49 protein-coding genes, 1 tRNA gene and 1 pseudogene (2 of these 51 cut by a window edge) are annotated in these 56676 nt (G+C 71.3%); 22 read left to right on the forward strand and 29 right to left on the reverse strand.

What is annotated here, in order from left to right:
- Window positions 1–149: the 5' end (the start) of a DUF885 domain-containing protein gene (locus CSC66_RS03445; protein ID WP_202935585.1), read on the reverse strand. 1744 nt of this gene lie to the left of the window's left edge; only the first 149 of its 1893 coding nucleotides appear in the window; it begins with the start codon at window positions 147–149; the stop codon falls past the left edge of the window.
- Window positions 150–339: 190 nt separating this feature from the next.
- On the opposite strand from CSC66_RS03445, the gene folE reads away from it, so the two are divergent.
- From folE to CSC66_RS03470, 5 genes are all read left to right on the forward strand, one after another.
- The gene (gene folE / locus CSC66_RS03450; RefSeq protein WP_162375988.1) at window positions 340–936 is read left to right on the forward strand and encodes a GTP cyclohydrolase I FolE; all 597 of its coding nucleotides are present in this window, start codon (window positions 340–342) and stop codon (window positions 934–936) included.
- Window positions 937–944: 8 nt separating this feature from the next.
- Window positions 945–1340 carry a YchJ family protein gene (locus tag CSC66_RS03455; RefSeq protein ID WP_162375989.1) on the forward strand — a complete coding sequence of 132 codons (396 nt, stop codon included), beginning with the start codon at window positions 945–947 and terminating at the stop codon, window positions 1338–1340.
- A gap of 86 nt (window positions 1341–1426) precedes the next feature.
- Window positions 1427–2743: a serine hydrolase domain-containing protein gene (locus tag CSC66_RS03460; protein WP_162375990.1), complete on the forward strand. Its 1317-nt coding sequence runs from the start codon at window positions 1427–1429 to the stop codon at window positions 2741–2743.
- A gap of 119 nt (window positions 2744–2862) precedes the next feature.
- Window positions 2863–5007, forward strand: coding sequence for a lytic murein transglycosylase (locus CSC66_RS03465; protein ID WP_449301473.1), 2145 nt, complete (start codon window positions 2863–2865; stop codon window positions 5005–5007).
- A gap of 195 nt (window positions 5008–5202) precedes the next feature.
- Window positions 5203–6444 (forward strand): TCR/Tet family MFS transporter, encoded by a 1242-nt coding sequence (locus tag CSC66_RS03470; protein ID WP_238394251.1) that lies wholly within the window; start codon window positions 5203–5205, stop codon window positions 6442–6444.
- A 173-nt stretch (window positions 6445–6617) separates the two neighbouring features.
- On the opposite strand, the gene CSC66_RS03475 is transcribed toward CSC66_RS03470, so the two are convergent.
- Window positions 6618–7046: a PepSY domain-containing protein gene (locus tag CSC66_RS03475; RefSeq protein ID WP_162375992.1), complete on the reverse strand. Its 429-nt coding sequence runs from the start codon at window positions 7044–7046 to the stop codon at window positions 6618–6620.
- Between the two features lie 220 nt (window positions 7047–7266).
- Between CSC66_RS03475 and CSC66_RS03480 the strand changes: the two genes are divergently transcribed.
- The gene (locus CSC66_RS03480; protein ID WP_238394274.1) at window positions 7267–7809 is read left to right on the forward strand and encodes a biliverdin-producing heme oxygenase; all 543 of its coding nucleotides are present in this window, start codon (window positions 7267–7269) and stop codon (window positions 7807–7809) included.
- On the forward strand, window positions 7806–9710 hold the full coding sequence (locus tag CSC66_RS03485) for a GAF domain-containing protein (RefSeq protein WP_162375994.1): 1905 nt from the start codon (window positions 7806–7808) through the stop codon (window positions 9708–9710). Before CSC66_RS03480 ends, CSC66_RS03485 begins: the two co-directional genes overlap by 4 nt.
- On the opposite strand, the gene CSC66_RS03490 is transcribed toward CSC66_RS03485, so the two are convergent.
- From CSC66_RS03490 to CSC66_RS03510, 5 genes are all read right to left on the reverse strand, one after another.
- The gene (locus tag CSC66_RS03490; protein ID WP_162375995.1) at window positions 9711–10472 is read right to left on the reverse strand and encodes an NRDE family protein; all 762 of its coding nucleotides are present in this window, start codon (window positions 10470–10472) and stop codon (window positions 9711–9713) included.
- 19 nt (window positions 10473–10491) lie between these two features.
- Complete coding sequence (locus CSC66_RS03495; RefSeq protein ID WP_162375996.1) at window positions 10492–11370, reverse strand: methylglyoxal synthase; 879 nt, start codon at window positions 11368–11370, stop codon at window positions 10492–10494.
- 51 nt (window positions 11371–11421) lie between these two features.
- Entirely contained in the window at window positions 11422–12762 is a 1341-nt protein-coding gene (locus CSC66_RS03500) for a phosphate ABC transporter substrate-binding/OmpA family protein (RefSeq protein WP_162375997.1), read from the reverse strand.
- A gap of 170 nt (window positions 12763–12932) precedes the next feature.
- Window positions 12933–14123, reverse strand: coding sequence for a benzoate/H(+) symporter BenE family transporter (locus CSC66_RS03505; RefSeq protein ID WP_162375998.1), 1191 nt, complete (start codon window positions 14121–14123; stop codon window positions 12933–12935).
- A 109-nt stretch (window positions 14124–14232) separates the two neighbouring features.
- Complete coding sequence (locus CSC66_RS03510; RefSeq protein ID WP_162375999.1) at window positions 14233–14925, reverse strand: TM7S3/TM198-like domain-containing protein; 693 nt, start codon at window positions 14923–14925, stop codon at window positions 14233–14235.
- Between the two features lie 51 nt (window positions 14926–14976).
- On the opposite strand from CSC66_RS03510, the gene adhP reads away from it, so the two are divergent.
- Window positions 14977–16005, forward strand: a complete 1029-nt coding sequence (gene adhP / locus CSC66_RS03515) for an alcohol dehydrogenase AdhP (RefSeq protein ID WP_162376000.1) — start codon at window positions 14977–14979, stop codon at window positions 16003–16005.
- 608 nt (window positions 16006–16613) lie between these two features.
- Here the strand turns inward: adhP and CSC66_RS03520 are convergent.
- From CSC66_RS03520 to CSC66_RS03530, 3 genes are all read right to left on the reverse strand, one after another.
- Complete coding sequence (locus CSC66_RS03520) at window positions 16614–18092, reverse strand: FAD-dependent oxidoreductase (RefSeq protein WP_162376001.1); 1479 nt, start codon at window positions 18090–18092, stop codon at window positions 16614–16616.
- Window positions 18092–22561, reverse strand: coding sequence for a glutamate synthase large subunit (gene gltB, locus CSC66_RS03525; RefSeq protein ID WP_162376002.1), 4470 nt, complete (start codon window positions 22559–22561; stop codon window positions 18092–18094). The genes CSC66_RS03520 and gltB overlap by 1 nt, the downstream gene beginning before the upstream one ends.
- Window positions 22562–22846: 285 nt before the next feature.
- On the reverse strand, window positions 22847–23236 hold the full coding sequence (locus CSC66_RS03530; RefSeq protein WP_162376003.1) for an I78 family peptidase inhibitor: 390 nt from the start codon (window positions 23234–23236) through the stop codon (window positions 22847–22849).
- A gap of 146 nt (window positions 23237–23382) precedes the next feature.
- Between CSC66_RS03530 and CSC66_RS03535 the strand changes: the two genes are divergently transcribed.
- Complete coding sequence (locus CSC66_RS03535; protein WP_162376004.1) at window positions 23383–24468, forward strand: DNA topoisomerase IB; 1086 nt, start codon at window positions 23383–23385, stop codon at window positions 24466–24468.
- Here CSC66_RS03535 and CSC66_RS03540 read toward each other — a convergent pair.
- Window positions 24465–24797 (reverse strand): hypothetical protein, encoded by a 333-nt coding sequence (locus CSC66_RS03540; RefSeq protein ID WP_162376005.1) that lies wholly within the window; start codon window positions 24795–24797, stop codon window positions 24465–24467. The genes CSC66_RS03535 and CSC66_RS03540 overlap by 4 nt on opposite strands.
- Before the next feature lie 172 nt (window positions 24798–24969).
- Between CSC66_RS03540 and CSC66_RS03545 the strand changes: the two genes are divergently transcribed.
- Entirely contained in the window at window positions 24970–26289 is a 1320-nt protein-coding gene (locus CSC66_RS03545; protein ID WP_162376006.1) for a sugar MFS transporter, read from the forward strand.
- A 42-nt stretch (window positions 26290–26331) separates the two neighbouring features.
- Window positions 26332–26505: pseudogene (locus CSC66_RS17545) on the forward strand (PfkB family carbohydrate kinase); the annotation flags it as partial.
- Window positions 26506–26551: 46 nt separating this feature from the next.
- Here CSC66_RS17545 and CSC66_RS17550 read toward each other — a convergent pair.
- Both CSC66_RS17550 and CSC66_RS03560 read right to left on the reverse strand, forming a co-directional pair.
- Window positions 26552–27580 carry a metallophosphoesterase gene (locus CSC66_RS17550; RefSeq protein WP_162376007.1) on the reverse strand — a complete coding sequence of 343 codons (1029 nt, stop codon included), beginning with the start codon at window positions 27578–27580 and terminating at the stop codon, window positions 26552–26554.
- Window positions 27581–27654: 74 nt separating this feature from the next.
- Window positions 27655–28308: a VWA domain-containing protein gene (locus CSC66_RS03560; RefSeq protein ID WP_162376008.1), complete on the reverse strand. Its 654-nt coding sequence runs from the start codon at window positions 28306–28308 to the stop codon at window positions 27655–27657.
- Between the two features lie 76 nt (window positions 28309–28384).
- Between CSC66_RS03560 and CSC66_RS17555 the strand changes: the two genes are divergently transcribed.
- Together CSC66_RS17555 and CSC66_RS17560 are read left to right on the forward strand one after the other, a co-directional pair.
- Window positions 28385–28720 carry a HEPN domain-containing protein gene (locus tag CSC66_RS17555; protein ID WP_238394252.1) on the forward strand — a complete coding sequence of 112 codons (336 nt, stop codon included), beginning with the start codon at window positions 28385–28387 and terminating at the stop codon, window positions 28718–28720.
- A complete protein-coding gene (locus tag CSC66_RS17560) occupies window positions 28721–29047 on the forward strand; it encodes a hypothetical protein (RefSeq protein WP_238394254.1) in 327 nt (108 codons plus the stop codon).
- 248 nt (window positions 29048–29295) lie between these two features.
- On the opposite strand, the gene CSC66_RS03570 is transcribed toward CSC66_RS17560, so the two are convergent.
- A complete protein-coding gene (locus CSC66_RS03570; RefSeq protein ID WP_162376009.1) occupies window positions 29296–29916 on the reverse strand; it encodes a plasmid pRiA4b ORF-3 family protein in 621 nt (206 codons plus the stop codon).
- 79 nt (window positions 29917–29995) lie between these two features.
- Window positions 29996–30072 (reverse strand) — tRNA-Arg (locus tag CSC66_RS03575).
- A 233-nt stretch (window positions 30073–30305) separates the two neighbouring features.
- Here CSC66_RS03575 and ubiA point away from each other — a divergent pair.
- Complete coding sequence (gene ubiA, locus CSC66_RS03580; RefSeq protein ID WP_162376010.1) at window positions 30306–31211, forward strand: 4-hydroxybenzoate octaprenyltransferase; 906 nt, start codon at window positions 30306–30308, stop codon at window positions 31209–31211.
- 248 nt (window positions 31212–31459) lie between these two features.
- Here the strand turns inward: ubiA and kdsA are convergent, their stop codons facing one another.
- The 4 genes from kdsA to CSC66_RS03600 form a co-directional block, all read right to left on the reverse strand.
- Window positions 31460–32320 carry a 3-deoxy-8-phosphooctulonate synthase gene (gene kdsA / locus CSC66_RS03585; RefSeq protein WP_162376011.1) on the reverse strand — a complete coding sequence of 287 codons (861 nt, stop codon included), beginning with the start codon at window positions 32318–32320 and terminating at the stop codon, window positions 31460–31462.
- A 194-nt stretch (window positions 32321–32514) separates the two neighbouring features.
- The gene (locus CSC66_RS03590; protein WP_238394256.1) at window positions 32515–33039 is read right to left on the reverse strand and encodes an HdeD family acid-resistance protein; all 525 of its coding nucleotides are present in this window, start codon (window positions 33037–33039) and stop codon (window positions 32515–32517) included.
- 70 nt (window positions 33040–33109) lie between these two features.
- Entirely contained in the window at window positions 33110–33664 is a 555-nt protein-coding gene (locus CSC66_RS03595; RefSeq protein WP_162376013.1) for an HdeD family acid-resistance protein, read from the reverse strand.
- Window positions 33665–33795: 131 nt separating this feature from the next.
- Window positions 33796–34524: a ComF family protein gene (locus CSC66_RS03600; protein WP_162376014.1), complete on the reverse strand. Its 729-nt coding sequence runs from the start codon at window positions 34522–34524 to the stop codon at window positions 33796–33798.
- Window positions 34525–34610: 86 nt separating this feature from the next.
- Here CSC66_RS03600 and bioB point away from each other — a divergent pair, with 86 nt between their 5' ends.
- The 4 genes from bioB to bioC all read left to right on the forward strand — a co-directional run bounded on the left by bioB (window position 34611) and on the right by bioC (window position 38742).
- Window positions 34611–35660, forward strand: a complete 1050-nt coding sequence (gene bioB, locus CSC66_RS03605; RefSeq protein WP_162376015.1) for a biotin synthase BioB — start codon at window positions 34611–34613, stop codon at window positions 35658–35660.
- 37 nt (window positions 35661–35697) lie between these two features.
- Window positions 35698–36891: an 8-amino-7-oxononanoate synthase gene (gene bioF / locus CSC66_RS03610; protein ID WP_162376016.1), complete on the forward strand. Its 1194-nt coding sequence runs from the start codon at window positions 35698–35700 to the stop codon at window positions 36889–36891.
- A gap of 181 nt (window positions 36892–37072) precedes the next feature.
- Window positions 37073–37837, forward strand: coding sequence for a pimeloyl-ACP methyl ester esterase BioH (bioH, locus tag CSC66_RS03615; RefSeq protein ID WP_162376017.1), 765 nt, complete (start codon window positions 37073–37075; stop codon window positions 37835–37837).
- A gap of 17 nt (window positions 37838–37854) precedes the next feature.
- Window positions 37855–38742, forward strand: a complete 888-nt coding sequence (gene bioC, locus CSC66_RS03620; RefSeq protein ID WP_162376018.1) for a malonyl-ACP O-methyltransferase BioC — start codon at window positions 37855–37857, stop codon at window positions 38740–38742.
- 370 nt (window positions 38743–39112) lie between these two features.
- On the opposite strand, the gene CSC66_RS03625 is transcribed toward bioC, so the two are convergent.
- From CSC66_RS03625 to CSC66_RS03635, 3 genes are all read right to left on the reverse strand, one after another.
- Complete coding sequence (locus CSC66_RS03625) at window positions 39113–39541, reverse strand: ketosteroid isomerase-related protein (RefSeq protein ID WP_162376019.1); 429 nt, start codon at window positions 39539–39541, stop codon at window positions 39113–39115.
- Window positions 39542–39624: 83 nt separating this feature from the next.
- On the reverse strand, window positions 39625–40245 hold the full coding sequence (locus CSC66_RS03630; protein WP_238394275.1) for a YdcF family protein: 621 nt from the start codon (window positions 40243–40245) through the stop codon (window positions 39625–39627).
- Window positions 40242–41198, reverse strand: coding sequence for a pyridoxal-phosphate dependent enzyme (locus CSC66_RS03635; protein WP_162376021.1), 957 nt, complete (start codon window positions 41196–41198; stop codon window positions 40242–40244). The genes CSC66_RS03630 and CSC66_RS03635 overlap by 4 nt, the downstream gene beginning before the upstream one ends.
- A gap of 128 nt (window positions 41199–41326) precedes the next feature.
- Here CSC66_RS03635 and CSC66_RS17435 point away from each other — a divergent pair, with 128 nt between their 5' ends.
- The 3 genes from CSC66_RS17435 to CSC66_RS03650 all read left to right on the forward strand — a co-directional run bounded on the left by CSC66_RS17435 (window position 41327) and on the right by CSC66_RS03650 (window position 45547).
- Window positions 41327–42079: a hypothetical protein gene (locus CSC66_RS17435; protein WP_202935586.1), complete on the forward strand. Its 753-nt coding sequence runs from the start codon at window positions 41327–41329 to the stop codon at window positions 42077–42079.
- Window positions 42080–42530: 451 nt separating this feature from the next.
- Window positions 42531–44435 (forward strand): tRNA uridine-5-carboxymethylaminomethyl(34) synthesis enzyme MnmG, encoded by a 1905-nt coding sequence (gene mnmG / locus CSC66_RS03645; RefSeq protein ID WP_162376022.1) that lies wholly within the window; start codon window positions 42531–42533, stop codon window positions 44433–44435.
- 146 nt (window positions 44436–44581) lie between these two features.
- Window positions 44582–45547 (forward strand): cation diffusion facilitator family transporter, encoded by a 966-nt coding sequence (locus tag CSC66_RS03650; RefSeq protein ID WP_162376023.1) that lies wholly within the window; start codon window positions 44582–44584, stop codon window positions 45545–45547.
- Between the two features lie 21 nt (window positions 45548–45568).
- Here CSC66_RS03650 and CSC66_RS03655 read toward each other — a convergent pair whose 3' ends face one another.
- Together CSC66_RS03655 and CSC66_RS03660 are read right to left on the reverse strand one after the other, a co-directional pair.
- Window positions 45569–46090 carry a rhodanese family protein gene (locus CSC66_RS03655; protein ID WP_162376024.1) on the reverse strand — a complete coding sequence of 174 codons (522 nt, stop codon included), beginning with the start codon at window positions 46088–46090 and terminating at the stop codon, window positions 45569–45571.
- A gap of 17 nt (window positions 46091–46107) precedes the next feature.
- Window positions 46108–46419, reverse strand: a complete 312-nt coding sequence (locus tag CSC66_RS03660; protein WP_162376025.1) for an ArsR/SmtB family transcription factor — start codon at window positions 46417–46419, stop codon at window positions 46108–46110.
- Window positions 46420–46504: 85 nt separating this feature from the next.
- Here CSC66_RS03660 and CSC66_RS03665 point away from each other — a divergent pair, with 85 nt between their 5' ends.
- Window positions 46505–46858: a carboxymuconolactone decarboxylase family protein gene (locus tag CSC66_RS03665; protein ID WP_162376026.1), complete on the forward strand. Its 354-nt coding sequence runs from the start codon at window positions 46505–46507 to the stop codon at window positions 46856–46858.
- A 50-nt stretch (window positions 46859–46908) separates the two neighbouring features.
- Here the strand turns inward: CSC66_RS03665 and CSC66_RS03670 are convergent, their stop codons facing one another.
- The 5 genes from CSC66_RS03670 to CSC66_RS03690 form a co-directional block, all read right to left on the reverse strand.
- Window positions 46909–49293 (reverse strand): Tex family protein, encoded by a 2385-nt coding sequence (locus tag CSC66_RS03670; protein ID WP_162376027.1) that lies wholly within the window; start codon window positions 49291–49293, stop codon window positions 46909–46911.
- 162 nt (window positions 49294–49455) lie between these two features.
- Window positions 49456–50544, reverse strand: coding sequence for an alpha/beta hydrolase family protein (locus CSC66_RS03675; protein ID WP_162376028.1), 1089 nt, complete (start codon window positions 50542–50544; stop codon window positions 49456–49458).
- A complete protein-coding gene (locus tag CSC66_RS03680; protein ID WP_162376029.1) occupies window positions 50541–52706 on the reverse strand; it encodes a S46 family peptidase in 2166 nt (721 codons plus the stop codon). Before CSC66_RS03680 ends, CSC66_RS03675 begins: the two co-directional genes overlap by 4 nt.
- A gap of 87 nt (window positions 52707–52793) precedes the next feature.
- A complete protein-coding gene (locus CSC66_RS03685; protein WP_162376030.1) occupies window positions 52794–56597 on the reverse strand; it encodes a translocation/assembly module TamB domain-containing protein in 3804 nt (1267 codons plus the stop codon).
- Window positions 56594–56676: the end of an autotransporter assembly complex protein TamA gene (locus CSC66_RS03690; protein WP_162376031.1), read on the reverse strand. It continues 1714 nt past the right edge of the window; only the last 83 of its 1797 coding nucleotides appear in the window; its start codon lies beyond the right edge, outside the window — the gene reads right to left on this strand; its stop codon occupies window positions 56594–56596. The genes CSC66_RS03685 and CSC66_RS03690 overlap by 4 nt, the downstream gene beginning before the upstream one ends.

Here is a 56676-nt window from a genome sequence, read left to right on the forward strand (position 1 = left end):
TCGGCCTTGATCTGCTCGGGCGTGGCGGCCGCGGCCGCTTCGGTGGCCGCCGGCGCGCCGGCGTCGCCGGCCGGCTTCGAGCAGGCGGGCAGGAACAAGGCCATCGACAAGGCAAGGGCCAGGGGGGTCAGGGCGGAAGCTGGGCGCACGGCGGACTCTCGGGTGAGTGGGACAGCCGATTCTGCGCCCAACCGGCGCCGATGGACCATGCGGATGGTCATGCTCCGGGCCGCGGGAAGGCCCGTTCGGGCGCCGCCGGGCCGTCCGGGGGCATCCGCCCGGCGGAGCCATGCGTATGACTCGGGTACGATGCACCCCCTTCGCCATCGGTACCCCGCCATGACCGACCAGGACAGCTCCGCCCCCGTCACCCGGGACCAGGCCGAAGAGGCCGTGCGCACCCTGCTGCGCTGGGCCGGCGAGGATCCCGCGCGCGAGGGCCTGCTGGACACGCCCAAGCGCGTGGCCGAGGCCTACGGCGACTGGTTCAGCGGCTACCGCGAGGATCCGCGTGCCTACCTGGAGCGCACCTTCGAGGAAGTGGCCGGCTACGACGAGATGATCGTGCTGCGCGACATCGAGTACGAAAGCCATTGCGAGCACCATATGGCGCCGATCATCGGCCGCGTCCATGTCGGCTACCTGCCGGACGGCAAGGTGGTGGGGATCAGCAAGCTGGCGCGCGTGGTCGAGGCCTACGCGCGCCGCTTCCAGGTGCAGGAGAAGATGACCGCGCAGATCGCCCAGTGCATCCAGGACGTCCTGCACCCGCTGGGCGTGGGCGTGGTCGTCGAGGGCACCCACGAGTGCATGACCACCCGCGGCATCCACAAGCGCGGGGTGAGCATGGTGACCTCGAAGATGCTCGGCAGCTTCCGCGAGGACGCGCGCACGCGCGCCGAGTTCCTGCGCTTCATCGAAAGCGGCCGGCGCTGAGCGCGCCGATGGCGGTGCAGGCCTGTCCATGCGGCAGCGGCCAGGCGTATCCGCAGTGCTGCGGCCGCTGGCACGCCGGCGAGCCGGCGCCGGATGCGCAGGCGTTGATGCGGTCGCGCTACAGCGCCTACGTGCTCAAGCGGCGCGATTACCTGCTCGCCACCTGGCATCCCGCCACGCGCCCACCGGCGGACGAACTGGGCCTGGACGACGCGCCCGGCGCGCGCACCGCCTGGCTCGGCCTGGAGCTGAAATCGCACCGCGCCACCGGGCAGGACACGGCCGAGGTCGAATTCGTCGCCCGCTTCCGCGTCGGCGGTGGCCGCGCCCAGCGCCTGGTCGAGCGCAGCCGCTTCGAGCGCATCGACGGGCGCTGGTTCTACCGCGACGGCGACCTGCGCTGAGCGGCCGCATCTGTTGACTTCCGGCAGGTCACGCCGGACCCGTCCCGACCTAGAGTGGGTGCACCACGGCACCGGGAAGGCGCAGGATGAACAGCGACAGCACCCCTGCGGCCACGCCGCCCGCGCCGGGCAGGCACGCGCCGCGCCGGTTCCTGCGCCGCCTGTTGCGCGGCCTGGCCTGGCTGGCGCTGTTGCTGCTGGTCCTGGCGGCGCCGACGCTGGCCTACCACGCCCGCTGGAGCTGGCCGCGCGCCACCCTGCCCGGGGTGGGCACGGCGCAGGAGCAGCAGCGCGCCGCGCCGGCCATGGATCCGGCGCTGGCCACGCGGTTGATGGCGATCGTGCGCGACGCCCGCAGCACCTCCGGCCTGCCGTCGCTGTCGGCGGCGGTAGCGCGCACCGATGGACTGGACTGGGCCGGCGCCAGCGGCTGGGCCGACATCGATCGCCGCCAGGCGGCGGGCGTGGCTTCGCGCTATCGCACCGGCAGCATCGCCAAGCCGATCACCGCAGTGGCGATGATGCGCCTGGCCGAAGCCGGCGCGCTCGACCTCGACGCGCCCGGCGCCGAGGTGGTGTCCGGCCTGCCCCCGGGCCTGGCGCCGCTGACCGCGCGGCAGCTGGCCTCGCACACCGGTGGCGTCCGCCATTACTCGCCGATGCCCTGGGGCTGGTGGTGGCCGGGCTGGTTCGAGGCCAACTCGCAGCGGCACTATCCGAGCGTGGAGGCCGGGCTGGCGCTGTTCGCCGGCGACCGCCTGCGCTTCGCGCCGGGCGCGGGCTTCCAGTACTCCACCTTCGGTTACTCGCTGCTGTCGCGGCTGCTGGAGGGCGCGGCGGGGCGGCCGTTCCCGGCGCTGCTGGCCGCGCAGGTGTTCGCGCCGGCCGGCATGACCGGGACCGCGGTCGACACGCCCGGCGCGATGCCCGACCGGGTCGCCTTCTACGTGGGCCAGGGCGACCGCTACACCGCGGCGCGCCCGGTCGATTCGAGCTTCCGCATCGCCGGCGGCGGCCTGGTGTCCACGCCGACCGACCTGGCGCGCTTCGGCCTCGCGTTGCAGGACGGCCGGCTGCTGTCGGCGGACGGCGTCCGGCGGATGTGGACCGTGCAGCCGCTGGCCGACGGCAGCGCCAACCCGCAGAACTACGCGCTGGGCTGGCGGGTGGACGAATCGACGCGCCTGTTCGTCGACGGCCGGCCGTTGCAGGTGGTCCACCACGGCGGCAGCCAGGCCGGCGCCGCCGCCTTCCTGCTGCTGGTGCCGGAACAGGGGCTGGCGGTGGCGGTGATGGCGAACTCCAGCGACGGCCGCGCGCAGGTGCAGGACACCGCCCTGCGGCTGGCGCAGGAACTGCTGCAGGTGCCAGCGGCGGTAAAAGCGGCTGCCCACGCGGACTGAGCGCGGCGCGTGCGCGCGTGCGTTGGCGGCGCCGTGAACGCCGGCCATGCCGCGCGTCCTAGAATGCACCGCAGGCCATGGAGACGGCAGCCGTGCACGCCCCCACCTTTCCACTCCGCATTTCCGCCCCGGTTCTCGCGCTGCTGCTGGCGCTGCCGTTGCCGCTGTGCGCGCAGGACGCGGCCTTCCAGCGCTGCCTGGCGGCGATGCAGCCGCAGGCCGCCGCGCGCGGCGTCGATGCGGCCACGTTCGCGCGCTACACCGCCGACCTGCAGCCCGATCGCACGGTGCTGCCGCTGCTCGACGCGCAGCCGGAGTTCACCACGCCGATCTGGGACTACCTGGCCGGGCTCGTCGACGACCAGCGCGTGGCCGACGGCAGGGCGATGCTGGCGACCCGTCGCGACCTGCTGGCGCGCCTGCAGGCCCAGTACGGCGTCGATCCGGAGACGGTGGTGGCGGTGTGGGGCGTGGAGAGCGACTACGGCCGCATCACCGGCAAGCGCCCGCTGCGGGTGTCGCTGGCCACGCTGGCCTGCGAGGGCCGGCGCCAGGACTTCTTCCGCGGCGAGTTCCTCGCCCTGCTGTCGTTGCTCCAGGCGGGCGACCTGTCCGATCCGCAGTTGACCGGATCGTGGGCGGGCGCGTTCGGGCAGACCCAGTTCATTCCGAGCACCTACGCGCGCATCGCGGTCGATGGCGACGGCGATGGCCGCCGCGACCTGGTCGCCAGCGTGCCCGATGCGTTGGCCTCCACCGCCCATTACCTGCAGCGGGCCGGCTGGCGCACGGGCGAACCGTGGGGCTACGAGGTCAAGCTGCCGCCGGGGTTCGACGCATCGCTGGCCGGGCGCACCGCGCGCCGGCCGCTGTCGGACTGGGTGGCGCGGGGCATCGCCCGGGCCGACGGGAGCGCGATCGCGGCCAGCGACGCACGCAGTGCGCTGCTGCTGCCGGCCGGCCGCGACGGGCCGGCGTTCCTGGTGTTCCGCAACTACGACGCGATCTATTCGTACAACGCCGCCGAGAGCTACGCCCTGGCCATCGCCACGCTGGCCGACCGCCTGCGCGGCGGCGCGGGGATCGTCGCCGCCTGGCCGACCGACGATCCGGGCCTGTCGCGCGCGCAGCGCCGCGAGCTGCAGGCGTTGCTGCTCGCGCGCGGCCACGACATCGGCGCGGTCGACGGCATGGTCGGCACCGCCACCCGGCGGGCGATCGCCGCCGAGCAGGCGCAGCTGGGACTGCAGCCGGCCGATGGCCGCGCCGGCCAGCGCATCCTGGCGGCCCTGCGTGCCGCAGCCCCGCCCGCGCCCGCGCCGGCCACGGCGTTCGGGCTCCCGCCCGCTTACGCGACGCTGGTGCAGTCGCCCTCGCCCACCACCCGAAGGACAGTGAAGATGCAGGATGTTCCCGGCCTCAGCCTCGGCAAGCACCACGGACTGGACGCCTTGCTGGTGGACACGCCGCTGGCCACGGCGGCGGTCTCGCTGTTCGGCGGGCAGGTGGTCTCGTTCGCGCCTACCGGGCAGCAGGACGTGTTCTGGCTGTCGCCGTTGCGGGCGGAGCTGCCGACCCCGATCCGCGGCGGCACCCCCGTGTGCTGGCCGTACTTCGGCCGCCAGGGCCAGTCGAACGAGGTGCCCGCGCACGGCTTCGTCCGCACCGTGCCGTGGCAGCTGGTCGCCGCGAGCCGCGAAGCCGATGGCACCGTGGTGCTCGAGCTGGAACCGCCGCCGCTGCAGGACCTGGCGCTGCGCCTGCGCATGCAGCTGCGCATCGGCCGCACCCTGGAGCAGCGCCTGTCGACGACCAATGCGGGGACGCAGCCGGTGCGCTTCACCGAAGCGCTGCACAACTATTTCCGGGTCGGCGACGCGGCCAAGGTGCGGATCGAGGGCCTGGACGGGCTGACCTTCCTCGACAAGAACGACGGCGGCAATGCGCACGTGCAGCAGGGCCACTGGGACCTGCACGATCCGCGCGACCCGGGCCGCGCCGACCGCCTGTTCCCCGGCGCCGGCGGCAGCTACCGCCTGGTCGACCCGGGCCTGCGCCGGCGGATCGACCTGCAGGTGGACGGCGGGCGCAGCGCGGTGGTGTGGAACCCGGGCGAGGCCGGTGCCGCGCGCATGGCCGACGTCGGCCCGCACTGGCGCGAGTTCGTCTGCCTGGAAGCGGCCAACGCCGGCCCCGACGTGGTCGAACTGGCGCCGGGCGCCACCCACACCTTGGTCCAGACGATCTCGGCGGCGCCGTTGTAGGAGCCGATCCTCATCGGCGACTCCGTAACGTTCGGTCAGCCGCGATCATCCGCGACATCGGTGTCGCCGATGAGGATCGGCTCCTACATCCATCAGGCACGGATAGGTGGCGGGGCCGTACACTTCGCGCCTTCGGGCTGCCGCGCGCACTCGGGCAGATGACGCGACGATGACCCGCACACACAGGACGTAAGCGTGGACCCCTCCCTGCATCGGCCGGCCGCGCGGCGCGCGGCGCTGGCCTTCATCTTCGTCACCGTGCTGATCGACGTGCTGGCCTTCGGCGTGATCATCCCGGTGCTGCCGCACCTGGTGGAGGCGTTCACCGGCGGCGACATCGCCAGCGCCGCGCGCTGGGTCGGCGTGTTCGGCATGGTCTTCGCGGCGGTGCAGTTCGTCTCCACCCCGGTGCAGGGCGCGCTGTCGGACCGCTACGGGCGGCGCCCGGTGATCCTGCTGTCGTGCCTGGGCCTGGGCCTGGACTTCGTGTTCATGGCGCTGGCCAGTTCGCTGCCGATGCTGCTGGCCGGTCGGATCATCTCCGGCATCTTCTCGGCCAGCTTCACCACCGCCAACGCATACATCGCCGACGTCACCCCGCCGGACCGGCGCGCGAAGAGCTACGGCATGATCGGCGCCGCGTTCGGCCTGGGTTTCGTGATCGGCCCGCTGATCGGCGGCTGGCTGGGCGGCATCGACCTGCGCCTGCCGTTCTGGTTCGCCGCGGGGCTGGCGCTGCTGAACTTCCTCTACGGGTGGTTCGTGCTGCCCGAGTCGCTGCCGCCGGAGCGGCGCTCGCCGCGGTTCGACGCGGCCCACGCCAATCCGTTCGGGGCGCTGGTGCTGCTGCGCGCGTATCCGCAGGTGTTCGGCCTGGCGGCGGTGGTGTTCCTGGCCAACCTGGCCCACTACGTGTACCCGAGCATCTTCGTGCTGTTCGCCGACTACCGCTACCGGTGGGGGCCGCGCGAGGTGAGCTGGGTGCTGGCGGCGGTGGGCGTGCTCAGCATCATCGTCAACGTGGGCCTGGTCGGGCGCACGGTCCGGGCGATCGGCGAGCGGCGCACGCTGCTGCTCGGCCTGGCCTGCGGCGTGGCCGGCTTCGTCATCTACGGCCTGGCCGGCCACGGCTGGCTGTTCCTCGTCGGCTTGCCGGTGAGTGCGTTGTGGGCGTTGGCCGCGCCGGCGACGCAGGCGCTGATCACGCGCCAGGTGGGGCCGGAGGTCCAGGGGCGCATCCAGGGCGCGCTGATGAGCCTGACCAGCCTGGCCGGCATCGCCGGGCCGCTGGTGTTCGCCAACGTGTTCGCGGTCTTCGTCGGTGCGGATGCGCCAGCGCAGGTGCCGGGGGCGCCATGGCTGCTGGCGGCCCTGTTGCTGGCCTGCGCGTGGTTCGTCGGTTGGCGCCACGCCCCGCGGCATCCCGCGCCTGCGTAGGAGCCGATCCTTATCGGCGACACGGGCGCCGCCGGTCGCAGCATCGCGCGGGAAGCGGTGACGCCTGCATTACCGGTGGTTCGGGTGCCCGACTGCCTCGGGTCGCCGATGAGGATCGGCTCTTACAATGCGCGTCGCCGGCGGCCACGCGTGGGTGGCCGCCGGCACGTGCGTCAGTCGTTGTCCACGGCCAGGATGCGGCCGTCCTTCGCGTCGACGCGCACTTCGATGTTCTTGCCGTCGTCGCGCTCGGCGTCGGCCTTCCACACGCCGTCGTCGTAATCCACGTCATGCACCTTCGAGTAGCCGGCGGCGGTCACCTTGGCCTTGACGTCGTCGGCGGTGAGGTTGGAGACGACGTCCTCGGCATAGACCTTGCCGGTGGCGTCGACGCGCAGGTCGATGCGGTTGCCGTCGGCGCTGGTGGCATCGGTTTCCCACATGCCGTCCTCGAACTCGAGGTCGTCGATGCGGGTGTAGCCCTGCTTGGTCAGCAGTTCGCGCACCTGCGGCTCGGTCAACGACGCGGCCTTCTCGGCGGCGAAGGCGGCGGGGACGGTGGCCAGGGAAAGCAGGGCGATGGCAAGGGGGCGCAGCGTCATGTCGTTCTCCGGAAGGTTGGGGACGCCCACCCTGCACCGGCCCACCTCAGGGTCCGGTGAACGCGGCGATGTCGATACCGGCACCGTTCAGCGGCGTGAATGCCGGGCTGCAAGTCCACGCCAGGGCGGCTGTTACGCTGGCGCCCCGACGAGTGAAACCGCAGTCGCCAGCACGGCCACCCGCACACGCAGCGCACGCTCGGCCGGAGCCGCGGCCGCACTGCGCACGGCCACGCATCCCGCACACAGGGCGGTGGAGTCGCTGCCGCTGATGCGTGCACTGATGTCCGCCGACATCGACCCTTCGACCTACACCGACGTGCTGCGCCGGCAGTGGCGCATCCATGCCGGCTGGGAGCAGGCGAACGCGGACTGGCTGCGGGCGCAGGCGTGGACCTACCGGCCGCGCGCGCCGGCATTGCAGGCCGACCTGGACTGGTTGCAGGCCGGAGCGCCGGACGGTGCGCCGATGCCGGCGCCCCGGGTGGACGACGACGCCAGCGGCTGGGGCATGCTCTATGTCGTGGAAGGCTCGGCGCTGGGTGGCCAGGTGATCGCCCGGCACCTGCGCCGCACCCGGCCGGAGCTGGCCGGCGCCCTGCGGCACTTCGGCGCCGCAACGCCACCGGGCCAGGAATGGCCGCGCTTCTTGGCCCTGCTCGAGCGGCACCTGCGCGATGCCTCCGCGCTTGCCCGCGCGGTCGACGGCGCGCGCGCATTGTTAGCCCACTTCCACCACCACCTTGCCGGCGCTCGCGCATGACCGGACCGCCCGACCTCGACGCCTGCGCGCGCGAACCGATCCACATCCCCGGATCGATCCAGCCGCACGGCGTGCTGCTGGTGGTCGATCCGGCCGACGGCCGCGTGCTGCAGGCAAGCGCCAATGCCTGCGCCGTGCTGACCGACGGCGTCGGCCGCGTGGCCGGCGAGCAGTTCGGCGCGCTGTTGCAGGTCGATCCCGGGCAGGCCGCGTGGCTGCGCCCGACCGAGGGCGTCGTCCACGTCCCCGTGGCGCCCTGCACGCTGGTGCAGACCGGCGACATCGGCTGGAACGCGGTCTGGCACTTGTATCCACGCCATTGGCTGCTGGAACTGGAGCCGGCGCGCGGGGCTTCGTCGCTGGCGCTGACCGACGCCCTGCGTGCGCAGCGCCAGATCGACCGCGCCGGCAGCATCGCCCTGGCCGCGCACCACGCCGCCGCGGAGATCCGGGCGCTGACCGGCTACGACCGGGTCATGGTCTACCGCTTCGACGAGCACTGGCACGGCGACGTGATCGCCGAAGTCCACCGCGCCGGGCTCGAGAGCTACCTCGGCCTGCACTACCCGGCCAGCGACATCCCGGTGCAGGCGCGCGCGCTGTACCTGCGCATGCGCGTCCGCCAGATCGTCGATGTCGGCTACGTGCCGGTGCCGATCGAGCCGCTGCTCGACCCGCGCGACGGGCAGCCGGTGGACCTGAGCGACGTGGCGGTGCGCAGCGTCTCGCCCGTGCACTGCGAATACCTGGCCAACATGGGCGTGGCCGCGACCCTGGTGGCATCGCTGGTGGTCAACAACCAGCTCTGGGGCCTGGTCGCCTGCCACCACTACCAGCCGCGCTTCATCGACGCGCCGCTGCGCGACGCCTGCGAGGCGATCAGCCAGGCGCTGGCCGCGCGCGTGGGCAGCCTGGCCGCGATCGAGCGCCTGGCCGACGAGGAGGTGCTGCTGACCGTGCGCGAGAAGCTGATCACGGCGTTCTCCGAGGCAGAGGCCTTCACCCCGGAGATCCTCGACGGCCTGGCGCCGCACCTGATCGACGTGGTCGACGCCGACGGCGTGGCGGTATTCCATGGCGACCGCGTCAGCCGCCACGGCGCGCTCCCGGACGAAGCGTCGCTGGCGCGGATCCGCGAGGCGATGGAGGCAGCCGCGTCGGCGCGCGCCGGCGACGCCACCGGCGTGCTGCACGTGGACGCGATCGGCGAGGCCTTTCCGCAGCTGGCCGACCTGGCGCCCGATGCGGCCGGGCTCGTGTACGTGCCGCTGGCGCCCAAGGCGCGCAGTGCGTTGCTGTGGACGCGCCGGGAACAGGTGCGGACCGTGAACTGGGCCGGCAACCCCGCGCTGTCCAAGCTGGCCGACATCCCCGGCGCCGGGCTGTCGCCACGCAAGAGCTTCGAGCTGTGGCAGGACATCGTGCGCGGCCGCGCGCGGCCGTGGTCGCCGCTGCACCTGGAATCGGCGCGCAGCCTGCGCCTGCTGATCGAGCTGATGGAGCGCAAGCGCGACCGCCAGGACCTGGCGCTGATGGAAGCCACCCTCACCCACATGCGCCACGGCGTGGCGATCATCGAGCGCGCCGGGTCGCCGGCCAGCAGCCGGCTGGCATTCGCCAACCCCGCGTTCGCCCGGGCCAGCGGCTCCGGCACCACCGCGCTGATCGGCCAGGCGCTGGCATCGCTGGAGCCGGTGCTGTCGGCATCGATGGCCGCCGCGCGGGTGGAGCAGCGACTGGGCGAAAACCGCGCCTTCGGCGAATGCCTGCCGTTGCAGCGCGACGATGGCGTGCTGCGCGACTGGCTGTTCGAGTTCGAGCCGCTGCAGGCTGGCGATGACGCCCAGCACTGGCTGTTGCAGCTGCGCGAAGCGGATCCGCGGCCGGAAGTCGGCCGCTAGCTAGCGCAGTTCGAGCCGCGACTGGCCGAGCGGCACGCCCATCGGTCCCCAGCGGGCCTCGACGATCACGCCCCCGCCGTCGCGGTCCAGCGCGACCACCGTGCTGGACCGGGTGCCGTAGTCGTCGCCGCGGATGAAGGCCGACGACAGCCAGCGCTCGCGCTCCAGCCCGATGCCGGTGTCGGGCAGTCGCGCATCGGGCCAGCGGGTTTCGTCGGCGAGTGCGGCGAACAGCGGCGCGAAGTCGTCGTCGCCGCCGGCATCGATCCAGCGGCGCAGCGCGGCGCCGAGCGCGACCGCCTTCGGCCACGGCGTGTCGAGCTGCGCGTTGGACAGCACGTGCACGCCGGGGCCGGGATGGGCCATGCGCGGGTGCGGCAGGTTGCCGGTCCAGGTGCATTCCTGGGCGTCGGCGAGCAGCAGGTTGAAGGGGCGGTACGCCGGGGCGTCGGCCTGCAATGCCCGGGCGCGCATCGCCGCGCCTTCGCCGCCGCGCAGGTAGTCGCTGGCGAGCAGGCCGCGCGACAGCCCGTCCTGCGGCGCGCGCAGGTCGCGCACGTTGGTCACCAGTGCGCAGCGGCCGCGTCCGTCCACGCCGAGCCAGGTGCCGCCGGCTTCCAGGTCGCGGCCGGCGACGATGCCGGAGCCGTCGTCCCACGCGGCCAGGGCCGCGGTCGGGCGCGCGTGGAACTCGTCGCGGTTGCCGGCCAGCAGCAGGCGCCAGCGCGGATGCGCGTTCCAGGCGAAGGCGACCACGCACATGGCGGCAGGCCTGCGGTGGTCAGGCGCGCATCGACGCGCGGCGGCGCGCGGCGGCGACCCAGCGCGCGGCCACCGCCGGCGAGGTGATGCACACCGCCTCGTCGGTCACGGTCGTCACCGCGCGCTCGAGCAGCTGGATGTCGGCCTCGTGCTGGCGGGCCACGTGCGGATCCTCGAAGAACACCGCGCGCTGGCAGCGGCGCTCCAGCACCAGGTCGGCGATCTGCGCGTCGCCGCCCATCGGCCCGCTGAGGAAGCGGTGCACCCAGGGCGTGTCCTGCGGCCAGCCGCGGCTCCAGGCCATCTCGTTGAGGCGCTGGCCGGTGGTGCCGGTGGCCACGCGCCGGGCGAAGCGCGACAGCAGGTCGTAGTGCTCCGACGCGAAGGCCAGCATCTGCGGCTTCATCGCGTCGTGGGCGATCATCGCCAGTGTCTGCGACTCGAACGCGTGCAGGCGGTCGGCACCCGGATCCGGCGCCAGCCCGGCGAGGATGCGCTCGTTCTCGATCCAGTCGCGGGCGCTGGACACGGTGGAAATGAAGGGCTTGCCGTGGATCACGCACTGGCGCTTGAGCGCCACCGCTTCGGGGAAGATCGAGGACGGGTCGACCGGATCGATGAGGTAGATCGCGCCGTCCAGCGTGCGCGCGTCGCCTTCCATGCCCACGACTTCGGCGACCAGCTTCATCAGCCCGCCTTCGCGCCCGTAGGGATAGCGCTTCAGCCCGGCATGGCCGGCGAGCATGCCGGCCGCGGCGATCGCATCATGGGTGCGGCCGACCGCGTGCAGCTCCAGCCCCAGTTCGCGGATGCCGGCCTGGCTGGCGCGCAGCCAGCGGAACAGTGCGGCGTCCTCGGTGGCGTGGTGCAGGCGGTTGGCGGCGAGGCCCAGGCGCATGGCTGGCGTTCCGTCGGTGCGGCGGGAACGCCAGTCTAACCGCCCGCCGCGCTAGAGCAGCCACAACTCCACGCGCTCGTTGCGCTGGCGCGCCGCTTCGCCATCGCCGGCCGCCAGCGGCCGCGCCGCGCCCAGCCCGCGCGTGCGCTGCACGCTGATCCCGTTCTCCACCAGGTAGGCGGCGACGATGTCGGCGCGGTTGGTGCTGGTCATGGTCGCGAACAGGCGCGCGGTCGGGTCGGCGCTGGCGAAGCCGACCACGCTCAGGCTGCGGCCGCGGTTCTCCGGCCGCTTCATCCAGGCCACCAGCCGTTCCAGCTGCTGGGCCGAATAGCTGTCGTAGATCGTGGTCAGCGACTTGAGGTTGAAGCGCAGCGCCAGCGGCAGGCGCTGCGCGCCGTCGATCGCCGCGCGGTAGTCGGCCGGCAGGCCTTCCGCCTCGACCGGTGCGGCCGTCGATGGCAGCGCCGGATCCAGCGCGACCAGGCCCTGCCGGCGGACCACCTGCTGCGCGCGTGCAGTGACCGTGTAGAGCGCGAAGCTGCGCCCCAGCGCGGACATCATCTGGCCGCCATACACGGTGTACGGGCGCACCAGTGGATAGTCGCGGCTGCCGACGCCGGCGGCATCGGCCGGCACCGCGACGCCACCGTCGGCGACCGCCAGCGAGCGCAGCTCCCGGGGCAGCGGCGTGGTCAGTTCGACGATGGCCAGTGCGCCGGGGTCGCGGGCCACCGCGCGCGCGGCGGAACGCAGGTCCGGATGGCGCTGGATCGAGGCGCGCGGCGCGCGGGCTGCCGTCACCCGCTCGCGCAGGAAATCGTCCAGCCCGCCGTGCGCCGGCCCGCCGTGCAGGCGCAGCGGTGCCTGGCGGCCGCCCAGTTGCGACCAGTCGCGCACTTCGCCGCCCAGCAGCGCACGCAGCTGGGCCATGTCGATCCGCTGCAAGGGGTTGTCGCGATGCACGACCACCGCCGCGCCGTTGAGCGCGAGCACGAACTCCTGGTCCGGCGAGGCCAGGTCGCCGAGCTGCCAGCCGTCCTCGCGCTCGCGCGCGCTCGGCGGCCGCGCCAGCATCGCCAGCTCCGCCTCGCCCTTGACCAGCGCGGCGAAGCCGGCGGCGGCGCCGCGCTTGCCGATCTCCACCACCAGCGGCGTGCCATCGCGCTCGGCGTGGATCTCCATCAGTGCCGGCGCGCGCGGCACGCGGCGCAGGCCGGTGTACTCGATCGAGCGCAACCAGTCCTCGACCAGCGCCGGCATCAGCGTGTCGCCGATCGAGTTCGAGCCGTGGATGCGCAGGCGCTCGACGTCATCCTGGGCGTGTGCGGTGGTCGCGCCCGCAGCCAATGCCAGCAGCGCGAATGCCGCGCGTGCGATCAATCCGGTCATGCCAATCCCCTGTCGCGAAGCGCCGGGAGTGTGGCCAGCATCGATGACAGCGCGATGACCCGCGCGATCGCGCCGCGCGTACGACCGGCGACCGTGCGGCGACGGGCCTGCGACACGCCCGTCGCCTTCCACGTAGAGCGGGGCTCGCCCCGCTGCCCCGCGGCCCCGCGTCAAACCCGCGCCGTGCGCGGCTTCAGCACCAGCCGCACGACCACGCCCGCGAGCAGCCCCCAGAACGCGGCACCGATGCCGAACAGCGCCAGCCCGGAGGCGGTGACCAGGAAGGTCACCAGCGCGGCCTCGCGTTCGTCTTCCTGTTGCAGGGCCGTGGCCAGGCTGCCGCCGAGCGTGCCCAGCAGGGCGATCCCGGCGATGGCCACCACCAGCTCGCCCGGGAAGGCGGCCAGCAGCGCGGCGACGGTGGCGCCGAACACGCCGATAAGCAGGTAGAACACGCCGGCCCACACCGCGGCCACGTAGCGGCGCGCCGGATCCGGATGCGCTTCCGGGCCCATGCAGATCGCCGCGGTGATCGCGGCCAGGTTGAGCGAGAACGCGCCGAACGGCGCCAGCAGCACGGTCGCCACGCCGGTCCAGCCGATCGCCGGCGAGACCGGGACCGGATAGCCCGAGGCGCGGATCACCGCGATCCCTGGCACGTTCTGCGAGGCCATGGTCACCACGAACAGCGGCAGCGCCACGCCCAACACCGCCGCCAGGCTCGGCCTCGGCGTCGTCCAGACCGGGCGCGCCAGTTCCAGCGACAGCCCGTCCATGCGCATCAGGCCGGTGGCCGCGGCCACGGCCACGCCGACCGCCAGGGTTGCGATCACCGCGTAGCGAGGCCACTGGCGCCGCGCGACCAGCCAGGCGGCCAGCATCGCCAGCACCAGCAATGGCTGGGCCTGGATCGCGCCGAACGCCTCCAGGCCGAAGCGCAGCAGCACGCCGGCGAGCATGGCCGAGGCCAGCGACAGCGGAATGCGCCCGAGCATGCGCTCGAAGATCCCGCTGAACCCGGCCACCACCACCAGCAGCGCCGCCAGCAGGAAGCCGGCGACCGCCTCGTCCATCGGCACGCCGGCGGCGCTGGCGACCAGCATCGCCGCGCCCGGCGTGGACCAGGCGGTGACCACCGGCATCTTCCAGCGCAGCGACAGCGCGATGCAGGTCAGGCCCATGCCGATGCCCAGCGCCCACATCCACGAAGCCGTCTGCGCCGGCGTGGCGCCCAGCGCCTGCGCGGCCTGGAACACGATGGCCACCGAACTGGCGAAGCCCACCAGCACGGTGACGAAGCCGGCGGCAATGGCCGACAGGGACTGGTCGCGCAGCAGGCGACGGAAGGCGGATTCGCTCATCGCCACGATTGTGGCGTGCACGCGCAAAGCGCGGAACCCGCCGCGCGCGACGCTGCGTGCCGGCAGGTGGGTGACGACCGGCCCGGCGCATGGCCGGGCCGGAGGCCGGTCAACGGATGAACGCCCCGCTGCGGCGCAGGTTGCGGGTGCGCGCCTGGGCCAGGAAGCTGATCGCCGCCAGCAGCGCGAACACCACCAGCGTGCGCGCGTTGACCGGCATCATGCCGTTCGCGGCCTGCGCGCCGAAGATCAGGGCCAGCCCAGTGACGCTGAAGTAGGCCCCGGCGATCGCCGAGGACAGGATCGTCAGCCACTGCCCGAGGTAGCGCCCGCCGAATGCCCCGGCGCCGACGCCGGCCAGCGCCAGCACGGTCAGCAGCCAGCTGCCGCCGATGCCGACCAGCGAGGCGAAGAACAGCGCCAGCACCAGGCCGAGGATCGCGCCGGCCGCGTACACGGCCAGCGAGGCGAACGAGTACAGCACCCCGCCCAGCGCCGCGCCGAGGATGATGGCGATGATGGTCTGGATCGCCGGGCTGGGTCCGCCGCTGATCGTGCCCAGCGTGGCCGAGACCAGGCCGAAGCCGATATAGAAGCCGGCGAAGGCCAGCACGACCCGGAACATGGTGGCGCCGTACACGATCATTACCGTGCCGCAAGCCAGGGCGATCACGCCCCAGAGGAACGCGTAGTCCATCGCACTACTCCCGTCGGGTGGGACGTGCGCGGATCGTAGCAGGCTGGCCCGCGGCAGGGCCTGGCCGCCGACGGCCGGATTGACCGTGATCAAGGAAGCGGCCACGGCACGGGGATACGTTGGACTTCCCCCTGTCCCATCCGGCGAGGATCGACCATGGACAAGACGATGAAGGCCGCGGTCGTGCGCGGTTTCGGCCAGCCACTGGTGATCGAGGAAGTCGCCGTGCCCCGTCCGGGTCCGGGCGAGGTGCTGGTCAGGATCGAAGCCTGCGGCGTCTGCCACACCGACCTGCATGCGGCCGAAGGCGACTGGCCGGTCAAGCCGAATCCCCCGTTCATCCCGGGCCACGAGGGCGTGGGCCACGTGGTCGCTGTCGGCACCGGGGTCGGGCATGTGCGCGAAGGCGACCGGGTCGGCATTCCCTGGCTGTACTCGGCCTGCGGCCATTGCGAGCACTGCCTCGGGGGCTGGGAGACGCTGTGCGAGACGCAGCAGAACACCGGCTATTCGGTCAACGGCGGCTTCGCCCAGTACGCCCTGGCCAACGCCGGCTATGTCGGCCACTTGCCCAAGGACATCGGCTTCGTCGAGATCGCGCCGGTGCTGTGCGCGGGCGTGACCGTCTACAAGGGCCTGAAGATGACCGACACCCGCGCCGGCGAATGGGTGGTCGTGTCCGGCATCGGAGGCCTGGGACACATGGCCGTGCAGTACGCCAGGGCGATGGGGATGAACGTGGCCGCGGTGGACGTGGACGAGGGCAAGCTGGCGCTGGCCAGGCGGCTGGGCGCGACCGTCACGGTCAATGCGCGCACCACCGATCCGGCGGCGTTCCTGAAGAAGGAGATCGGCGGCGCGCACGGGGCGCTGGTCACGGCGGTGTCGCCGAAGGCGTTCGAGCAGGCGCTGGGCATGATGCGCCGCGGCGGCACGGTCTCGCTGGTCGGCCTGCCGCCGGGCAGTTTCGCGCTGGACATCTTCGGCATGGTGCTCAACGGGATCACGGTGCGCGGCTCGATCGTCGGCACCCGGCTGGACCTGCAGGAATCGCTGGAGTTCGCCGCGCAGGGCAAGGTCGCCGCGACCGTGGCCGCCGACCGGCTGGAGAACATCAACGACATCTTCGCGCGCATGCACCGGGGCGAGATCGAGGGCCGCATCGTGCTGGACATGGCGGCCTGACTGCGGTCGGCGGTCTTCGGTGATCGTGGCCAGCCGATCGATGTGCTGGCTTCGATCCTAACTAGACGAAGCGCTGGCTCCTTTGGGGGCCGCCGCACCCCGGGGCCATGGCCCACCCTTCGGGACGACGTCCTGTCTTTACGAAGGGCCGTGGCACATCCATGTGCCACTTGGTCCATGGCCCCGGGGTGCGACGTCCCCGGCGATCTTCAAGGTCGTGGCTTCGATCAGGAGAAGCCCGAACGCCAAGCCAGCGCAGTCGCGACCCCTCGTGGAATGCCATCACTCCTGGGCATCGAAACGATCGAAGCCACGCACCCAACGCACGCGAGGACGTCGTTCTGCCGCACCGGGGGTCGAGCGGCACAGGGATGTGCCGCGCTCGCGATTTGCGGCACGGATGCCGGTATGAGCGACGACCCCCGGTGCGGCAGAACGGCGGCCCCGTCCGGAGTCGACACGCGCCCTGCATTCGGCTTTGGTGTTAGCTGGGGCCTGGGCCTGGGCTGGGGCCCAGCCATCTTCAGTCGGCCCTGCCCGCAACCGGAAGTGGATAAAGAGAAGGCCCCGTCTCCCGGGGCCCTTCGTACGTCGCCTTTCAAGTGCGCTCAGGCCGCCGCGGGCTCGGCCGGTTGCGCCTGAACCGCCAGCAGCTCGGCGATGCTCTGCGCCGCATCGCGCCCCTCGGCGACCGCGGTGACCACCAGGTCGGCGCCGCGCACCGCATCGCCGCCGGCGAACACGCGCGGATGGGTGGTCTGGTACGGCAGGCGGTCGCTGCCGCCGGCCACGATCCGGCCGTTGGGCGTGCCTTCGATGCCCAGCGCCGACATCCACTCCGGGACCTCGGGCGAGAAGCCGAATGCGATCACCACCACGTCGGCTTCGATCACCGATTCGCTGCCCTCGATCGGCACCGCGTTGCGGCGGCCGCGCGCGTCCGGCTCACCGAGCATGGTTTCGATGACCCGCACGCCGGTGACGCGATTGTCGGCGTCGGTCTCGATCGCCAGCGGCTGGCGATTGAACAGGAAGCGCACCCCTTCCTCGCGCGCGTTGCCGACCTCGCGCGCCGAGCCGGGCATGGAGGCTTCGTCGCGGCGGTAGGCGCAGGTCACCTTGCCGGCACCCAGCCGGATCGCGCTGCGCACGCAGTCCATGCCGGTGTCGCCGCCGCCGAGCACGACCACGCGCTTGCCGGCCAGGTCGGGCAGCTTGATCTTGTCTTCCCAGCCGGCGATCGGCCTTCCCCACGTGTCGTTGCCGGCGACGATGCGGCCGTTCTGCACCAGGAACGGCAGCGCCGGCAGTACGCCCTCGCCGTCCTGGCCGGGCAGGCCGCCATCGGTGTAGCGGTAGGCGCCGGTACCGAGGAACACCGCGTCGTACTCTTCCAGCAGCTGTTCGATGGTCACGTCGCGGCCGACTTCCACGCCCAGGCGGAACTCGATGCCCATGCCTTCGAGTACCTCGCGGCGCTTGGCGATCACCGCCTTGTCGAGCTTGAAGGTCGGAATGCCGAACTGGAGCAGGCCGCCGATCTGCTCGTAGCGGTCGTACACCACGGCGTGGATGCCGGCGCGCGCCAGGCGATCGGCGCAACCGATGCCGGCCGGGCCGGCGCCGACCACCGCCACCCGCCTGCCGGTGGCCACGACCTCGGACAGGTCCGGGCGCCAGCCCTGGGCGAAGGCGGTGTCGACGATGTACTTCTCCACCGCGCCGATGGTCACCGCGCCGAAGCCGTCGTTGAGCGTGCAGCTGCCCTCGCACAGGCGGTCCTGCGGGCAGACGCGGCCGCACACTTCCGGCAACGGATTGGTCGAGTGGCACAGTTCGGCCGCCTCGAGGATGCGGTTCTCCTGGACCAGCTGCAGCCACTGCGGGATGGCGTTGTGCACCGGGCACTTCCAGCTGCAGTACGGGTTGCCGCAGTCCAGGCAGCGCCCGGACTGGTGCGACGCCTCGGCCTGGCCGAACTTGCCGTACAGCTCGCCCCAGTCACCGGCAGTGCGCAGCTCCAGCGGGATGCGTCGCGGCATCTCTCGCGGCAGGTCGAGGAATTGGAAGACTTGCTTGCGGCTCATCAGGCGGCCCTCCGCAACGTGTCGGCCAGCGATTCGATGCTCGCCGCCTTCGGCTTGACCAGCCAGAACTTGCCGACGTAGTCGCGGAACTCGTCCAGGATCTGCTGCGCCCAGATGCTGCCGGTCAGTTCGCGGTGGCGGCTGACCAGGCGGTGCAGGTGCTGGCGGTAGTTCTCGAAGCCTTCCGGGCTGATCCGGTGGATGTCGATCAGCTCGTGGTTGTAGCGGTCGACGAAGTCGCGGTCCTGGTCCAGCACGTAGGCCAGGCCGCCGGTGAAGCCGGCGCCGAAGTTCAGGCCGACCTTGCCCAGCACCAGCACCACGCCGCCGGTCATGTACTCGCAGCAATGGTCGCCGGCGCCCTCCACCACCGCCAGCGCGCCGGAGTTGCGCACCGCGAAGCGCTCGCCGGCGCGGCCGGCGGCGAACAGCTCGCCACCGGTGGCGCCGTACAGGCAGGTGTTGCCGAGGATCGGCGTGCTGCGTGCCTCGTAGCGCGCGCCGCGCGGCGGGCGCACCACCAGGCGGCCGCCGGCCATGCCCTTGCCGACGTAGTCGTTGGCCTCGCCTTCCAGCTCCAGGTGCAGGCCGCCGGCGTTGAACGCGCCGAAGCTCTGCCCGGAGGTGCCGCGGAAGTGCAGGGTGATCGGCGCCTCGTCCATGCCGTGGTTGCCGTGCGCCTTGGCGATCGCGCCGGACAGGCGCGCGCCGATGCTGCGGTCGGTGTTGTGGATCAGGTAACGATGCTCGCCGCCGGACTTGTGGGCGATCGCATCGGCCAGCTGGATGTCGAGCTGGGTCGCCAGGCTGTCGGGCGATTCGTACAGGCGCGCGGCGGCGCAGCGGTCCTCGTCGCGCGGGGCCGGATGCAGCAGCCGCGACAGGTCCACGCGCACGCCTTCGCGCGGGGCGATGTCGAGCTGGCGCAGCAGGTCGGTGCGGCCGACGATCTCGTCCAGCGAACGCGCGCCCAGCACCGACAGCCACTGCCGCACTTCCTCCGACAGCAGCCGGAAGAAGTTCTCCACGCGCTCGGGCAGGCCGGTGAAGTGCTGCTCGCGCAGGCGCTCGTCCTGGGTGGCCACGCCGGTGGCGCAGTTGTTGAGGTGGCAGATGCGCAGGTACTTGCAGCCCAGCACGATCATCGGCGCGGTGCCGAAGCCGAAGCTGTCGGCGCCCAGCAGCGCGGCCTTGACCACGTCCAGGCCGGTCTTGAAGCCGCCATCGGTCTGCAGGATGGTGCGGTCGCGCAGGTCGTTGGCGACCAGCGCCTGGTGCGATTCGGCCAGGCCCAGTTCCCAGGGCCCGCCCGCGTAGCGGATCGAGCTGATCGGGCTGGCGCCGGTGCCGCCGTCATGGCCGGACACGGTGATCAGGTCGGCGCCGGCCTTGACCACGCCGGCCGCGATCGTGCCCACGCCGGCGTGCGAGACCAGCTTCACCGACACCAGCGCCTGCGGATTGACCTGCTTGAGGTCGTAGATCAGCTGGGCCAGGTCTTCGATCGAATAGATGTCGTGGTGCGGCGGCGGGCTGATCAGGCCGATGCCCGGACGCGCGTAACGCAGGCGCGCGATCAGCTCGTTGACCTTGTGGCCTGGCAGCTGCCCGCCTTCGCCGGGCTTGGCGCCCTGGGCGACCTTGATCTGCAGCACTTCGGCATTGACCAGGTACTCGGGGGTGACGCCGAAGCGGCCCGAGGCGACCTGCTTGATCTTGCTGCGCTTCTCGGTGCCGTAGCGGGCCGGGTCTTCGCCGCCCTCGCCCGAGTTGGAGCGCCCGCCCAGCCGGTTCATGGCGATCGCCAGCGCCTCGTGCGCTTCCGGCGACAGCGCGCCCAGCGAGATGGCGGCGGTGTCGAAGCGGCGCAGCAGGTCCGAGGCCGGCGCGACCTGGTCCAGCGGCAGCGGCACCTCGGCCTTCTCCAGTTCCAGCAGGTCGCGCAGCGCCGACGGCGGACGCGAGTGCACCGCCTCGGTGTAGGCCCTCCAGTCGGCGGCATCGCCCGTGCGCGTGGCGCGCTGCAGGGTCATGACCACGTCCGGGTTGTACATGTGGTACTCGCCGCCGTGCACGTACTTGATCAGGCCGCCGACCTCGGGCTTCTTCAGCTCGTTCCAGGCCGCGGCCTGCAGCTCGCGAGCGTCGCGGTCCAGCCGCTCGAAGCCGGCCCCGCCCACGCGCGACGGCGTGCCGCCGAAGCACAGGTCGACCACCTCCTGCTCCAGGCCGACGATCTCGAACAGCTGCGCGCCGCGGTAGCTGGCGATCGTGGCGATGCCCATCTTCGAGATGATCTTGGACAGGCCCTTGTACAGGCCCTTGCGGTAGCTGCGGCCGACCTGCGCCGTCTCGCCGCCCTTCTTCAGCTGCAGGATGCCGCGCCGGCCCATGTCGAACAGGGTCTGGTACGACAGGTACGGGTACACCGCGGTAGCGCCGTTGCCGAGCAGGCAGGCCATGTGGTGCGGGTCGCGCGCGGTGCCGGTCTCGATGATCAGGTTGGCGTCGCAGCGCAGGCCGACCTTGCAAAGGTGGTGGTGGACGGCGCCGGTGGCCAGCAGCGCATGCACCATCGGCCGGCCCGGCACCGGATAGCGGTCGGACAGCAGCAGCATGACCATGCCGTCGCGCACGGCCTGTTCGGCCTCGCGGCAGATCCGCTCGATGCCGGCCTTCAGGCCTTCCTCGACGCCGTAGGACAGGTCGACCAGCCGGTTCTTCTCGGCGTACTGCGGCATCACCATCAGCTGGCGCAGCTTGCGCTGCGAGAGCACCGGCGAGTTGAGGATGATGTGGTTCACCGTCTCCGGGCCGGCATGGAAGATGTTGGTCTCCTTGCCGAGCTGGGTGGCCAGCGACATGACGCAGTCTTCGCGCAGCGGATCGATCGGCGGGTTGGTGACCTGCGCGAACGCCTGGCGGAAGTAGTCGTACAGCGGCCGGTTGCGCTGGCTGAGCACCGCCATCGGCGTGTCGTCGCCCATCGAGCCGGTCGCTTCCTGCTCGGTCTCGGCCATCGGCCGCAGCACCAGCTCCACTTCCTCGGTGCTGAGCTGGAACAGCTTGTGGTAGCTGCGCAGGGTCTTCTCGTCGAACGGCTCCTCGGCCAGCGACGGGTCGATCAGTTCGGTCTGCAGGTAGGTCACGCCCTGGTGCAGCCACTGCTTGTACGGCGCGCGGCCGCGGTTGATCCGGTCCACCGCCTCGCTGTCGAGCAGGTCGCCGCGACGCAGGTCGATGGCGATCATCTCGCCCGGACCGAGCTTGCCCTTGCGCACGACCCGCTCGGTCGGCACTTCCCACACGCCCGCCTCGCTGGCGACGATGAAGTGGCGGTCGGAGGTGAGCAGCCAGCGCGACGGCCGCAGGCCGTTGCGGTCCAGCGTGCAGACCGCGTAGCGCGAATCGAGCGAGACGATGCCGGCCGGCCCGTCCCACGGCTCGGTGTTCAGGCCGTAGAACTCGTAGAACGCGGCCAGGTCCGGATCCTTGAACTCCAGCGACTGGGTCGCCGGCGGCACCAGGATGCGCAGCGCCTGGATCAGCTCCATGCCGCCGGACACCAGCAGCTCGAGCATGTTGTCCAGGCTCTGCGAGTCCGAGCCGTGCATCGACACGATCGGTTCGAGCTCGGCGACGTCGAATTTCGGCGTCTTCCACACCTTGCCGCGGGCCTGCGCCCAGCGCCGGTTGCCCTCGATGGTGTTGATCTCGCCGTTGTGGGCGAGCATGCGGAATGGATGCGCCAGCGGCCAGCGCGGCAGCGTGTTGGTCGAGAAGCGCTGGTGGAACACGATCGCGCTGGAGGCGAGGTCGGCGCGCTGCAGGTCGGTGTAGAAGCGGGCCAGCTTGTCCGGCAGGACCATGCCCTTGTAGCCGATGGAATGCGGCGACAGGGTGACCACGTAGTAGTCGGCGCATCCCTCGCCGGCGTGCAGGCGCTGCTCGCTGCGGCGGCGCGCCAGGAACAGCGCCAGCGCGAAGGCCTCGTCGTCCTGGCCGCTGCCGGCCTCGACGAACAGCTGCTGGATCGCCGGCAGGGTGTCGCGCGCCAGCTGGCCGCAGACGCCGGGGTCGGTCGGCACCACGCGCCAGCCCTTCACCGCGACGCCGACGCGGTGCAGCTCGCCCTCGAGCACGTCGCGGCAATGCGCTGCCTGGGCCTCGTCGTGCGGCAGGAACACCAGGCCGGCGGCGAAGCGCGCATTCGCACCCAGCACGATGTTGGCCTCGTGGGCGAGCGCACGCAGGAACGCGGCCGGTTTGCGGATCAGCAGGCCGCAACCGTCGCCGGTCAGTCCGTCGGCGGCCACGCCGCCGCGGTGGGTCATGCGCGAAAGCGCGGCGATCGCCGTGTCGACCAGCGCGCGGGAGGGCTGGTCGTCGAGCTGGGCGATCATGCCGAAGCCGCAGGCGTCGCGTTCGGAGTTCGGGTCGTAAAGCCCGTGGCGGTTGCGGGGGGCCATCTGCATCTCGGAAAAAACAGGCGTACCGGGTGCTGTTTCCCGGGACGCGAGCGAAGGCGACACCGCACCGGTTTCTTTCGAAACTGGCGCTGCCTGAATGTCACCGGAAGCCCGACTAAAACATAAGTGTTGCGGTGCCGCAACCGGCCTTCGCCAGGCAAAAAAGATGCATTCGAAACCGTCGCGTGGAGCCGGGCGGTTCCGCTTTTTCCACGGTGGGCTTTAGCCGGGCGAGCCCGGCTCTACGGGTGCATGGGCAGCGAGGCAAGCCCCCACTCTACGGCGTCAGCCGCAGCGCACGGCGACGATCTTCTTCGTCGCATCGACTTCGATGTTCAGGCGCTCGCCGTCGAACTCCATCGTCACCATCTGGTCGGGTTCGAGCACGCGCACGGTCTTGGCGCCGGCGTCGACGCGGGCCTGTTCGGCGGTGGCATCCTCCAGCACCTGGCCGACCAGGCCCTGGACCTGGGTGGCGTCGCAGGTGGGCGCCGGGGGCGGCGCATCGGCGGCGCCATTGGGCGGCGGCACCTTGGCCGACTCGGCGGCCTGCTGTGCGGCGGTGATCGCCTGCTCCTGCTCGGTGCCGTCGTCTTCGGGCGTGTTGCCCGGCGAACATGCGGCCAGGACGGCGACGAGGGCGAGCGGCAGGAGGCGGGTGGCAGGTGCGGTCATGGGCGGTTTCCCGGTTGAGGTCGACATCCAGAGTGCCGCAGGGAACATTCGCGATGCGTTAACCGTTAAGCGGCCGCGGGAGGCGTTGACGTCGACACTGCGCCGCCCTGCCGAGACTGTCGCCTCCCTGGTTCCAGGCATGGCCGATGTCGACCGCTTCCTCCGCCGCCAGCAGCGACAACGCACACGATGCCGACCGCGCCGGCCTGGTCCACGTGGCCGACGGCGAAGCCGGCATCCGCCGGCGCCGGCAGGGGCGCGGCTTCTCCTATCGCGGCGTCGGCGGCGGCCCGGTTCGCGACCCGCGCACCCTGGCCCGGATCCGCGCGCTGGCGATCCCGCCGGCCTGGCAGGACGTGTGGATCTGCGCCGATCCGCGCGGCCACCTGCAGGCCACCGGCCGCGACGCGCGCGGGCGCAAGCAGTACCGCTACCACCCGGAGTGGGCGCGGCACCGGGGCAGCGGCAAGTTCGAGCGGATCGTCGCCTTCGGCCAGGCCCTGCCGGCGCTGCGCCGGCAGTTGCGCCGCGACCTGGCGCGCGAGGGCCATCCGCGCGAGAAGGTCCTGGCGATCGTCATCGCGGTGATGGACGACACCCTGCTGCGGATCGGCAACGACGCCTACCGCCGGCAGAACCGCTCCTATGGCCTCACCACCCTGCGCAACCGCCACGTCGCGTTCCTGGCCGGTGGCCGCGCGCGGATCGCCTTCCGCGGCAAGGGCGGGCAGCCGCAGGAAGCGGTCCTGGACGACCGCCGCCTGGTGCGGCTGATGCGTCGCTGCCGCGAGCTGCCCGGGCAATGCCTGTTCCAGTACCGCGACGACGACGGCGCGCTGGTGCCGGTGCGTTCGAGCGAGGTCAACGAGTACCTGCGCCAGGCCATGGGCGAGGCGTTCACCGCCAAGGATTTCCGCACCTGGGGTGGCACGGTGGCGGCGATGCGCGGCCTGGCGGCATTGGGCGGGGCGCCGGAGGCCGAACGCGAATGCGCGCGCCTGCAGGGCGAGGTGATGCGTGCGGTGGCCGAGGAACTGGGCAACACGCCTGCCGTGTGCCGCAAGGCCTATATCGATCCGGCTGTATTCGAGGGCTGGCGCCGCGGCGAACTGGACGGCATCGCCGGGCGTTGCCGCGGCCCGCGCCAGTGGGAGCAGGCCGCGCTCGTGTTCCTGCGCCGCGCGCACCGGCCGGTGCGCGCCCGGCGCGGCGTCGGGCAAGCCGCGTCCTAGCTGCAGGACAGGCCGGTGATCGCGTTGTTGCGGCCGGTTTCCACGGTCAGCCGCGAGCCGCCGCTGGTCACCGGCACCGGCGCATTCGCGCCGCCGGGGCGCATGTCCGCACCGCGCACCACCTGCACCTCGGTGCTGTCGCTGTCCACGCGCGCGCGCTCGATCGTGGCATCGGAGGCGGCCAGGCCGACCGCGCCGCGCACCTTTTCCGTATGGCACTGGCCGGAAATGGTGCCGTCGATCGGCGCGACCCCGGCGATCTGCGGGCCGGCGCAGGCGGCGAGCAGGCAGGTGGCGGTGGCGAGGCTGCAGGCGAGGATGCGGGACATGGCACGGCTCCGGGGAATTCGGGCCTCCAGCCTGTCGCGCCCGGCGTTGGCGGCGGATGAAGGCCGGGTATTCCGCCCGGGGATGGCGCCCCGCCAGCCACGGCATACGCGGCGCCGGGCAGCCGGACCGGGCATGATCGGCAGCTTCGACAGACCGGGGAGCACAGCGTCGATGCACGTCAACCACCCACAGGACGCCGGCGCCGCCGGCACCGGCACCGCCACCGCACCGTCCTCGCGGCTGCTGCCGCTGGTGATCACGCTGTTCTTCGCCTGGGGCTTTTGCACGGTGCTGGTGGATGTGCTGATCCCCAAGCTCAAGGCAACGTTCTCGCTCAACTACGCCGAGGCGATGCTGACCCAGTTCTGCTTCTTCCTCGCCTACTTCGTGGTGTCGATCCCGGCCGGCCTGCTGGTCAGCCGGATCGGCTACCTGCGCGGCATCGTGCTCGGCCTGCTGGTGATGGCCGGCGGCTGCCTGATGTTCTCCCCGGCGGCCTCGTCAGGCTGGTACCCGGCGTTCCTGGCCGCGCTGTTCGTGCTGGCCGGCGGCATCACCCTGGTCCAGGTCGCGGCCAATCCGCTGGTGGCCGGGCTCGGCGATCCGGCGCGCGCGCACAGCCGGCTCACGCTGGCGCAGGCATTCAACTCGTTCGGCACCATGATCGGCCCGCTGTTCGGCTCGGCGCTGATCCTGGCCGCCGGCGTGTCCGAGCCCACGCCGGGCATGGATGCGGCGGCGCTGGCCGCGTTCCGGGTCGAGCAGGCCGGCCACGTGCGCCTGCCCTACATGATCATCGCCGCGGTGCTGGTCGGCCTGGCCGCACTGTGCTGGTGGGTGCGGCGTTCGCCGGTGCCGGCGGTGCGCCCGGTCGGGCACGCCGACTACCGGCGCCTGCTCGGCATGCCGCGGGTCAGCCTCGGCGCGCTGTCGATCTTCCTGTACGTCGGCGCCGAAGTGGCGATCGGCAGCGCCCTGGTCAACTACCTGATCATGGCCGGCGCGACCAGTTCCGAGCACGCCGCCGGCAACCTGATCGCGGTGTACTGGGGCCTGGCGATGGTCGGCCGCTTCATCGGCTCGTGGGTACTGCGCTTCGTGTCGCCGGGCCTGGTGCTGGCGGTGTGCGCGGTGTGCGCGGCGACGCTGGCGGTGCTGGCCGGCACGGTGCTCGAAGGCACGGTCGCGGCGGTGGCGATCCTGTCGATCGGCCTGTTCAACTCGGTGATGTTCCCGACCATCTTCACCCTGTCGATCGACGGGCTGGGCGAGGACACGCCCGGCGCGTCGGGCATCCTGTGCCTGGCGATCGTCGGCGGCGCGATCGTGCCGTTGCTGATGGGCCTGGCCGCCGACCGCATCGGCCTGGCGCTCGCTTTGCTGGTGCCGGCGGTGTGCTACCTGTGGATCGCCGCCTACGGGCTGCTGGTGAAGGCGGGGATGATCGGCTCGGCACCCGCGGCGCCGGCACCGGTGGCTTCGGACGCCTGAGCCGTGGCGGACCAGCCGGCGCGCGCGCTGCCACGCTTGCTGGTGTTCGGCGAGGCGCTGACCGACTTCGTCCGCACCGGCGCGGACACCTGGCGCAGCGTCGCCGGCGGTGCGTGCTGGAACGTGGCACGCGTGGCGGCGACGTTGGGCGTACCCACCGGCTGGGCCGGCTCGGTCAGCGACGACCTGTTCGGCCGCGACCTCATCGACAAGTCGCGCGACGCCGGCCATGCGATGCAGACCATTGTGCTCAGGCGTGGTCCTAGTCGAGAACGATCTCCTTCGACTCCCATCGCAGTGCGCCGATCCTGCCGACGTGAGGGGACACGCCCTGCCTTCTCTCGAGCCAGCGAACTCCCACACACCAGTCCACGCAAAGGGCATTTCGCCTCGGTCCGAGCCATTCGAAAGGACCGTAGCCCGAGAACAGGTTGGGGCCCCGCGAACGGGCCGTGGCGTCCTCCTCGGCCAACGGCCAGCGCCAGTAGTGGCCGAACACCACCGCCGGCGCGTCCTCATACTCGTTCCACCAGGCTACCCTCTCGGCCATGCGCCACTTGCCGGTGGCGAAGAACGGTGTGGCAGTCATCCGCTCCAGGCCGCTGGTCAGGGCCTTCATGGGGTGTCCGGATTGCTTTAGGCTGTCGACCTTGCCGATGCCTTCAAGCAAGGGGACGTGCGCGTTGGGGTCGGTCAGTTCGGCCTTCCACGCCCTCAGTTCTTGGGCATGCTGTGTGAAAGCGCCCTCCTGCTCAAGCCTTCGGGTGAGCTTGGCATCCAGGGCCTCGTATGCGGCCAGGGTGCCGCGTGTCTCGTGGCGGAGGATCTCGACGGACTCGGGGTGCCAGCAGGCATGCACGACCCGAAGGTCTTGGCGCTCCAGCGCGAGCGGGAGCGAGCCGAACCAGTCCATGAAGGACTTGCGCTGGTTGTCGGAAACACGCGCAGATGCGCCGAAGTGGCCGCCAGTCGCATCGTGATCGGCGTCGGCCGCCTGGAACCAGCCGTTGCCTTCCTTGGCCTGTCCGCGGATCAGGTTCAGTTCGTGGTTTCCAAGGATGCACTGGGCACGGCCGGCCTCGACCATCTCGGCGACACGCTCGACCACGGCTGGGCTGTCGATGCCGCGATCGACCAGATCGCCCACGAACACTAGGCGATTGCCCTTTGGATGGCGGCCGGCCGGGTCGTAGCCCAGGCGGGCCAGCAGGATTTCAAGTGCGGGCATCTCCCCATGGACGTCGCCGACGATGTCGATCGGGCCGTCAAAGAGGGGCTGGATGAACTGCATGGACTTGGATGGGTTCAGAAGCGTGCTCCATCGGTTGGCGGGGAGGCACCCGTCATCGGCTGCCTCCCTCCTCCTCAGGCGGGTCGGTGCGACTTGGACGCCGACGTGCGCTCGATATCATTGAATTCTATGTCACGAGCCAGGCTGGAGCGGCGCAAGGCGACCTTCTCGGAGGCCAGATCCCAGGCCGCCCGGTTACCTTCCGTAGTCTTGTCGAACATCAGCCGGGATCGATAGTCCACGCCCAGGTCGCCGGCCTCGTCGAACGCGCCCAGATCGGCGCTCAGGAACACGAAGTCCCAGCCCAGCTGCTTCTTGGCCTCGATCAGCCGGTTGACCCGGGCCCGGTCGAACTCCTTGCTGGCGTTCTCCTGACCGTCGGTCACCACCACGAAGATCACCTTGCTCGGGCGCTCGGCGTCGGGGCGGCTTGCCAGCCAGGCTTCCAGGTCGAGGATGCCCCGACCCATGGCGTCGTACAGGGGGGTGGTGGCGCGCGGCACGTACTGGTCCAGGCTCAGCGGCGCCACCGTGGCCAGGTCGGCATAGGCATGCAGGACTTCGTATGGATCCTGCGAGTCGAACTGGACCAGCGACAGGGTCGCCTGGCCCGGACCGTCCTTCTGGGCGGCGAGGAAGGCGTTGTAGCCGCCGACCACGTCGACCCGGATGTCCTGCATGGAGCCGGTACGGTCGAGGATGACGGAGATGTGGCTGCGGTCGTTCATGGCATTCCCCTTGGCTGGTGGCTGGAATGGCATAGTCCGCCCGGGGAATCTCACAGGCTGAGACGGAGCTGGGAACATGGCGACGGGGACCCTGGATGCGAAGGCGCTGAAGGCCAGACACCGACAGGTGCGGGGGGCGCAGTCGACCGAGCTGGCCACCCGGATCCATCGATCCATCAGCTGGCTGGCACGGGCCGAGGCGGAAACCGATGACCCGGATGCCCGGTTCCTGTTCCTGTGGATCGGCCTCAATGCGGCCTACGCGCAGGAGTTCGGGTTCGAGGAGAGCGAACGGCTGCAGAGCGGCCAGTTCATCGATCGGGTCTTGGCCCAGGACGAGGCCGGACGCCTGCAGGACGCCACCTTCCGCCAGTTCTCCGGACCCATCCGAACCCTGATCGAGAACAAGTAGGTGTTCGAGCCGTTCTGGCGCGCCCTGCGCGAGCACGACGGAAGCGGCCAGTGGGAAGTGCGCTTCGCCAAGAGTCGGGAAAATGCCCTGCGGGCGGTCATGGAACGAAAGACGGCAAAGGTCATGTCCGTGGTGCTGGACCGCCTGCATGTCTTGCGTAACCAGCTGGTCCACGGCGGCGCGACCTGGAACAGCGCCGCGAACCGGGCCCAGGTGCGGGATGGTGCCGCCATCTTGATGACGGTGCTGCCCATCATCATCGAGCTGATGATGACTAGTACGGCCGACCAGTTCGGAGCGATCGCCTACCCGCACCTGTCCGTTTAAACCAACAACCCCATTCGATGGCAACCAAGCGGCGCTTCCAGGGGGGCGATGTCCGAGTGGGTCGCCAGCCGCCCCTCAATCCTGGTCAAAGGGCATCGAGTTCGACGATGTGGATCAGATGGCGGCGGCAGCGCTGTCGCGCAGGTAGATGGTGACCCCGCGCTGGCCCGCGCTGCACCCAGTGCCACTGGTGCAGTAGAGAAGGTCGATCAGGGACGCCCGGAGTCAGCCAGACGGCCGTTCGGTGCTCAGCGCTGTGACGCCAGATACGCCAGGAACCGCTTCAGCCGTGGCGCCGGGTTGGCGAACTTGACCTGCTGTTCGTCGAACGCTTCCGGATCAAACAGGCCGCGCTTGCCCTTCTGGCTGGTCGCCCAGACATGGGAGTCGGCATATTCCGGGTCGTTCGGGTTGGACAGGATCTCGAGCAGGTCCGCGTAGCCGGGAGGTCCACCACAGTCGTCCGGCGGTCCGCAGCGTTCCCCGGCCGTGCAGCGCGGATACTTCCTGCCCGGAGCCGCGGTCAGGATCTCCTCGAGCGTGACCAGGTGCCGCCAGCCATCGCCGAAGTCGTATTCGTACTCAATCCGCGGATTAGCCCGGGTGAGGACTTCGGCCACCCGATGCTTCCAGCCCGGAAGGGGCGGGTTCTCCTCGGACTCTTCCAGCGGCATCCCATAGTGCGGACCGGCGTCGTCATCGTCCCAAGGCCGGAACTCATGCAGGTGCGTATCCATCCAGGCGAAGGCGCTCTGGATGGCGACATGCAGGTCCCAGAAGGTGTAGTCGCCCGGCACCTGCAGGCGGCGCCAGATCAGCGGTTCGACGTGCAGCAGCTCGATGCGGAGCTGGAGGATGGCTTGGGTCACAAATGGGCCACTACTCGGTGCGCCCGACGTGCCCAAAACGACTTGGCACAGCCAAGGCACAGAACCGTCACAGGGGAAATGGCGCGCCTGGAGGGATTCGAACCCCCGACCAACGGCTTCGGAAGCCGCTACTCTATCCGGCTGAGCTACAGGCGCGTTTCTAAACGACTTTTCCCGCCAAGGCCCGGTGTTTTGAGCAGTGGCCGGTGTGACACTTCAAACGCCTGTTGGGCTCGATGAGTTGTGGCTTCGGAAGCCACTACTCTATCCGGCTGAGCTACGGGCGCGTGGCCGGGCATTGTAGCGGAAATCGCATCGGTGGGGCCTCGCGCGCCCTTGCGGGGCGGTAGCCGTGCCGGGCAGGTGGAGTGCGTTGCTATCCTTCCCCCATGCCCTACGAACGCTACGAAACCCCGGTCCACGTGCCGCCACCCTGGTGGCGCGAGCGCCTGTCGCAGTACTGGAAGCTGGTCCGCGGCGACCGCCCGATCGGCGTGCTGCTGCTGCTGTGGCCGACCTGGTGGGCGCTGTGGCTGGCGGCCGGTGGCGTGCCGCCGTTGTGGACGCTGTTCGTGTTCACCGCGGGAGTCTGGCTGACCCGGTCGGCCGGCTGCGTGATCAACGACTACGCCGACCGCTGGCTTGATCCGCAGGTGGAGCGCACCAAGGCGCGCCCGCTGGCCACCGGTGCGGTGTCGGGGCGCGAGGCGCTGGCGGTGTTCGCAGTGCTGATGCTGGCCGCGTTCGCGCTGGTGCTCACGCTGAACCGGCTAACGGTGTGGCTGAGCTTCGCCGGCCTGTTCCTGGCTTCGACCTATCCCTACCTCAAGCGCCACACCTACCTGCCGCAGGTCTACCTGGGCATGGCGTTCGGGTGGGGCATCCCGATGGCCTTCGCCGCCGTGCAGGGCACGGTGCCGGCGCTGGCCTGGCTGCTGTATTGCGCCAACATCCTGTGGGCCACCGCCTACGACACCTGGTACGCGATGGTCGACCGCGAGGACGACTTGCGTGCCGGATCGAAGTCGACCGCGATCCTGTTTGGCGACCTGGACCTGGTCGCGCAGGGCATCCTCTACGGATTGACCCTGCTGGCGCTGGCCCTGGTCGGTCGCCAGGCGCAACTGGGGACGGCGTACTGGGCGGCGCTGGGAGTCGCTGCGGTGCTGGTGGTCTGGGAATTCTGGATCGCGCGGCGGCGCGAGCGCGGTGCGTGCTTCCGCGCGTTCCTGCACAACAACTGGATCGGCGCGGCGGTGTTCGCCGGCATCGCCGTGCATTACACACTTTTGTAGGAGCCGATTCATCGGCGACCCGGCGTGGTCGGGTTGGGCGACGTTATCGTGGTTCCGGCGCCCCGGTCGCCCATGAGGATGGGCTCCTACAGCGGTGTGCCAACGTCCGTCGGCTGGCGCGCGGCGGTGTTGTAGGAGCCGATTCATCGGCGACCCGGCGCCGCTGGCACGGGCGACGTTATCGTGATTCCGGCGCCCGGGTCGCCCATGAGGATGGGCTCCTACAGGGGGGGTGACGGTCGTCGGGGTCAGCGGATCTCGAGCGGCGCGAAGCCCTTCACCAGGTCGTCGATCGCCTTGATCTGGACGAGGAACGGCTCGAGCTTGTCCAGCGGCAACGCACTGGGGCCGTCGCAGCGCGCGTTGTCCGGATCCGGATGCGCTTCCAGGAACAGTCCGGCCAGCCCGACCGCCATGCCCGCGCGGGCCAGTTCCAGCACCTGGCGGCGACGGCCACCGGAGGCCTCCGCGCCCGACTCGCGGCGCTGCAGGCTGTGGGTGACGTCGAAGATCGCCGGCAGGCCGCCGGTCGACTCGACCATCTCGCGGAAGCCGAGCATGTCCACGACCAGGTTGTCGTAGCCGAACTGCGCACCGCGCTCGCACAGGATGATCCGCTCGTTGCCGGCCTCGCGGATCTTGCTGGCGATGTTCTTCATCTGCGACGGGCTGAGGAACTGCGGCTTCTTGATGTTGACCGCGCGCCCGGTGCGCGCGATCGCATCGACCAGGTCGGTCTGCCGCGCCAGGAACGCGGGGATCTGCAGCACGTCGACGACCTCCGCCACCGGCGCGGCCTGCGCCACCTCGTGCACGTCGGTGATCACCGGCACGCCGAGCTGCTTCTTGATCTCCTGGAAGATGCGCAGGCCCTCCTCCAGGCCGACGCCGCGATAGGAATGGATCGAGGAGCGGTTGGCCTTGTCGAACGAGGCCTTGAACACGTACGGGATGCCGAGCTTGCCGGTCACCTTGACGTAGCGCTCGGCCGCGAACAGGGTCGAGTCGAGGTCTTCCAGCACGTTGAGGCCGCCGAACAGCACGAACGGCGCGTCGTTGGCGACGGTGACGGCGTGATTGATCTTCACGGCGACGGGCTGGGGAGTCATGGGTGGCCTCGGTTCGGTACGGGAGGAATGCCGCGCGCTGCGGCGCCTCGTATAGGCGCCGCGCGGCATGCAGGCGGGCATTCTCCCACCGGCGACCGGCCTTGCCTATGGAGTTGCGCGGGGCGGGAAGCCGCCCGCTCCCGCGCCCGCTCCCGGCCCGCATCGGGCGATGGAAGCGGGCGGTCACAACGCGGCTAGGCGGCCAGCCGCCTGCGCATGTAGAACGCCAGTGCGACCTGCAGCGCTCCATAGAGCAGCGCGCCGATCCCCAGCCACACCGCCAGCGTGGCCACGCCGATGTTCGGCCGCGCGATGAACAGCAGTCCCAGCAACAGGGCGAGGATGCCGCTCAGGGCCAGCAGCCAGTTGCCCTCGACCAGGCGGCGCATCTGCACCGCGAACACGATCCTGGCGATGCCGGCGACGACCAGCCAGATCGCCAGCAGCCAGACCAGCACGGTCGCCACCATCTGCGCCTGGAAGATCGCCAGCAGGCCGAAGCCGATCGACGCGGCCGCGTACAGCAGCAACAACCAGTTGGGCAGGGCGACATCCTTGCGGAACACGCTCAGCAGGCTGACCACCCCGTCCGCCAGCGCCAGCAGGCCGAAGGCCATGATCAGCACCCACACGGTCGATTGCGGCTGGAACAGGGCGAACAGGCCGAAGCCGATCGCGAACAGGCCATACAGCAGGAACACCCACCAGGCTCGGGACATGACGGACTCCAAAGGTGTGAGTTGGCGCCGGCGACCCGGGCCCCCGGGCGGATGGAACGCGGCTGCCGGATCAGGCCTCCACCGGCTTGTGCTTTCGGAACCGGAAGCCGGCGAACACCTGCAGCACGCCGTAGGCCAGCGCGCCGGCGCCGATCCAGATGGCGGTGGTGAACAGGCCGATCGCCGGATTGCGCAGGAACACGACGCCCAGCACGATCGCCAGCACGCCGCTGAGCGCGATCAGCCACTCGCCGACGATCTCCTTGCGCACGCGGATGGCGAAGACGATGCGGAAGATGCCGGCGATGACCAGCCAGAACGACAGCATGAAGAACAGGATGCCCGCGGTGGCCTTCGGGTTGGAAACGGCGATCACGCCGAAGGCGATCGAAGCGATCGCGTAAAACAGCAACAGCAGCTTGGGGATCGCCACGCGCTTGTCGAACAGCGCCAGCAGGCTGGCGATGCCGTCGGCCAGGGCCAGGATGCCGAAGGCCCAGGCCATCGCCACCAGCGCCTGGAACGGCTTGGCCAGGGTGAGCAGGCCGAAGGCGATTCCGATCAGGCCGAACAGTACCGAGACCCACCAGCTGCGTCGTACTTCTTCCGCTGTACCCGCTTGCATGCTGCCTCCTGCGCCATGAGGGGGAGCCGCGATGGCCCGCCGGCGTGCCCGGGATACTCCTGTGCGCCGGCCACTGTCAAATGAAGGCTCCGTGCCACCCCGGCCGGCGCACGGCGAGGGGTCGCCGCCACTCATGGCACGCGTGCGCAGATCCACGCATCCACCCGTGCCACCCCGGCCGTGCGCAACGCGATGGCCGCCGCATGCAGGGTCGCGCCGGTGGTCATGACGTCGTCGAACAGGACCACGTGCGCGGGGAGCGGTCCGTGCGCCACGCGGAACGCGCGCTGCAGGTTGCGCCGGCGGGCGGCGGCATCGAGCTCGGACTGGGCCGGGGTACGGCGGACCCGCGCGAGCAGGTCGGTGCGCAGCGGCAGGCGCAGGCGGCGGGCCAGCGGGCGCGCCAGCTCCAGCGCCTGGTCGTAGCCGCGTTCGCGCAGCCGGGTGCGGTGCAAGGGCACCGGGACCAGTGCGCCGGGGCGCTCGCAGCCGGCGAAGGCGGGGGCCATCAACTGCGCCAGCAGGCGCCCGGCGGCCAGGTCGTTGTGGAACTTGTGCCGGCGCAGCAGCCGGTCCACCGGCGCCGCGTAGACGAAGGCCGCGCGTGCGGCCTGCAGGGGCGGCGGCCGCTGCAGGCACGCGCCGCAGGCAGCGGTGGCCGGCAGCGGGAGTGCGCAGCGCGGACAGGCCTGGTCGGCCACTGGCAGCACGCACGCGCACGCGGTGCAGAGGTCGCGGTCGCCCTCGCCCGGCTCGCCGCAGGCCAGGCAGCGCGGCGGCAGGAGCCGGGTGGCCAGGGCGGCCAGCAGCCCGGCCAGCTGGCCGGGCCTCCGGCGGGTAGTGGAGGAGTCGTAAACCATCGGGGTGGGTTCCGGGTTGACAGGTCGCGGGTGGCTTTCCAGACTGCCCCGCCCGGTCCAGTGCCGCCGTCAGGAAACCTCCCGCCATGCCTTCGGAAACCCGCCATGACTGGCGTCGCGAGGAACTGCTCGCCCTGCTCGACCTGCCACTGCCGGAACTGCTGTTCCGCGCGGCGAGCGTGCACCGGGCCAATTTCGACCCGGCCGAGGTCCAGGTGTCGACCCTGCTGTCGGTCAAGACCGGGGGCTGCCCGGAGGATTGCGGCTACTGCCCGCAGGCGCAGCGCTACCACACCGGCGTGGACGCGACCAAGCTGATGGACGCCGCCGACGTGCTGGAGAAGGCCCGCCAGGCCAAGGCGGCCGGTGCGTCGCGCTTCTGCATGGGCGCGGCCTGGCGCAGCCCCAAGGACCGCGACATCCCCAAGGTGGCCGAGATGATCGCCGGGGTGAAGGCGCTGGGCCTGGAGACCTGCGCCACCCTGGGCATGCTCTCGCCGGCCCAGGCCGGCGCGTTGAAGGACGCCGGCCTGGACTACTACAACCACAACCTGGACACCGCGCCGGAGTTCTACGGCGAGGTGATCCAGACGCGCGACTACCAGGACCGGCTGGACACGCTCGGCCACGTCCGCGACGCCGGGCTGAAGACCTGCTGCGGCGGCATCGTCGGCATGGGCGAGACCCGCGCCCAGCGCGCGGGCCTGCTGCAGGCGCTGGCCAACCTGCCCGCGCACCCGGACTCGGTGCCGATCAACCGCCTGGTGCAGGTGCCCGGCACGCCGCTGGCCGGTACCGCCGAGCTGGATCCGTTCGAGTTCGTGCGCACGATCGCGGTGGCCCGGATCACCATGCCGCGTTCCATGGTGCGGCTGTCGGCCGGGCGCGAGGCGATGTCCGACGAGTTGCAGGCGCTGTGTATTGCTGCAGGTGCCAACTCGATCTTCTACGGCGAGAAGCTGCTGACCACGGGCAATCCCGACGTGGAGCGCGACCAGGCGCTGTTCGCGCGGCTCGGTCTGCGGCCCATGCCACTCGTTCATTGTGAATCCGGTCACGGAATCGCGACAGGGGCTGGCGCTACCGTGCATGCCGACATCCTCGAGCCGTCGCCCGCCTGCGGACGCGCGGCCTGACCACGCCGCGCAACGCTCTCCGGGGGGAGGGGCAACGATGGCCCGTACCGACATCCACGAACGCGTCCTCGCCCAGCGCCGCCAGCGCATCGCGCAGGGGCGCCTGCGCGAGCGGCGCACGGTGACCCGCCGCGACGGGGTGCGGGTCGAGGTCGATGGCCAGTGGCTGACCGGCTTCTGCAGCAACGACTACCTGGGCCTGGCCTCGCAGTTCGAGGTCGGCGCCGCCCTGCAGGACGCGGTCTCGCGCGAAGGCACCGGCGCGACCGCCTCGCACCTGGTCTGCGGCCACCACGCCTTGCATGCGCAGCTCGAGCGCGAGATGGCCGAATGGCTCGGCGTGCCGCGCGCGCTGCTGTTCGGCAGTGGCTTCGCCGCCAACCTGGCGGTGCAGCAGGCGCTGCTGGAGGACGACGATGTCTGCGTCCAGGACCGGCTCAACCACGCCAGCCTGATCGACGCCACCCGCCTGGCGGGCGCGCGCCTGCGCCGCTACCCGCACCTGGACCCGGAAGGCGCGATGCGCCAGCTGCGCAACGCGCCAGGCGGCGCGGCGATGCTGGCGACCGATGGCGTCTTCAGCATGGACGGCGACATCGCGCCGTTGCGCGCGCTGTCGCTGGTCGCGCGCACCCAGGATGCGCTGCTGTACGTCGATGACGCCCATGGCGTCGGCGTGCTGGGCCCGCAGGGCCGCGGCACCGCGGCCGACGCCGGCCTGGGCGTGGCCGACGTGCCCCTGCAGCTGGTCACGCTCGGCAAGGCGCTGGGCGGCTACGGCGCAGTGGTCGCCGGCGACGCGGACCTGGTCGAGCACCTCGCCGGCACGGCCCGGCCCTACCTCTACACCACCGCGCTGCCGCCGGCCCTGGCCGCCGCGTCGCTGGCCGCGTTGCGGCTCGCCCGCCGCGACGACTGGCGCCGGACGCGGCTGCAGGAACTGGTCGGCCAGTTCCGCACCGGTGCCGGCCGCTTCGGCCTGGAGCTGATGCCTTCGAGCACGCCGATCCAGCCGGTGCTCTGCGGCGACGAAGCCACCGCGACCGCGATGTCGGCGGCGCTGGAGCGACGCGGTTTCCTGGTCACCGCGATCCGGCCGCCGACCGTGGCCGAGGGGCGTTCGCGCCTGCGCGTGACCCTGACCTCGCTGCACACCCCGCAACAGGTCAATGCCCTGCTCGGCGCCCTGGCCGAAGCGCGCGACCGCCTGGGGCGCGAAGCGGCGGCCTGACCGCGCCGTCGCGGGCCGGCGCCCGCATCGCGGTAGGAGCCGATCTGCATCGGCGGCCCGACGCTGCCGGCCCAGGCGACGCCCTCGCAATCCCGACTCCCGTGTCGCCGATGAAGATCGGCTCCTACAAATACGGGGTCGCCGGCGCACGGGCCGCGCCGCCGTCGGCGACAATGGCCGCATGCACATCGAAACCGTGGGCCATGGCCCCGACCTGGTCCTGATCCACGGCTGGGCGCTGCACGGCGGCGTGTTCGCACCGCTGGTCGAGCGCCTCTCCGACCGCTTCCGCCTGCACCTGGTGGACCTGCCCGGGCATGGCTACAGCCGCGATCCGGAGGACAGCCTGGATCTGGCCGCCACGGCCAGCGCGATCGCCGCGCGCACGCCGCCGGCGACATGGCTGGGCTGGTCGCTGGGCGGCCTGTTCGCGTTGCGCGCCGCGGCCACCCTGCCGACGGTGCGAGGCCTGGTGATGGTCGCGGCGACCCCGCGCTTCGTCCGCGCCCCGGACTGGCCGCATGCGGTCGACGCCACCGTCTTCAGCCGCTTCGGCGAGGAACTGGCGGGCGACTACGCCGGCACCTTGGACCGCTTCATCGCCCTGGACACGCTGGGTTCGGAACACGGCCGCGCCGAGCTCAAGACCCTGCGCGCGTTGCTGCACGCGCGCGGCGAGCCGGACCCCGAAGCGTTGCAGGCGGGCCTGCGCCTGCTCGATGCCAGCGACATGCGCCGCGCGCTGCCGCGGCTGGCGGTGCCGAGCCTGTGGCTGGGCGGTCGCCGCGACCGGCTGGTGGACCCGCGCGGCATGGCCGCGGCGGCGGCTCTGGCGCCGCGTTCGCGCTTCGTCGAACTGGCCGGGGCCGCGCACGCGCCGTTCCTCGGCCACGCCGCCGACGTGGCAGCGGAAATCGGCGCTTTCGCCGACAATATCGCCCCCTGAACCAGCCCCTCCGCGCAATGGACCCGCTGTTCGACTCCCGCCACGTGCGTCGCGCCTTCTCGCGCGCGGCCGCCGGCTATGACGCCGCCGCCGCGCTGCAGGCCGAGGTGCGCACGCGGCTGCTCGAGTCGCTGGCCTATCTCGACGACCGCCAGCCGTCGGTCGTGCTCGATGTCGGCAGCGGGACCGGCCACGCCGCGGCGGCGATGAGGAAGCGCTGGCCCAAGGCGCGGGTGGTCGCGCTGGACCTGGCCTTGCCGATGCTGCGCCAGGCGCGCCGGCAGGCCGGCTGGTGGAAGCCGTTCAACCGCGTCTGCGCCGACGCGCGCGCGCTGCCGCTGGCCGAAGGCAGCGTCGACGTGATCTTCAGCAACCTGTGCCTGCAGTGGGTCGAGGACCTGCCGGCGGTGTTCGCCGGGTTCCGCCGCGTGCTCCGGCCCGGCGGCCTCATGCTGTGTTCTAGCTTCGGCCCGGAGACGCTGGCGGAGCTGCGCGAGGCGTTCGCCCAGGCCGATGCGTCCCCGCACGTGAGCCCGTTCGCCTCGATCGCGCAGTTCGGCGACGCACTGTTGTCGGCCGGATTCCGCGACCCGGTGGTCGACCGCGACCTGTTCAACCTGACCTATCCCGACTTGCCGGCGCTGATGCGCGAGCTGCGCGCGATCGGTGCGACCAACGCGATGGCCTCGCGCCGCCGCAGCCTCACCGGACGCGCGCGCTTCGCCGCCGCCGCCGCCGCCTACGAACCCCTGCGCGACGGCCAGGGGCGCCTGCCCAGCAGCTGGGAAGTGATCTACGCCCAGGCCTGGGCGCCAGCGCCCGGCATGCCGATCCGCGAAGGCGGCCATGAAGTCGCCACGGTACCGCTGTCGCAGATCCCGATCCGTCGCCGGCCGTTGCCGTAGGCGCCCATCTTCATGGGCGACGCTGCCGGCGGCGTCGGCTGCGCCCGTGACCCATGGCGGCGTGCCTGCGTGCGTCGGGTCGCCGATGAGGATCGGTTCCTACAACGTCGGGAGCGCCACTTGGCGTGGGCGGCGGCGGTCTCTCCCTGTAGGAGCCCATCTTCATGGGCGACACGGGCATCGGCAGGACCGGCGGCGTTACCTGCGCCTGCGACCCATGACCTCGCCGGGGCCGGTGTAGCGTCGCTGCGCCTGAAGCCCATGGCGTCGGCGTGCCTGCGTGCGCCGGGTCGCCGATGAAGATCGGCTCCTACGTGGCCAGTTGGGGTCGCCGATGGGCTCGGCGTTGCGGCAGGCAGCCGAGCGGCGCTCAGCGCGAAACCTGCACGATCCAGTCCTGCAGGTTGTAGTAGTTGCTCACCCGCGCGATGCGGTCGTCGCGGATGTCGAAGAAAGCGCCGCCCGGCAGCACGTACGGCTGGCCGTGCGCCGGCGGCAGGCCTTCGTCGTCGCGCAGGTACTGGCCATGGACTACGTACTCCGCGGCGGCGCGGTCGCCGTCCTGCGAGGCCAGCACCACGATGTCGCGCAGCTGTTCGCGATAGCTCGCATCCATGCGCTGCATGAACGCGGCGAACGCCGGCTTGCCGGTTTCGCGCGCGCCCTGGTTGAGGTCGTGCACCACCTCGTCGTGCAGCAGCGCGAGCATCGCCTCGCGGTCGCCACGGTTGAAGGCGGCGTAGTACGCGAGGACGAGTTCGATGGCGCGGTCCTGGCGGCGGGTGCCGTCGATCTTCATGGGAATGTCCGCAGTTCGAGGGAGGACATGATACCCCCCGGGGTGCGCGGCTCCAGCCTGCACGAGCCCGCGCACCCGCCCGCTCAGGCGACGCGCACCACCAGGTCGCGGTGGAAGAAGTACACCTCCTGCAGCAGGAAGCGCCACTGCGTGTGCACGGTGCGGAAGCGCGTGCTCGGCGTCGGCGAGCCGACCGCGTCGATGCCCAGCTCGCGCGACAGGCGCAGCGCGCGCGACATGTGCAGCGGGTCGCTGACCACGATTACCCGGTGCAGGCCGCGCTCCTGCATCAGCTTGCGTGCCTGCAGCAGGTTCTCGCGGGTGTTGCGCGAGACCGCTTCGATCATGATCGCCGAGTCGGGGATGCCTTGCTGCAACGCGTACTTGCGCGCCACCTGCGATTCGGCGAACGGCGCACCGTTACCGTAGCCGCCGGTGAACAGCAGCACCGGTGCGTAGCCACGGCGGTAGAGGTCCAGGCCATGGTTGATCCGCTCCTTGAATACCGGCGACGGATTCTTGTGGTACGCCGCGGCGCCCAGGACGATGATCGCGTCGGCCTGCGCCGCCTGGTCGCGCTGGCCGACCCAGACGATCCAGCCGGCCACGCCGAGCAGCCAGGCCAGCGCGAGCAGCAGCAGGCGCCCCAGCCAGCCGGACCAGCCGCGGCGGCGCCCGCGCCCGCGCCGCGCCGACGCGCTCATGCGCGCCATGGCAGCGCCTCGAGGTCGACGTTGCCGCCGCTCAGGACCAGCCCGACCCGCTTGCCGGCGAAGCGCGCCGGCTCGGCCAGCACGGCGGCCAGCGCGATCGCCGAGGACGGCTCGACCACCTGCTTGAGCACCTGCCAGGCCAGGCGCATCGCCGCGATCGTGGCGTCGTCGTCGACCACCACGACCCCGGCGCCGGCGGCTCGCAGCAGTTCGAAGTTGGGTGCGCCCAGCGCGCCGCGCAATCCGTCGCAGACCGTGTCGGGCACGAAGTCGATGCGACGCTCGCCGGCCGCCAGCGAGCGCGCGGTGTCGGCGGCGCCGGCCGGCTCGGCCAGCACCAGCCCGCAGTCCGGTGCCACCGCGGCCAGCGCCAGCGCGGTGCCGGCGGCCAGGCCGCCACCACCGACCGGTACCACCATCACGTCCGGTGCGCCCGCCTGCCCGGCCAGTTCCAGCGCCGCCGTGCCCTGGCCGGCGATGACCCGGGCATCGGCATACGGGTGCACCAGCTGCGCGCCGGTGGCCTGCTGGACCTGGGCGCAGGTCGCCTCGCGCGCGGCCTGGGTCGCCTCGCAGCGCCACAGGGTCGCCCCATGCCGCTGGATGTTGGCCAGCTTGGCGGCGACCGCCCCCTCGGGCACGACCACGTGGCAGGCGATGCCGCGGCCCCGCGCGGCCAGTGCCAGTGCGGCGCCGTGGTTGCCGGACGAATGGGTGACCACGCCGTGGGCCGCCTCCGCCTCGGACAGCGACCACACCGCGTTGCAGGCGCCGCGGAACTTGAAGGCGCCGCCGCGCTGCAGGTGCTCGGCCTTGAACAGCAGCTGGCAGCCGGCCATCGCATCGAGCGTGCGTGATCGCAGCACCGGGGTCAGGTCGGCATGGCCGGCGATGCGGGTGGCGGCGGCGAGGACGTCGTCGGCGACGGGCAGTGCGGCAGGCATGTGCGAAGGTTAGCGCATCGGCGCGCCGCGCCGCCGCGCCTGAACCGTTGCCGCCGCGACCCGGCGGATTAAGCACGTATTCAATGCGCCACGCCGAAGCTGGGTCCACATATCGCGGGGGGACCGCCATGAAACTTCGACTGTTCACCAGCGCGGCACTGGCGCTGGCGCTGGGCGGATGCACCACGTATGGCTACGTGGGCGATGGCGGCGGCTACTACACCGGCGCGCCGACCACGCAGTACAGCTACTCCGGGTACGGCTATGGCTACGGCGGATACGGTTATGGCGCGCCGTACTACGCCTACCGCCCAGGGGTCTCGTTCGGGCTGTCCTATGGCTACCCGTACTACTACTACCCCGGCGGTCCCTATCGCCCGCCGTACTACGGGCGTCCGTACTACCCGCGGCCACCGCATTACCACCCGCGTCCGGACCACGACCACGACCATGGCCACGGCGGCCGTCCCGACCACGGCGGCCGGCCGGAGCGTCCGCCGGTCGCCAACGACGGCCAGCCGCCGCCGCTCAATCGCGCGCCCTGGCGCGACCTGGAACGGCTGCGCCGTGGCGAGTACGGCGAAGGCACGCCGCCGCCGCGCCAGCCGCGACCGGGCACGCTCGACGCGGGCGGTGGGCCCGTGGTCGGCGGCCAGGTCGGTCCGCGACCGGGCAATGGGGTCCGGCCCGCACCGCCGCAGGGGTACCGTCCCCCGGCCACGCGGGTGTCCGGGATGGGGGGTGCTGACGCCGGCGAACGCTCGATGGCGCCACGTCCCTCCGGGCGCAGCCAGAGCGCGCCCCAGCGCAGCGCTCCGAGGTCGGATGCCACGCGCCAGAGGTCGGGCCGGAGTGCGACGCGCGACACAATCGAGCCCTGAAAAATCGCTTGCTTTTGGCCTGAGTCTGGTCGCAATCTAAGGCCGTACATGACCGGTTGCGTCAGGTTTTGACCCGACTGGCCCAGTCCATGTCGATGTCCGGCAGGGAAATCTGGATCCCCCCTGTTCCGGCCCTGTCGGACGTCGACGCCCCTACGGCAGCCCGGCCCCAGCCGGGCTGCCTGTTTTTTTGCGGGCATCGTCACGGCGGGCGGGCTCCGGACAAAAAAATGGGGCCGGCAGTCCCCCGACTACCGGCCCCTCGGCTTCCCCATCGCGCGCGTGGCTGGCCCCTGTTCCAATTCCAGCCCGCGCCCCCGACGCATTGCCGCGATGGGTGCACGGGATGGTTACCGCAGGAAGCGTGCCAACGCCGCCAGGCCGTCGGACGGACTGGCGGTAGAATCGCCACCCCGCGGCAGTCTTCCCGCCGCCGGCACCGACCCCGTCCATGAGCCACTCCTTCCACCACTACGACGTCATCGTGATCGGCGGCGGCCATGCCGGCACCGAGGCGGCGCTCGCGTCCGCGCGCGCCGGCGCGCGCACGCTGCTGTTGACCCACAACATCGAGACCGTGGGCGCGATGAGCTGCAACCCGGCCATCGGCGGCATCGGCAAGGGCCACCTGGTCAGGGAGATCGACGCGCTGGGCGGGGCGATGGCACGGGCGGCCGATCTGGCCGGCATCCAGTGGCGCACGCTCAACGCGAGCAAGGGCCCGGCGGTGCGCGCCACCCGCTGCCAGGCAGACCGCTCGCTGTACCGCGCCGCGATCCGCCGCATCGTCGAGGGCCAGCCGAACCTGACCGTGTTCCAGGCGGCGGTCGATGATCTCCTGATTCAAAACGGCATGGACGAAGGCGACGCCGTGCGCGGCGCGGTCACCCAGACCGGACTGCGCTTCCACGCGCCCGCCGTGGTCCTGACCGCCGGCACCTTCCTCGCCGGCAAGATCCACATCGGCGAAACCCAGTACACCGCCGGGCGCATGGGCGACCCGCCCGCCACCACCCTGGCCGCGCGCCTGCGCGAGCGCCCGTTCGCGATCGACCGGCTCAAGACCGGCACGCCGCCGCGGATCGACGGACGCACGCTCGACTACTCGGTGATGGAGGAGCAGCCCGGCGACGACCCGATGCCGGTGATGTCGTTCCTGGGCGACGTGCGCGAGCATCCGCGCCAGGTGTCGTGCTGGATCACCCATACCTCCGAGCGTACCCACGAGATCATCCGCGGTGCGCTCGACCGTTCGCCGCTGTACACCGGCCAGATCGAAGGCATCGGCCCGCGCTACTGCCCCTCGATCGAGGACAAGGTGGTGCGCTTCGCCGAGAAGGCCAGCCACCAGATCTTCGTCGAGCCCGAAGGGCTGGACGTGGCCGAGATCTATCCCAACGGCATCTCCACCTCGCTGCCGTTCGACGTCCAGCTGGAGCTGGTGCGCTCGATCCGCGGCTTCGGGAACGCGCACATCACCCGGCCCGGCTACGCGATCGAGTACGACTTCTTCGATCCGCGCGGGCTCAAGCCCACGCTGGAGACCAGGCTGGTGGCGGGCCTGTTCTTCGCCGGCCAGATCAACGGCACCACCGGCTACGAGGAAGCGGCCGCGCAGGGGCTGCTGGCGGGCCTGAACGCCGCGCGCTTCGTGCACGGCCATGACGGCTGGTCGCCGCGCCGCGACGAGGCGTACCTGGGCGTGCTGGTCGACGACCTGATCACCCACGGCACCACCGAGCCGTACCGCATGTTCACCAGTCGCGCCGAGTACCGGTTGCAGCTGCGCGAGGACAATGCCGACCTGCGCCTGACGGCGAAGGGTCGCGAGCTCGGCGTGGTGGACGAGGCGCGCTGGGCGCGGTTCGAGGCCAAGCGCGAGGCGATCGAACGCGAAACCGCGCGCCTGGGCGCGCTGTGGGCCGCGCCGGCCAACGCGCTGGGGCGCGAGGTGGAAGCCGTGCTGGGCGTGGCGGTCAGCCGCGAGACCAGCGCGCTGGACCTGATCCGGCGCCCGGAACTGGGCTACGCGGCGCTCATGCGGGTCCCGGCGCTCGGTCCGGGCGTGGATGACGCCCAGGTGGCCGAGCAGGTCGAGATCGGGATCAAGTACGCCGGTTACGTCGAGCGCCAGCGCGAGGAGATCGCGCGCCAGCAGCGGCATGAGGAGACCGCCATCCCGGCCGCCTTCGACTACGCCGCCGTGCGCGGCCTGTCGGCCGAGGTGCAGCAGAAGCTCGAACGCGTGCGTCCGCTGACCATCGGCCAGGCCCAGCGCATTCCCGGCATGACCCCGGCGGCGATCTCGCTGCTGCTGGTCCACCTCGAGCGCCTGCGGCGCAGCCGGGTGGCCTGACCGCGGCCGGACGGGGGCGCGCGCCTTTCGTAGAGCCGGGCTTGCCCGGCTGCTGTTCTCCGCGCGCGCCAAGTTGCGGCGGCAGCCGGGCAAGCCCGGCTCTACGGGTGCTGGCATCAGGGCCGGGGCTGGGGCAGGCTGGCGCCATGGACGCGCCGGCCGAGCGGGCGAAGACGCCGTGGTACGCCCCCACCGAAGCGGGGGTGCTGCGGATATCGATCATCGCCACGGCGGTGGTGGCCGCGCTCGGGATCGTGTTCGGCCTGCTCTCCGGCTCCTACGCGATCGTCTTCGACGGCGTCTACTCGCTGGCCGACGGTGCCACCAGCGTGGTCGCGCTGCTGGTAGCCAACCTGATCGCGAACTACAACGCCAGCGATGCGTCGAACCGGCGCCTGGTCGAGAAGTTCACCATGGGCTTCTGGCACCTGGAACCGATGGTGCTCGGCGCCACCGGCCTGCTGCTGTCCGGTGCCGCGGTCTACGCCTTCATCAACGCGGTCGGCAGCTTCATGGCCGGTGGCCGGCCGCTGCAGTTCGGCCAGGCCATCGTCTACGCCGCGGCGACGGTGCTGATCAGCCTGGCGATGGCCTGGTACGGCCGCCGCGCCAACCGGCGCCTGCGCTCGGACTTCATCGCGATGGACGTACGGGGCTGGCTGATGTCGGCCGCAATCACCGCCGCGCTGCTGGTCGCCTTCGTCATCGGCCTGGCGATCCAGGGCACGGCGCTGGAATGGATCTCGCCGTACATCGACCCGGCGGTGCTGGCGCTGGTGTGCCTGGTGGTCTTCCCGATCCCGCTCGGCGCGGTGCGGCAGGCGCTGGAGGAGATCCTGCTGGTCACGCCGACCGAACTGAAGCAGCACGTGGACCGGGTGGCCGGCGAGGTGGTCGCGCGCCATGGCTTCACCGGCTATCGCGCCTACGTGGCCAAGGTCGGGCGCGGCCGGCAGATCGAGCTGTACTTCATCGCGCCGTCCGGCTGGCCGGCACGCACGCTGGAAGAGTGGGACGCGCTGCGCGACGAGATTGGCGAAGCGATCGGCGGCGATTCCCCCGACCGCTGGCTGACCATCGCCTTCACTACCGACCGCGAGTGGGCCGAGTAGTCGCGGCGCAGCGAGCGCCGCTCATCGACGCATGGCGCGGTTCCAGGGCATGCGCGACAGCAGCTTGGCCATGCCACAGGAGCCGGACAGTCCGGCGAACACCAGGCCCGCGCCGACAAGCCCGCTCAACAGCAGGAACCCGGGCGATACCGTCGCCGCCAGCACGGCTCCCAGCAGCACCAGGCTGCCGGCGGCGATCTGGACCTGGCGCATGAGCTCCAGCGGAGCGCGGGCGTCACGCGTCACCGGCAGGCCGGCCTGCTTCCATGCGTCGATGCCGCCATCGACGACATAGGCGGTGCAACCGGCGGTGGCGGCCTGCAGCGCGGCGGCATTGGCGCGCGTGCGCATCCCGGAGCGGCAATGGAACAACACGACGCCGCTTGCGTCGCGCAGTGCGGGCGCATCGGCCAACCGCGCCAGCGGTACGCAGTGCGCACCATCGATGTGCTCGCGCGCGTGCTCGTCCGTCTCGCGGATGTCGACCAGCAGCGCGCCCTGGTCGAGGAGTGCGCGGGCTTCGCGCGGGGATATCGTCTGCATCGGAAGTGGCTCGCGGTTCAGGGACAGAACACCGACTTGAGCGCGGCCACCAGGGTCTCCACGCGCGGATCGTCGATGCGGTAGTAGGCCGATTGCGCCTCGCGGCGGGCGGCCACCAGGCCGTCCTCGCGCATCCGGGCCAGGTGCTGGGACAGGGCCGACTGGCTCAGGTCCACCTCCGCCTGCATCTGGCCGACGGTCATCTCGCCATGCTCGATCAGCAGGCACAGCAGGAGCAGGCGCTGTTCGTTGCCCAGCGTGCGCAGCATCGACGCGGCCTGTTCGGCCCCGTGCTGCATGAATTTCCTGTCCTGGCGGGTCGGGCTCATGCGGGCATCATATCAGAACTTGCTAAATTAGCAAATACTAATATAATGCCTGCATCGGCACCCGCCCTTCATCCGGAGACGAATCATGAACGACCTGTCCTACCAGGACCTGACCCGCGGCATCTCGCGCAACCTGGCCCCGCTACGCACCCATAACGCGGACGTGATGCAGGGTTTCGGCGCGTTGAGCAAGGCGGCGATGGCGCCAGGCGTGCTGGACGAGAAGACCAAGGAACTGATCGCCATGGCGATCGGCGTGGCCAACCGCTGCGACGGCTGCCTCGGCTTCCACGCCAAGGCGCTGGTGCGGCTGGGCGCCACGCCGGAGGAGTTCCGCGAAATGCTGGGCGTGGCCGTCTACATGGGCGGCGGGCCGTCGCTGATGTATGCCGCCAATGCGCAGGCGGCATACGACGAGTTCAGCAACGCCGCGGCCTGACGTAGAGCGGGGCCCTGCCCCGCTCCACGAAAGCCACGCTACCAGCGGCCTCAACTGCGGCGCAGGCCCTTGAGCGCGTCGGCCATGGCGCTGTTGAACGGCGCGGCCTGCTGCGCCGGACGCGCGTTGCCGCCGCCGCCGCCGCGATTGCGGTCGTTGCCGCGCGCATCGCGCGGCGCGCCGGGCCGGCCGGCGTCTCGCCGCGCGGCATCGCGGTCGCCGGGGCGCGGTGCGGCCTGGCCGGGTTCGTCGTCCAGGCGCCGGGTCAGGGCGATGCGCTTGCGTGCCACGTCGACCTCCAGCACCTTGACCTTGACGATGTCGCCGGCCTTCACCACCTCGCGCGGATCCTTCACGAAGCGGTCCGACAGCGCCGAGATGTGCACCAGCCCGTCCTGGTGCACGCCGATGTCGACGAACGCGCCGAACGCGGCGACATTGCTGACTACGCCTTCCAGGATCATGCCCGGGCGCAGGTCCTTGATGTCCTCCACGCCCTCAGCAAATTGCGCGGCCTTGAACTCAGGGCGCGGGTCGCGGCCCGGCTTCTCCAGTTCCTTGAGGATGTCGCGCACGGTCGGCACGCCGAAGCGCTCGTCGGTGTACTGCTCGGCCTTGAGCGAGCGCAGGAACGCGCTGTCGCCGATGATCTGCTTCACCGCGCGGCCGCTGCCGGCGAGGATGCGCTCGACCACCGGATAGGCTTCCGGGTGCACCGAGGATGCATCCAGCGGCTGCTCGCCATCGGCGATGCGCAGGAAGCCGGCGCACTGCTCGAAGGTCTTCTCGCCCAGCCGCGGCACCTTCAGCAACGCCTTGCGCGAGGCGAACGCGCCGTTCTGGTCGCGATACACGACGATGTTCTCGGCCACCGTGGACGACAGGCCCGACACGCGCGCCAGCAGCGCGGCCGAGGCGGTGTTCACGTCCACGCCGACCGCGTTCACGCAGTCCTCGACCCTCGCGTCCAGCGCGCGCGCCAGCCGGTACTGGTCGACGTCGTGCTGGTACTGGCCCACGCCAATCGCCTTGGGTTCGATCTTGACCAGCTCGGCCAACGGGTCCTGCAGGCGCCGGGCAATGGAGACCGCGCCGCGCAGCGACACGTCCAGGCCGGGGAACTCCTTCGCCGCCAGCTCGGAAGCCGAGTACACCGAGGCGCCGGCTTCGCTGACCACGATCTTCTGCATCTTCAGCTCGGGCGCCAGCTTGAGCAGCTCGCCGGCCAGCTTGTCCGTCTCGCGCGAGGCGGTGCCATTGCCGATCGCCACCAGCTGCACGCCATGGGCGACGCACAGCTTGCGCAGCGAGGCCAGCGACGCGTCCCACTGGCGCCTGGGTTCATGCGGATAGATGGTGTCGGTGGCCACCAGCTTGCCGGTGGCGTCGACCACGGCGACCTTCACCCCGGTGCGCAGGCCCGGATCCAGGCCGAGCACGGCCTTCGGCCCGGCCGGTGCGGCCAGCAGCAGGTCCTTGAGGTTGTCGCCGAACACCGCGATCGCCTCGGCCTCGGCCTTCTCGCGCGCCTGGTTGAACAGGTCCAGCAGCAGATGCAGGTGGATCTTGGCGCGCCAGGCCAGGCGGCAGGCGTTGCGCAGCCAGGCATCGGCGGCGCGGCCGCGGTCCTCGATCCCGGCATGGCGGGCGATGCGGCCCTCGGCGTAGGCGTTGCCGGCCTCGGCGTCGGTGCCCGGGTCGAGCTCCAGCTGCAGGAATTCCTCGCGGCGCCCGCGGAACAGCGCCAGCAGGCGGTGCGAGGGGATCTTCGCCAGCGGCTCGGCGTGGTCGAAGTAGTCGCGGAACTTCTCGCCGGCCGCCTCCTTGCCTTCCACGACCTTGGCGCGGATCACGCCGTTGGCCTCCAGCCACTGGCGCAGCTCGCCCAGCAGCGCCGCATCCTCGCCCCAGCGCTCGATCAGGATCGCGCGCGCGCCCTCCAGCGCGGCCTTGGCGTCGGCCACGCCCTTGTCGGCGTCGACGAACGACGCGGCGAACGCCTCGGGCACCTGCGAGGGATCGGCGAGCAGGCCATCGGCCAGCGGCTCCAGCCCGGCCTCGCGCGCGATCTGCGCGCGGGTGCGGCGCTTCTGCTTGTACGGCAGGTACAGGTCCTCCAGCCGGGACTTGCTGTCGGCGGCCTCGATCTCGGCGCGCAGTTCGTCGGTCAGCTTGCCCTGCTCGTCGATGCTGGCCAGGATCGTGGCGCGGCGCTCTTCCATCTCGCGCAGGTAGGCCAGGCGCACTTCGAGGTTGCGCAGCTGGGTGTCGTCGAGGCCGCCGGTGACTTCCTTGCGGTAGCGCGCGATGAACGGCACGGTCGCGCCCTCGTCGAGCAGTCCGACGGCGGCGACCACCTGCGCGGGTTGCGCGCCGATCTCCCCGGCGATGGTCTGGGCGATCTTGCGCGCGAGCGCGGCGGAGAGTTCGGTCATGGACTGCGGATTCTGTGGCGGAAAGCGGAGTCCGATTGTGGCAACCGAGGCGCGTCTAACCAAGCCGTTGACAAGACACGGTGGCTGCGGTGCGCAAATACGACGCTAGCGTGCCTCTCTTATCATCAGCCAGCGCTCCAGCGCCGTAGGGCGACGCATGGTTCACGGGGCGGAGCCGACCCCGACGTTGCTGAAGGTTCGTCCCTGCGGAGGTTCCAGCGCCCATCGCACAAATGGAGGATAGATGCGTGCCGGCGGATCGGCGAGAACACTCCACAGGCTATGTCCACCCCCGTCCACGACCATGTAATGCAACGCGCGAGCCGGCTGACGGCGCATCACTTCCACCACCAGCGCATCCACTGACGCGATCGGCACACTTGTGTCAGCGCTGCCGTGAACGATGAACACAGGCGCAGTGCTCCCCATCAGGCTGTCGAGGTTGGTCTGAGCGATCGCGAAACTCTGCCAACGCGCGGGGCCATGGCCCTGGTAGTCTGCTGGCGGATTTCCCGAGAGGAACGCGTCGAGCGTGACCAGTACCTGTGTTGCACTGGCGTTGTCACCCGCAGCGCGAGCCTGGTGCACGAAATCGAAGAACTGGGACATGCCCGCGCCTACTATCAATAACAACGCATGCACATTGCTGCTGTGCTCGGCAGCTACCGCGGTCGCGACGTCGGTGCCCTCGGAAACCCCGACCAACAGGATCGGACCGGCCCACGGCTGCCGGCGCAGGTAGGCGAGCTGGGCGAGCACGTCATCGCGGCGTTGTGACAGCGTGACCGCGCCGTTCCGTTCCGTGCAGACATGCATGTCGAGCGACGCGAGTTGTGCGGTTTCCTCCTTGCTATAGACGTGGCGGAACGAGGACAGGTTCCGCCGCTCAAGCAGCGCCAGGTGCACACCCATCTCGCGTTGACTGGCGGCGCTTGGCGGCATTACCGAGGAGATGTTGCCGAAGCCGTCGTTGCCTTCGACCAGCATCAAGGCCGGCATGCAGGCAGATCCCGGCACCATGACCAGTACCGGTCGCCGCACGGTGTCATGCCGCACAAGAATCTCCATTGCATCGGGCCCCGATGTGACGACGGCGCGCTCCATGCCCATGGCGGCTAGCGCTGCCTCAGCCTCCGCGCTGCCTGGTTCCGCGGCGTGACTGGCGCTGCTCGCCAGTAGCAGGATCAACAGTGCGGTGCAGCGGGCCATCGGCGTCGCGGCGCGCTGCTGTGCAGAGTCGGTGCCGATCACAGCCCCATTTCCCGCAGCAGGTGCGGCGCCGGGTAGACCTTCTCCATCAGCCAGCGCATGTAGCGCATGTCCACGTGCACGGCGCGCTTGTAGCGCGGGTCGAACCACCAGCTGGCGCTGACCGCTTCCCAGTTGCTGTCGAAGTTCAGGCCGATCAGTTCGCCGCGGGCGTTGAGCACGGGCGAGCCGGAGTTGCCGCCGGTGGTGTCCAGGTTGGTCAGGAAGTTCACCGTCTGCGTGCCCAGCGCCGGATCGGCGGTGCCGCCGAAGTCGCCCTTGGCGATCGCCTCGAGCAGCGGCGAGGGCGCATCGAACGGCGCCTGGCCGGTGTGCTTCTGGGTGATGCCTGCGACCGTGGTCACCGGCGCGTAGGTGACCGCGTCGCGCGGTTGCAGCCGTTCCAGCCGGCCGTAGCTGACCCGCAGGGTGCCGTTGGCATCGGGGTAGAGCGGGCGACCCTGCCGCGCGCGCCAGGCCGCCAGCTCGGCCATGTAGGCCGGACGCAGGCGCAGCAGCTCGCCGTCGCGCGCCTTGCGCTCGTCCTCCAGGCGCATCTGTGCCGGGACCAGCTGCGCGGCCAGCGCCAGCAGCGGATCGGCCTGCAGCGGCCGCCCTTCGCGCGCTGCGGCGAAAAGCGCCAGCCGCACAGCCTCGTCACCGAGCGCGGTGCCCGCGTAGAGCGCGTCGAGCGCCGTTTCCAGTTCGGCCGGGGTGCGCCCGAAGGCGGCATCGAACTCGGCCACGCGCTGCGCCGCGGGCAAGGCCAGGTGGCGCCGGAGCAGGGTGCGCAGCAGCGCCTTCTCGACCTGCGGGTCGTAGCGGCGCTGCACCTGCTTGAGCGTGCCCTCGACCAGGGCCAGGTCGCGCGCCTGGTAGCCGCTTTCGCGCTGGGCGTCGGGCTTGGCAGCCTCGATCCGCAGCCGCTCCAGCTGCAGCGCCGCACGCAGCAGCTGGGTCTGCGCGGTGGCCAGGCCCAGCAGCTGGTCGCGTTCGCGCATCGCCGAGGCCTGGGCCAGCACCTGGTCCAGCGCCTGCAGGTCGCCACGCTTGTCGCGGGCGACGTGCTGCAGCATCGCGACCTCGTCGGCGCCGCGCTGGCGCACCGCGTCGCTGCGACGCAGGCCTTCGAGTTCGCCGGCGGCGCGCTTGCGGTTGTTCTTCAGCGACTGCAGCTGCGAGGCGTACAGGGTCCTGGCCTGCGCATTGTCGCGGCCGGCCTGTTCGATCACGCCGATCAGCGCGTCGAACACGTCCACCCGTGCCGGCAGCGTCCATTCCACCTGTTCGGCGAATTCGGCCGCGGTGCGGTGGCGGTAGGTGATGCCCGGATAGCCGGCGAGCATGGCGAAGTCGCCTTCACGCGGCCCGTCGCTGGCCACCTGCAGGTGCGACGGCGGCTGGTAGGGGACGTTGTCCGGCGAATGCGCGGCCGGCTTGCCGTCCTTGCCGACATAGGCGCGCAGCAGGGTGAAGTCGCCGGTGTGGCGCGGCCACATGAAGTTGTCGATCTCGTCGCCGAAATTGCCGATGGCCCGCGGCGGCGCGTAGACCAGGCGCAGGTCGCGCAGCTCCAGCTGGCGGATCCGGTAGAAGTCGGTACCGGAGTACATGTTGGCGATGCTGCAGCGCACGCCGGCTTCGCGTTCGCACTCGGACACGATCCGCTTGCCCGCCGCGTCGACCGCATCGAAGTAGGCACGACCCGAGGTGCCGCGCGCCGCGCCCAGCACCTGGTCGGTGACCCGGTCGAAGCCGACCGTGACCAGCACCCGGAAGTCGGGATTGGCCGCCAGCTCGCCACTGCGATCGCCGGCGATGAAGCCGTTGTCGATCAGGTTGCGCTCGGGCGTGCTGTTGTACTGGATCACGCCGAACGCGACATGGTGGTTGGTCAGCACCAGGCCGTCGCCGGAGACGAACGCGCCGGTGCCGCCGCCGGCGCGCACCACCGCATCGAGCGGGGCGGTGGTGAGGTCGGCCAGTGACGCCGGGTCGCCGGCATAGCCGGCCTCGCGCAATTGCGCGGCGATCTGCGGCAGCTGCGAGGGCATCCACATGCCCTCGTCGGCGTGCGCGTGTGCAGCCAGCACGCCCAGGCACGCAAGCGCGACAAGGGCCGGGCGGCGCCGGGGCCTGGAGGTGGCGGGCGTGGCGTTCGTCATCGGTGGATCCATGGTCGCAAGCGGACCGGTGACGTTAGCGGCGACCCGCGGCGCGGACAACCGCCGCAGGTCATGCGTGCCGTCGCGCTAGCGCTCGGTGCGCCAGTTGACCGAACCGCGCGTCTCCACCGTGCTCGATTCCAGCTCGATGTCGAAGCCCTTGCGCAGCAGGTACTTCAGGATCACCACCTGGCCTGCGCCGACCATCGACACGCCATAGCCGACGTACAGCCGCGGCGACAGGTACTTGCCCACGCCCACCACCAAACCTCCCAGCGCGCGCGACTGCATCACGCCGGCGTCGTCGAAGCCCGGCCGCGAGCCGATCTGCGCGGCGAGCAGGCCGGTGCCGGCCGACATCGCCGCCGAGGTCGCGGTCACCTGCTGGGCCTGGTCGCGGGTGGCGCCTTCCAGGCTGCGCCCGAGCATCAGGTAGGCCAGCGCCTCGGACTGCGGCATCGACGGGTTGGACCAGACATTGAGCTGCGGCGCGGTGGCATGGCCGGACACGTCGATGCCGGCGACCACGTCGCCGACGCGGCGTTCGGCGCGCAGGTTGATCCGCGGGTCGGCGATCTGGTTGTTGCTCCAGGTGAGCTGGCCGTTGGTGATGGTCAGGTCCTGGCCATAGGCCTTGTAGCGGCCGCCGACGTCGAGCGCGCCGGTGGCCACCATCTCGTGCCCCGGCCGCGAGCGCACCTGCAGGCGCCCGCCCATGGTGCCCTGCAGGCCGTAGCCGCTGATGGTCACGTCCTTGCCCAGGATCACGGCCAGGTCCATGTCCAGCGGCGCCGATCGCTGCTCTTCCGGATCGACCGGGTCGACCACTACCACGTCCTCGGATACCGTCGCGCCCTGTTCGAACCGTTCGAGGTTGGCCGTGGCCTGGGTCACCTCGACCTGGCCGCGGAGCACCATCGTCGGCCCGTCCATGCTGAATTGCAGGTCCGGGTTGGCGGTGGCGCGCAGCATCGGGGTGTCGGCGATCAGCACGTCGCGGCCGTGGATATCCAGCTGCAGCGGCGTGGCCTGGCCGAACCAGGACAGGCTGCCGTCGACGTTGAGCTTGCCGCCGCCCGAACTGACCGATGCCGACAGGCGCGCCGAACCGTCCGGCTGCGCGTCCAGGCTGCCCTGGCCGTCGGTCAGGCTCAGGCCCAGCGCCGGCAGTTCGCCCTGGAAATCCTCCAGCAGCAGCTGGCCGGCCATCAACGGCGTTTCGCGGGTGCCGCGCACGCTCATGTGGCCGCGCACGACGCCGCGCGGGCGCACCAGGTCCGGCGAGAACAGCTCCAGCCAGAACAGCTGCGAGATGTAGGTGTAGAGCTCGCCGGTCAGCGGCGAATACGGCTCCCAGCCGGTGTTGAACGTGGCATCGACATAACCGTTGCCCTGGAAGCCGGTGCCGAGCCGGCCCTCGATCTTCTGCGGGTCGAAGCTCAGGTCGAAACTGAAGTTGTCGTAGCGGGCGATCTCGCGCCGCGCGTTGTTGCCCAGGCGCATGCCGCCCTCGGGCGACTTGAGGTGCACGCCGCCGGTCCAGCGGTTGCCCTGCGGGCGGATGTCCGCGTCCAGGGTCAGCTCGCCACGCAGGACCAGCGCCCGCCCGCCCTGCTCGGGCAGCCACGGCGCAAGCAGGGTCAGCGGCAACCGCTCGCTGTTGACGACCAGGCCCTGGCGCGGCCAGTCGGCCTGCGCGCACAGCGAGGCTTCGCCGTTGTCGCCGCTCGTCCCCAGGCACGCGGGCTGCAGCTGGAAGCGCTCGCCGGCGACGGTGAACGCCGCCGGCGCCGCCAGCGACCAGGCGTTGCCGCGCGCCGGCTCGATCCGCAACTGGTCCAGCGACCCGCTCCAGCCCGCACCGCGCCGCTGCACCTGTCCGGCCAGGCTCAACCCGGCCGCCTCGGGGCTGTCGGCCTGGACCTGCAGGCGCAGGTTCTCGACCGCGCCCTGCGCATGCACGGTCAACTGCTGCAGCGGGATGCCGACCTGCAGTTCGCTGCCGCGCATGGTCAGGTCGCCGTTGCTGCCGCGCCACGGCAGTTGGCCCTGCAGGTCGACCGCGTTGGCGCTCCAGTCGTCCCAGCGCAGGCCGCGGCCCTGCAGGTCGGCCTGCAGGTTCGGCGCCTGGCGGGTGCCGGTCAGGCGCAGCGAGCCCTGCACCGTGCCGGCCGCGGTCGGCAGCAGGTCGTCCAGCTGCAGCGGCTGCAGCTGGGCGGTGATGTCGATGCGGTCGCCGACGCGGCCGCTGGCGCGCACCCGGCTGTTGCCCAGGCCCAGCGCGAGGTTGCCTTCGCCCTGGTCGCCGCGCAGGACGAAGTGGCCGCTGCCCGACAGCGCCCGCCCGCGCAGGCGGCCGCCCAGCGACTGCACGTCGGCCTGCGCGTCGAATCCGCCGGCGTCGCGCGCGCGTCCGCTCGTGGCGATGCGGCCATGGATGTTGCCGTCCCAGCCCGGCGCGAAATAGCCTGGATCGAAGCCGTCCAGGACCAGCGCCAGGTCCCAGTCCAGCACCGGATCCCAGCCGGCCTCGCCGGTGGCCTGCAGGGTGCCGGTGGGCATCGTCGCCTGCAGCGCGTGGATGCGCGCGCGCGACTCGTCGCCGCGCAGGTCCAGCACCAGGTCGGCCTGCTGGTCGCCGCGGCGCAGCGTCGCATCGCCGTACGCGGCCCAGTCCTGCAGCGAGCCGGCCAGGCCCAGCGCCGCGTCCACGCCGATCGGTGGCGCGGCCGGGTCCTCGCCGTGGAAGACCAGGTCCTGCGCACGCACTGTGAAGCGGAAGCGGCCGTCCTCGGGATCGGTGAAGTCGGCGCGCCCGCGCAGCTCGACGCGGCCGTCGAAAGCCTCCAGCACCAGCGGGGCCACGGTCAGCACCTGTTCTTCGAGCTTCACCCGCGACGGCGCGATGACCAGTGCCTGCGCGCCGCGACCGGCGCGGCCGGACAGCTGCGCATCGCCGCCGTTGCCGCTGGCCTGCAGGTCGAAGGTGAACAGCTCCGGCGCCGGGTCGGCACCGGTGAAGCGGCCCGGGTCCAGGCCTTCGCTGCGCGCATCCAGGCGCCAGCGCGGCGCGTCCTCGTCGCCGCCAAGGGTCAGCGTGGCACGCAGCGGTTCCGGCGCGCGCCCGCCGATGCCCACCTCCATCTTCGACAGGTCGCCGCGTGCGAGCAGGCCCAGCCGCGCCGCGCTCTGCCCGTGCGCCGCCGGCAGCACTGCGGTCACCAGGATGTCGCTGCGGTAGTCGTGCACCGGCTCGTAGCTGCCGTGCACCGTGAACAGGCCCAGGTCGCTGTCGATCTTCAGTTGTTCGGCGTGCAGCGAGCCGTTGGCGATGTCGATGCCGCCGCGCAGCGTGCGGATGTCGATCACATGCTCGCCGCCGGAGGTGACGTTGAAGCCGTCGATCACGATGCGGTCGGCCTGGATCGCCAGCGGCATCTCGATCGCCGGCAGCGACTCGGGCCAGCGCGGCAGCTCGAACGGTTCGTCGCTGCGCGCCAGGTTGAGCGTGGCGCCCTCGATCTCGAACGCGTCCAGGCGCAGGCGCCGGCCCAGCAGCGGGCGGATGTCCGGGTCCAGGTACGCGCGGCGCGCGGTGAAGCGGTAGTCGTCGTAGCGGAAATCCAGGCCATGGATGGTCAGTGGCCCGACGATCGGGCCTTCCACCTTCTCCCAGGTCAGGGTCGCGCCCACCGGCAGGCGCGCGATGATCTGCGCCAGCAGCACGTCGCGGCCGGCCACGGTCTGCAGCAGCCAGTACAGCAGCACCACCACGCCGACCACCATCGCCAGCACGCCCAGGCCCGACCAGGCCCAGAAGCGGCGCCGCCGGTAGAAGCGCGGCCGCCGTGCCGGCGCCGCGGGCGTGCCTTCGGGGGGGGCGGCGCTCACAGGTTGGCTCCCAGGCTCAGGTAGATCTGGAAGCTGGAGTCCGGATCGTCGAGGCCGTGCGCGACGTCGATGCGCACGC

The organism is Pseudoxanthomonas kaohsiungensis, from assembly GCF_010211765.1.
GTDB lineage: Bacteria > Pseudomonadota > Gammaproteobacteria > Xanthomonadales > Xanthomonadaceae > Pseudoxanthomonas > Pseudoxanthomonas kaohsiungensis.

What these genes read in the sequence shown, in the direction of transcription:
- folE (WP_162375988.1), top strand. Translation starts at nt 340, where the DNA reads ATGACCGACCAGGACAGCTCCGCCCCCGTCACCCGGGACCAGGCCGAA.
- CSC66_RS03455 (WP_162375989.1), top strand. Translation starts at nt 945, where the DNA reads ATGGCGGTGCAGGCCTGTCCATGCGGCAGCGGCCAGGCGTATCCGCAG.
- CSC66_RS03460 (WP_162375990.1), top strand. Translation starts at nt 1,427, where the DNA reads ATGAACAGCGACAGCACCCCTGCGGCCACGCCGCCCGCGCCGGGCAGG.
- CSC66_RS03475 (WP_162375992.1), bottom strand. Translation starts at nt 7,046, where the DNA reads ATGACGCTGCGCCCCCTTGCCATCGCCCTGCTTTCCCTGGCCACCGTC.
- CSC66_RS03485 (WP_162375994.1), top strand. Translation starts at nt 7,806, where the DNA reads ATGACCGGACCGCCCGACCTCGACGCCTGCGCGCGCGAACCGATCCAC.
- CSC66_RS03490 (WP_162375995.1), bottom strand. Translation starts at nt 10,472, where the DNA reads ATGTGCGTGGTCGCCTTCGCCTGGAACGCGCATCCGCGCTGGCGCCTG.
- CSC66_RS03495 (WP_162375996.1), bottom strand. Translation starts at nt 11,370, where the DNA reads ATGCGCCTGGGCCTCGCCGCCAACCGCCTGCACCACGCCACCGAGGAC.
- CSC66_RS03500 (WP_162375997.1), bottom strand. Translation starts at nt 12,762, where the DNA reads ATGACCGGATTGATCGCACGCGCGGCATTCGCGCTGCTGGCATTGGCT.
- CSC66_RS03505 (WP_162375998.1), bottom strand. Translation starts at nt 14,123, where the DNA reads ATGAGCGAATCCGCCTTCCGTCGCCTGCTGCGCGACCAGTCCCTGTCG.
- adhP (WP_162376000.1), top strand. Translation starts at nt 14,977, where the DNA reads ATGGACAAGACGATGAAGGCCGCGGTCGTGCGCGGTTTCGGCCAGCCA.
- CSC66_RS03520 (WP_162376001.1), bottom strand. Translation starts at nt 18,092, where the DNA reads ATGAGCCGCAAGCAAGTCTTCCAATTCCTCGACCTGCCGCGAGAGATG.
- gltB (WP_162376002.1), bottom strand. Translation starts at nt 22,561, where the DNA reads ATGGCCCCCCGCAACCGCCACGGGCTTTACGACCCGAACTCCGAACGC.
- CSC66_RS03530 (WP_162376003.1), bottom strand. Translation starts at nt 23,236, where the DNA reads ATGACCGCACCTGCCACCCGCCTCCTGCCGCTCGCCCTCGTCGCCGTC.
- CSC66_RS03535 (WP_162376004.1), top strand. Translation starts at nt 23,383, where the DNA reads ATGTCGACCGCTTCCTCCGCCGCCAGCAGCGACAACGCACACGATGCC.
- CSC66_RS03540 (WP_162376005.1), bottom strand. Translation starts at nt 24,797, where the DNA reads ATGTCCCGCATCCTCGCCTGCAGCCTCGCCACCGCCACCTGCCTGCTC.
- CSC66_RS03545 (WP_162376006.1), top strand. Translation starts at nt 24,970, where the DNA reads ATGCACGTCAACCACCCACAGGACGCCGGCGCCGCCGGCACCGGCACC.
- CSC66_RS17550 (WP_162376007.1), bottom strand. Translation starts at nt 27,580, where the DNA reads ATGCAGTTCATCCAGCCCCTCTTTGACGGCCCGATCGACATCGTCGGC.
- CSC66_RS03560 (WP_162376008.1), bottom strand. Translation starts at nt 28,308, where the DNA reads ATGAACGACCGCAGCCACATCTCCGTCATCCTCGACCGTACCGGCTCC.
- CSC66_RS17555 (WP_238394252.1), top strand. Translation starts at nt 28,385, where the DNA reads ATGGCGACGGGGACCCTGGATGCGAAGGCGCTGAAGGCCAGACACCGA.
- ubiA (WP_162376010.1), top strand. Translation starts at nt 30,306, where the DNA reads ATGCCCTACGAACGCTACGAAACCCCGGTCCACGTGCCGCCACCCTGG.
- kdsA (WP_162376011.1), bottom strand. Translation starts at nt 32,320, where the DNA reads ATGACTCCCCAGCCCGTCGCCGTGAAGATCAATCACGCCGTCACCGTC.
- CSC66_RS03590 (WP_238394256.1), bottom strand. Translation starts at nt 33,039, where the DNA reads ATGTCCCGAGCCTGGTGGGTGTTCCTGCTGTATGGCCTGTTCGCGATC.
- CSC66_RS03595 (WP_162376013.1), bottom strand. Translation starts at nt 33,664, where the DNA reads ATGCAAGCGGGTACAGCGGAAGAAGTACGACGCAGCTGGTGGGTCTCG.
- CSC66_RS03600 (WP_162376014.1), bottom strand. Translation starts at nt 34,524, where the DNA reads ATGGTTTACGACTCCTCCACTACCCGCCGGAGGCCCGGCCAGCTGGCC.
- bioB (WP_162376015.1), top strand. Translation starts at nt 34,611, where the DNA reads ATGCCTTCGGAAACCCGCCATGACTGGCGTCGCGAGGAACTGCTCGCC.
- bioF (WP_162376016.1), top strand. Translation starts at nt 35,698, where the DNA reads ATGGCCCGTACCGACATCCACGAACGCGTCCTCGCCCAGCGCCGCCAG.
- bioH (WP_162376017.1), top strand. Translation starts at nt 37,073, where the DNA reads ATGCACATCGAAACCGTGGGCCATGGCCCCGACCTGGTCCTGATCCAC.
- bioC (WP_162376018.1), top strand. Translation starts at nt 37,855, where the DNA reads ATGGACCCGCTGTTCGACTCCCGCCACGTGCGTCGCGCCTTCTCGCGC.
- CSC66_RS03625 (WP_162376019.1), bottom strand. Translation starts at nt 39,541, where the DNA reads ATGAAGATCGACGGCACCCGCCGCCAGGACCGCGCCATCGAACTCGTC.
- CSC66_RS03630 (WP_238394275.1), bottom strand. Translation starts at nt 40,245, where the DNA reads ATGAGCGCGTCGGCGCGGCGCGGGCGCGGGCGCCGCCGCGGCTGGTCC.
- CSC66_RS03635 (WP_162376021.1), bottom strand. Translation starts at nt 41,198, where the DNA reads ATGCCTGCCGCACTGCCCGTCGCCGACGACGTCCTCGCCGCCGCCACC.
- CSC66_RS17435 (WP_202935586.1), top strand. Translation starts at nt 41,327, where the DNA reads ATGAAACTTCGACTGTTCACCAGCGCGGCACTGGCGCTGGCGCTGGGC.
- mnmG (WP_162376022.1), top strand. Translation starts at nt 42,531, where the DNA reads ATGAGCCACTCCTTCCACCACTACGACGTCATCGTGATCGGCGGCGGC.
- CSC66_RS03650 (WP_162376023.1), top strand. Translation starts at nt 44,582, where the DNA reads ATGGACGCGCCGGCCGAGCGGGCGAAGACGCCGTGGTACGCCCCCACC.
- CSC66_RS03655 (WP_162376024.1), bottom strand. Translation starts at nt 46,090, where the DNA reads ATGCAGACGATATCCCCGCGCGAAGCCCGCGCACTCCTCGACCAGGGC.
- CSC66_RS03660 (WP_162376025.1), bottom strand. Translation starts at nt 46,419, where the DNA reads ATGAGCCCGACCCGCCAGGACAGGAAATTCATGCAGCACGGGGCCGAA.
- CSC66_RS03665 (WP_162376026.1), top strand. Translation starts at nt 46,505, where the DNA reads ATGAACGACCTGTCCTACCAGGACCTGACCCGCGGCATCTCGCGCAAC.
- CSC66_RS03670 (WP_162376027.1), bottom strand. Translation starts at nt 49,293, where the DNA reads ATGACCGAACTCTCCGCCGCGCTCGCGCGCAAGATCGCCCAGACCATC.
- CSC66_RS03680 (WP_162376029.1), bottom strand. Translation starts at nt 52,706, where the DNA reads ATGACGAACGCCACGCCCGCCACCTCCAGGCCCCGGCGCCGCCCGGCC.